This window comes from Nocardia sp. NPDC049526, assembly GCF_044465765.1.
Taxonomy (GTDB): domain Bacteria; phylum Actinomycetota; class Actinomycetes; order Mycobacteriales; family Mycobacteriaceae; genus Nocardia.
Genome location: NZ_JBITMA010000023.1, coordinates 57,672 through 107,594 on the forward strand (window position 1 = coordinate 57,672; position 49,923 = coordinate 107,594).

Sequence of the window (49,923 nt, forward strand, 5' to 3'; positions counted from 1 at the left end):
CTGCGCGGTGGCGGTGAACCGCTGCTACCGCTGACGTTGTTCCGCGACCGCAACTTCGCGCTCGGCAACATCGCGATCGTCTCCACCGGCGCCACCGCGACGGCCGCCATGGTCCCGCTGTACTTCTACCTCGAAGTGGTGCGTGGACTGTCCCCGACACGGGCGGCTCTGGTTTTCGCGCCGATGGCCGCCATGATGCTGGTTTTCGCGCCGGTGGTCGGCAAATTCGGTGACAAGGCGCATCCTCGGTTGTTCCCCCTTGTGGGTTTCACGCTCTACGCGATGACGATTGTCGCGATGTCGCTCCTCATCCCCCGAGAGGCGCCGATCGCGTGGTTCGTCGCGGTCGGGGCGGTCAGCGGCTTCGCGAACGCGTGCACCTGGGCGCCGCTGGCGGCGACGACCACCCGCAACCTCCCCGAACACCAAGCCGGCGCCGGGTCCGGGGTGTACAACGCGATGCGCCAGATCGGTTCGATGATCGGCAGTGCCGCCATCGCCGCGGCGATCACCGCGCGCATGTCCGCGCACGGTCTGGGGGGAGGCAAGATCGGGAAAGGGGGCATGGGAGCCGACAGCATCCCCGACGCCGTCAAGGACCCACTCAGTTCGGCATTGAGCCAGGCCATGTATCTGCCCGTCGGATTCCTCGTGGCCGGCATCGTCGCGGCGCTGCTGTTCGAATCGGCGACGTCATCTCGTCACGATGGCGCCGAGACGGTGACGATCGAACCATCGCGTCCCGCCGATGCGGTCGCGGTCGTGCGCCCGGCCGACGCGGGCTGACTTTTCGTGGTCGGCCGAGCCGCGGGTACCGTGCCCGTGACTCGCGGCCCAGAGAAGATGAAGCGATCGGGTCGAGCTTCGGCGCGAATGTCGCAACGGTGTTTTCGTGACCAACCTCGAGCACAAGATGGGTTTGAAGGCGTCCACGACCTGCGAGCTGACCTTCGGCGGGCATGGCACACCAGCCATCGGGTATCTCGTCGGCGAGGTCCACGACGGTATCGCGCAGATGTTCAAGGTCATCGAGGAAACCCGGATGATGGTGGGCACCAAGGCCATCGCCACTCTCTCCAGCGGCTACCTCAACGCCCTCGAGTACGCCAAGACCCGCGTGCAGGGCAGTGATCTGATCCAGAGCGCCGACAAGAACGCGCCGAAGGTGACCGTCACCCACCACCCCGATGTGCGGCGCTCACTGATGATGCAGAAGGCGTACGTCGAGGGACTGCGCGCGATCTACCTATACACCGCCCACCAGGATACCGTTGCGGCCCAGCATGTTTCAGGCGCCGGCGCCGAACTGGCCGCACGTGTGAACGATTTGCTGCCGCCGATCGTCAAGGGCGGCGGATCAGAGCGGGGTTATCAGTATCTGACCGAATCCCTGCAGCGCTTCGGGGGCTTGAGTTTCCTGCAGGACTACCTGATCGAGCAGTACATCCGCGACTCGAAGATCGACTCGCGCTACGATGGCACCACCGCGATCCAGGCCCAGGACTTCTTCGGCTCATCGTGGCGGCCGAAATCGCTCTCACCGCTCTGGATTCCGATCTCGGCGAGCAGGATTGGGCCTTCTACGACGGCAAGATCGCCGTGGCGTCGTTCTTCGCCAAGACCGTGCTGCCGCACCTGAGCGCCGAATGGTCGATGATCTCCGACATCGACGACAGCATCATGCAACTCGACGAAGCAACATTCTGACACGAGGGAACACGGTGAGGGCCACACCGGACCACGCGGTTCGGCGGCGTGCAGGATGGTCGTCAGACGCGCAGACAGCGGGAGTTGGGTAAGCCGGTCGGCGGGAGCAGGTCATTGCCACGGTGATCGAAAACGCGGCAATGTCCTGTTCGCCCCGCGCGGGCCGAATGCGACGTCGCTGCCGCTCTGGTGTCAATTCGGGGTTGCTACATCGGCATTTCGGCCGAAGAGCAGTTGGTGGCGGCTGTGCTGGACCACCTCGGTCAGGAAGCGGCGGCGTCCGGCGCGACCAGCAGGCGACAGGTCGATATGGCGACGGGGGAGCGCGCCAGGTTGGTGGTCGCGAATGTGGCCGCATTCGAGTTGGAACGGCATCGCCTGAGATGCTGCCAGCGGACCGCTCCCATATCAGCCCGCGGATATGGCATTGACGTAGTAAACAACGAAGCAATTTCGGAATGGCTGGAGACCATGCGATTTCCCGGCACCGGTCCAAACTTGGTATAAGAGCCAGGGGTTCCGGTTCCACCTTCTCAACCTTTCTTCGTTGTCTTTTGCATTGGACAATCAGAAGGGCGGGCCCACTTTGCTGGTCGCGCGATGGCCATAGGCGTACATCCACGCCGTCGTCGTTCTACTTCTACTTCTACTTCTACTTCTACGACACCGACGGCTAGCGTCGGCAGTCCTCGGAAACCTTCGACGACTACAGCGAGGCCCAGTGGTGGGCCGAACTCATCGACCGCGTCGGCATCGGCGAGGCCCTGAAGGTTCTCGAAGTCAAGCGCGGCACCGGCTCCGATACGGTGCTGCTGACGGACTGACTGACCGGCTACGCCGACCGGCTGCTGAGTATCCGAAGCATCTCCGCTCCCGTGCACCGCAAGTACACCGGCTACATCCGCAACGACATCACGCCGTTCTTCGGTGAACGAGCACCCATCGACGCGGTCACCCAGGACCGCGACGCTGCCTGGATAGTCTTTCTCGAACAGGACAAGGGCAACGCGCCCAAGACCATTGCGAACAAACACGGGTTCCTATCGGGCGGTCTGCGCGCGGCTGTGGAACAGCGTCCCACGCCGGTGCCGTTCAACCCGTGCACCAGTACGCGGCTGCCGACCAAGTATCCGACCGAGATCGACATCGTCGACGACGACGAGTGGGAGCTGTTCGAACTGCTGATCGGTAATCGGTGGCGCCCCCATGCCGAGTTCGGACTGGTATCGATGGCTCGGCCCAGCGAAGTCGGTGCTTTGCTGGTGCGTGATGTCAACCCGGTCTCCTGCGCGGTGCGCATCAACAAGGCGTGGAAAGACGGCGGTAGCCGCCTCGAGCTCGGTAAACCTGAGACGGCGCGCGGAATCCGCACCGTGAGCGTTCCGCTCGTAACCCTCGACCGGCTCGACCTCTCACGCGACCCCGACGAGTTGCTGTTCTGCACCAAGCACGGAACCCGATCACCGCGTGCTACTTCCACGAGAACCGTAGGCGGACAGGGTTTTCTAATCGAGATGCATCGGTCGTGGACGTGCTGAACAATGAGATGTGTCGGCCCGGGGCGGTGGGTGCGGGCAGCATGGAAGGGGCTCGAATGCGCAGACCGATATTGGTTGTGATCGTGGCTGCGTGCCTCGTGGCACTCGCTGGTTGTGACAACGTCACGCCGTCCTCGCCGGATGGCCGGGCTGGCGACTCGGGTCTGGGCAACCCTGGTGAATCCGAGGATGTCGGTGAGGGGAAAGGGATCCCGGTCGATATTGGGCCACAGAACTTCACCCCAGGACAACCCATCGAGGACGTCGTCGACCAGCTCGAGGACCAGATCAACGACGGTTGCAGGGCAGTCCGCCTAGCGAACGGCTGCGTCACGGTCGTCACGCAAAAAGACGACAAGGCAGATACTCCGCCCTGCCGGCCCTCTCCCGACGACCCGAAGACCGGCAGTTTCAACGCCTACGTTCATCTGGACCGTGAACTGCCATCCGGAGGCATTGGGCCGAAAGCAACAGAAAATGCCGGCGGACACGTGACCGTCTTCATGAAACGCTGCAAGCCGGAGGGGAGCTCCGCAGAATCCACACCGCCGACGACGACGAAATCCACGTCGAAGACCACTGCTCCCGTACCGACGACAACGACGAGGCCCGGTGGCTGATACTGATCCACCGGGCCGCCGGGAAGATGGCCGGACCTCGGTCGCCGACCTGTCGCAACTGGCGCAGCTCGTCGCGCAGTTCGTCGCGCCCGCAACTCTGTTGGCTGGTCTGCTGTACTACTGGGGTTACTTCCACGCGCGCGGATTCTGCGCCTACCTGGGTGTGGATTCGACATCGCTCGGGCTCACCACCACTGACTACGTCATGCGCAGCGCGGATGGATTGTTCGTTCCGGTCGCGACCATCGCAGCCGTTGCGCTGGCCCTGATCTGGGGCCGCGTGGCATTGCCGGAGCGAATCCTGTCCGGCCATCGACCCGGGTGGTTGTTGATCACCACCACGATCGTGGCTTCGCTGTTGCTGCTCAACGGATTGTCACAATTCTGGATCGACACACCGCTGAATCGGCGATTGGGTGTCGGGCCGACCTGCGTGATCGTCGGCGTACTGCTGCTGTGGGCGGTGGTCAGGACACGACGTCGCCAGGTCGCTGCCGCGGCGGGAACACCGGCGCCCGCGACCAAGCTCGGCGAATGGGGCCTGGTCTTGCTGCTCATCGCCGGCAGCTTCTTCTGGGGGGCCACCGCCTACTCCATGGCCGTCGGCAAAAGCCGCGCCATCCGATTCGAGCACACCCTCCCCACCGCCGCAGGCTTAACCCTGTACACCGAGAAAGCGCTCGAACTCAACATCCAGAACATCACTCGAACTGCGTGCGCCGACCCGGGCGCGGCCTATCGCTACCGTTACGACGGCCTCGTCCTGGTCATGACCACCAACGAAAATTTCGTCATCCTCCCGCGGACCTGGAGCTACAAACAGGGCACCGCAATCGTGTTGCCCCGCAACGGCCCTGGGGCCGTGCGACTGGAATTCAGTAGATCACCCACACCCGTCACACCCACACCGGCGTGCTGAAGCGGCGGCGACCGACATCACCTCCAGCATGCTCATCACGGCCCCGCTGGGCCGTACGAACGAAGTTAGCCCATCGCCCCGCAGCCAAGCCATCGACGCTCGAGCGCGACGGCGTCATCACTCGCACGGTGACGCCGACGGTGCCGGTCACAGTTACCTACGAACTGACCGACCTCGGACTTTCGCTCCGGTGGTCGACCCAGGTGGTGAAAGACCGAACTGCAACACTTTTCGGTACTTAAGTTTGATTAGCTGAGCTGAAGAGGCTGTCGTCGGGTTCTGTCGGTTGGTTCGGCTGCGGGGTTGTCTGCTTCAAATGTGTTGTGGCCGGGTTGGAATCGTTGGTCGATGGCTGCTCTGGATGGTGCCGGGCGCGGTTGGTGGGGACCGGCACCGTGGTTCTGCGGCTGGCGGGCAGTTCCCTTGCGGCGCAGCACAATTTCGCCGATCTGGGCGGGACGGCGCCGCTGGAGTCCGGTGATACGGTCCCGGCGTTGAAGCAGTTGAAGGATCTGTTCGCGAAGTACGCCCCTGGCAAGGACGTCACCTACTCGGCGCTGCGGGCGTTCCAGTCGTGGCTGCTGTTCGCCAAGTCGGCGGCAAGCTGTGGTGATCAGCTCACCCGAAAGTGCGTCTACGACAACGCCATCAAAGAGAGCGCGTGGACCGGTGGCGGGCTGCAGGCGCCGGTCGATCAATCGCCCACTGGCGCGAAATCGACCTGTTTCAATATCGTGCAGGCGACGGCGACCCCCGCAGGGGTGGCAGGCCGCGGACTTCAAACCCGAAAAGGGTCCGTACCGCTGCGACATGACCCCGTACATGTACAAGGCCGATTACGGCAAGGCGACCACCCTCGCCGATTTCGGGAAGAGCATGAACGACTTCAAGTGATCGGAGCCGTTCCTCGGCATCGGAACCGCCCACCGCGTCAGATCGTGACACAGTGGGCGGTCCTGGTTCGCATCTATTGGTTGTAACCGAAGATTGCGTTCCAGGCCCGTTGGTCGGTGGTGGCGTTGCTGATCGACTCGGCCGGGGTGATGCGATGCACCTTGGGGTCGGTGAAATCGGGCAGTTGCACGCCGCGCACATTGGGCGCGGCAATGTCGGTGCGGACCGAATACTCACCCATATCGGCGAAGACTTGCTGCCCGCGTTTGGAGAGGTTCCAATTGAGGAACAGTTTGGCGGCAGCGGTATTGGTGGCGGTCGAGGCGACCCCGGTGTAGTAGTCGTATGCGGTGACGCCTTCGGTCGGGACGACGAATTTCACCGGTGCGTTCGCGTTGTTCGCGATATTGACGGCGCTGACGACTACCGTGCCCGCGTCGATCTGGCCGCGGGCCAGTGCGTCGAGCTGGGCGCCGATCGAATCGAAAACCCTCGCCCCAGAGGCATATTGACGTAGGTAGTCGTCACCGAGCACCTCGCGCTGGAATCGGGTCAGCGCGAGAGCGCTACCACCGGCGCCGGCTTGGGCGATGCCCCGTTTATTCGACCACCGGTCGTCCAATAGTGATCGCCAACTGGTCGGCGCCGCATCGGCGTGGACCAGCGCGGTGTTGTAGCCGAAGGTGTAGACGGGGTCGAAGGTGCGGTAGTAATTGCCGGCTTCGAAGATGACATCGTCGTGCAGATTCGTCGCCGTGGATGGTTGATAGGGCTGGAAGACGCCCCGCTCGGCGAGGCCGTGCACGAATCCGGCGTCGGAAATACGCACGACGTCGGCCTTGAGTTTGCCGGCGCCGTACTCGGCGACGATTCGCTCGTAGAGGCGGTTGGGCGTGAGCCTGATCTGTTTGACCTGGATACCGGTATCGGCTTCGAATTGGTGCAGGAGCGTGGCTTCGCTGGCTTGGGTGTAGCCGCTGTAGAGGGTGAGTTTGCCCTCGGCCCTGGCTTGTGCCCACAGGCTCTGGTCGGCGATTTGCTCGTCGTTGATGATCAGAGCGTCGTCTCGCTGGATACTCTGGGCCGGCCGGGCCAATGGCGGGCCTGCCGGGGGCGGTGCACATGCCGTCAGGGTGGCCAGTAAGGCGGCGCCCAGGCCGATCACGATCTTCTTCATCAGACGGTTTCCTTGGATCCGAGGCGGCGCGACAGGATGGCGAGGGTGGCGATGACGACGCAGTACAGCAGGCTGAGTTCGGCCGCGGACTGGAAGGAGCCGTTGTCGTAGGCGTCGAAGATCGCGATCGACAGCAGTCGCGTGTCGGAGGTGAACAAGAACAGTGCCGCGGTCAGTTCCCGCATGGACAGCATCAACAGGAGCAGGAAGGTGGAGGAAAGTCCGACCCGCAGCAGCGGTGCGGTGACGAAGCTGATGGCTCGATGTCGGCGGGCACCGAGCATGACGGCGCTGTCTTCGAGGTCCTTGTCGAGCTGGATGATCGAGGCCGACACGCCGCGGTATCCCTGGGGAATGAAGACCGCGACGAAGGCGATGACCAGAACGGCGAGGGTTCCGTAGACCGGTATCGGCATGGCCAGCCAGGTCCAGAGCAGTCCGAGTCCGAGCACGATGGCGGGTACGGCCAGCGGGAGCATGGCGAGGTATTCGAGTAGCTTGCGGCCGGGTGCGTTGGTGCGATATCGGGTATAGGCCAGGGCGAAACAGAGCGCGGTTCCGATCGCGGCGGTCGCGACGCCCACGGTGACGCTGTTGAGCACGACGTGGTGGAAGTCGGGACTCTTCAGTGTCTGTCCCATACCCCACAGTGACAGCGCGCCGGGGCGGACCAGCTGCCCGAGGTCGGCGACATAGGGACTGGTCTGCAAGCTCGCGAGGATGAGCCCGAGCACCGGGAGCACCACCGCCAGGGCGAAGTACACCCAGGCGAAGACGGCGCCGGGGATGCGCCAGCCGCGCAGCGGCACCTTGCGTGCCCGCACACCTTTGCCGGTGACGGTCGTGTACTGCTTGCCGCCCATCGCCCGCTGTTGGAACGCGACCACGGCGACGAGGAGCACCGTGAGGACGACAGCGACGGCGGCCGCGTCGTTGGAGCGGGCGGGCGAGGCGTTCATCAGCCGGTAGATCATGGTCGGCAGGGTGTCGATACCGCCTGCTACACCAATGACCTGAGCCACCGGAAAGTTCTCCACGGACAGCGCGAATACGAGGATGCCCGAGCCGACGACGGCAGGCATGACCAGAGGGAAAGTGACCTTGCGCAGCATCTGGGTGAGCTTGGCGCCGTGCAGACTGGCTGCGTCCTCGAGATCTGGGTTCATCAGCGACAGCGCCGAGTGCACCATGAGAAACGGGTAGGGCGCGTAGTACAGGCCGAGGACGAAGATCATTCCGCCGAAGCTGTAGATGTTGATCGCATTCGGCAGTCCGATGCTGTTCAAAGCCAGATTGAGGTAGCCGGTGGCGGGCCCCGCCAGCAGTACCCATGCCAGCGAGCCGACGAGTGCGGGCAGGAATAGCGGAGCGATCCCGAAGCCGTAGATGAGTTTGCGGCCAGGGATGTCGGTGCGGGCCGCCAAAAAGGCGAGCGTGCAACCGATCGCCAGCGCCAACAGCGATGCGCCGATTCCGACCCCGGCCGAATTCAGCATCGCCGACCGTGCGGTGTCGGAGCCGAGCACGCGGAAGTTGTCCAGGGTGAAGTCGCCGAAGTCGAACAGTGAGGTGCGTTCGGTCTTGTCGGTGAATGCGCCCATGACGATGAAGAACATCGGGCACAGCACAATGAGGGCGAGCAGCGCCAATTGCAGCAGCACCGGGAACCAGCGGCGCAGTCGGGGCCGTTTGTGCTGGGACGCAGTGGTCTTCCGTGCGGGCTCGACATGTTCGGAGCGAGAGTGGTCCATCGTCGGCGCCGTGTCGAGGGTTTGTTCACTCATGCCGGCACCGCTGTCGTCTCGACGCGGTCATCGCGCAGGACTTGGGCCCCGCCAGGGACGGCGGTGACCATTGCGCGCTCGCCGATTCCCAACACCCGACTGGCGTGGCCGGTGGCGATGGCTTCTACTTCGGGTCCATCGTCCAGGGTCACCCGGTACCGGATCGAGGCACCTTGATAACTGGCGACTTCGACGCGGCCGGTCCAGGACTGCCCGTCCGACCTGGTCTCGTCGACTGCTGTGACCAGGAGGTCCTCCGGCCGCAGGCAGACGATGATCGGGCCGGTCTCGGCTGGTGTGGCGTCCACCCGTACCGCGATGGACGGGTAGTCGGTGAGCTCCACCGCACCGCGTTGTCCGGTGCTCGGTGTGCAGCGGAAGATATTGCCGACCCCGAGGAAGTCCGCGATAGAGGCGCACGTCGGCTTGGTATAGATCTCCTCCGGGGTACCGATCTGCACGATGCGCCCCTGCTGCATCAGCGCGATGCGGTCGGCCAGGGCGAACGCCTCGACCTGGTCGTGGGTGACGTAGACAGTGGTCAGGCCGAGTCGCAGTTGCAGCTCGCGCAATTCCATCCGGAGGCGTTCGCGCAGGCGAGCGTCGAGGTTGGACAGCGGCTCATCGAGCAGCAGCACGCTCGGTCGCATGACCAGGCTTCGAGCGAGCGCGACCCGCTGCATCTGCCCGCCGCTGAGTAGGCTGGCACCGCGGTCGGCCAGCTCCCGCAAACCCACCAGATCCAATGCCTCGAGCACCCGCGTGCGGATCTCCTGCTTTCCGACCTTCTGCATCTTCAACGAGAACGCGACATTCTCGAACACGGTGCGGTGCGGCCAGACCGCATACGACTGGAACACCATCCCGACATTGCGTTTGTGCGGCGGAACGGTGCGACCTTTCGCCGAGTCGTAGACGACGCGATCACCGATGGCGATACGTCCGGCGTCGGGGGTTTCGAGACCGGCGATGCACCGCATTGTGCTGGTCTTACCGCATCCGGATTGCCCGAGCAGAACCAGTGATTCGCCGTCGGCGATGTCGATGTCGAGGTCGCGCACCACGGTATTGCCGGCGTACGCGAGGGTCAGGTTGTCGATCGTGACTTTCATTTGTTTCCTTCATCCTGGACAACAATGTCCATGAGTTCGCCGACTATTCGCCCGTTCGTGTTGGTGCTGCTCGGGCAATGCGGTCGGCTCGGGGCCGATTGTCGTCGACCACCGCGTCGAGCTCTAGTGATTCGGCAGTTCAGAACGTTTTTCTCTACGGCCTCCCGCGACCTGGCCATCAGGCGGATCCAGCCAGAACCGTCGTCGGCGTGACGAAGAGTTCGGCCGTAGCGATGCGCCGGGCGGCCCGGTGCAGGGTGACGGATTCGGCGACCCCGTCCGGTGTCGCGGCGATATCGAGGTCGAGGACGCCGGCCGCGGTGCCCAGTCGCAGGGACCCGGGCCACCGGATGCGGGCGTTGTCGGCGACGATGCTGCCGGGCACGGTCACCGCGGCCGCCACGGCGACAGCCGAGGTGAGCCCGATCGCGGGATGTGGCGCCAGCATGGAGACCATCCGGACCGAAACGTCGTATTCCTCGGCGATGATGTCCACCCCCGCACTGGTGCGGTAGTCGCATGGCGGACCGACGATGCCGACCTTCGGGATCGCGTGCGAAATGGGATCACCGGCTCGGCTGAGCCCCATCCGCAGCGAGGATTCTCTGCGTAGCGCGATGAGCAGGGGTAAGTGCTCGGCGATCAACTGGTTGTCCTCGGCGCCGGTCAGTCCCAGGTCGGGGGCGTGGAACAGGGCGGCGGGGGCACCGGCGATCACCAGGGTGGCTCGGTAGTTGTTGTCACCGACCGTGATCCGATCCCACGCCGCACCGGTCGGTAGCAGTGATCGGTGGTCGGCGGCGAGGTCGGTGAAGGTCAGCGAGACCGGGACGCCGAGCGCGCTCGTACCCGGGACAGCGGCAGTGCCCTCGGCGGGGACTATTCCGCCCGGGGTGTCGATCTGCGCGGTGAGGATCGCTCCGGTGTTCTGATTACGCATGCGCACTGTCGTGGTCGTGGCGTCGACCGGGACGAGCCCTGCTTGTAGCGCGTACAGACCGATCGCTGTCGCGCAGTTTCCGCAGTTGCTGCCCCATTCGACTCGCCGGTCCCCGATCGCCACCTGAGCGAACAGGTAGTCGATGTCGATACCGCGTTTGCTGGAGCGTCGGACGATCGCGGCCTTCGATGTGGTGGAACTGCCGCCGCCGACACCGTCGAGTTGGCGGGGATCGCCCGAGCCGAAGGCCGATGTCAGGATGGCGTCGAGCCCGCCTGCCCGTCCGATCAAGGGGTCGACATCCACCGCGTTGAAGAGCCAGCACTTACTGGTCCCTCCGCGCATCCAGGTCCCGCGGAGTGTGAACACCCGTCCGGCCCGCCTTTCGCTCGTCAAGAGAATTTGTGAAGCACCGCGCGACTTCGAGCTGCTGGTGAGCTGGGTCACGGTGACAGAGACAAGCGTGCGCCACCGGAGACTGGAGTACAATTTCGAAAACGTTGATGAGGCTTAACTTCTACTGAACGCTGGAGCCGCGTGATGCTCGACCCTCGTCGCCTGTTGTTGCTGATCGATGTGGTTCGGGCCGGCTCCATCACGGCAGCCGCGGCCCGGCTCAACTACACGACCTCCGCGGTCTCCCAGCAGATCGCCAAACTCGAAACCGAGGCCGGCCAACCGCTGCTGGAACGGCATGCGCGCGGAATCCGGCTGACCGAGGCGGGGGCGACGCTGGCTCGTCGTGCCGAGCGCATCGAGACTCAACTTCTTGCCGCGCGCAGGGAGCTCGACGACATCGCCGGACTCCGCTCGGGCACCGTGCGGATCGGAACATTTCCCACGGCCGGATCGAGTCTGCTGCCGTCGGTGGTCAAGCTGTTCAAGGCTCGTCATCCGGCCGTGGCGCTGACTGTGCGCAGCTCCCGATTCGCGCAATTGCGTGCCATGCTCGATACGCGCGAGGTCGAACTGTCGCTGCTCTGGGACTATGAGTGGGCTCGCGTCGACGATCAGGAGCTTGCGGTGCATGAACTCCTGATCGATCCACCGACGCTCGTCGTATCGGTCAACCATCGCTTCGCGGATCGGAAAACGATCGCGATGGACGAACTCGCCGATGAGCAATGGATCACTCGTGAGGACCAGCATCCGGTCGGGCTGGCCCTGGAAAGGGCTTGCAATGCAGCAGGATTCACCCCTGCCGTCGCATTCGCGGCCAACGACTACCAGGAAGCGCAGGCGATGGTGGCAGTCGATCTCGGCGTATCGCTGGCGCCCCGACTCGCGCTGTCGAACCTGCGAGAAGACGTCCGGGTCATTCCGCTGACCGGCGGAGCTCCGTCTCGGCGAGTTCTGCTCGCGCACTTGGCCCAGCAGCGTCTCACTCCAGCGGCGAACACGCTCCTCAGGACGTTCGAGGAAGTCGCCAAAGGGTTCGTCGAACGGTCCCTCGCGGGGCGACGATACTAAGAGTCGAGGACGCTGCCCGCCGATCCGACGCGGGAGATCCTGCACCTGTTACGCGAGGATCTGGCTCCCGCGATCGTCTCCCCGCCTCGAAGTGCACCGATACCGTGCGAGGGCACGCCGAAACGTTGGCCCTCATGGTGAGCGGCGGGTGAGGACGTGAGCGGGGCCGTACGCGCCGACATGGCCCGGGACGCTCACGGCATCGGCGTGAGAGCCGGCAGGACGGCACCGGCACGTCATCGATCGCCGACTCGATCAGGATGTTCGTGGTCCTCGACGCTGTCCAGCAAACATTCCGTGTGGCTGAACTGTGTAGTGCCCGCGTTCCGTACGTCACCCGGACGATACGGCGCTTCGGCAGCTGGGTCGTCGACCTCACCCCGCCCGCCCAGGTCCCGGCCACGCGGCTGGACCTGGAGTCACGCGTCCTGTTCCGCATGAGCTGAACTGCGCGCCCTTACGGCCCGCTTCGATCAGGGCGCAGGTTCTGACATCGGGCCATGGCCCTGGCGCACCACCCTCGCACCGCCGGAATCCGAACGTCCGGCACGGTCACCGACCAACTGCGCTCTCAAGGCGCAGGCACGGCACCGATCTGCTGCATCACTCCGAGGAGATCGGGCTGACCCCGCTCCTTGACGATCTTTCCGTCTGCCAGGTAGTAGAAGTTCATAGCCTGGACCGAGATCGTCTTTCCGCTGGCCGGGATCCCGAAGAACTCGCCCTGATGCGTTCCGCGCATGGTGAACCGGGCGGCCACCGTGTCACCCTCGGTGACGGTCTCTTCCAGAGTCCACCGGACGTCCGGGAAGCCCGCGCGCATCATCGCGATCAGCTCCAGATAGCCTTCGGGCCCCCGCAGCGGCTCCCGGTGGCTTGGCGCATGAAACTCGGCATTCGGGGCGATGACCTCCCGGGCGAGACCCTCGTCAGCTGTGTTGATGAACTCGACGAAGCGACTCATCACGGACTCGGTGGATTGCGGCGACATGCCCGTCCGCCTCTCCCTTCTCGCACTACCCCTCGCAACACGCGAGCGGAAGAGACCACTGTACATCGATTCGATGCGCGCATCGAATCGATGTAATTGTGGGATGATGGTGTCGTGCTCGACTTAGCGATACTCGGCTTCCTGGCCGAGCGGCCCCTACCCGGACACGAACTGCGCCGCCGCGTCTCGGAGCTGACGGGCTACACCCGGCCGGTCAGCGACGGCAGCCTGTACCCGGCGATCAAGCGCCTTGCCGCGGCGGGCCTGGTGGAACGGCGCGCGGACCCGGCCGCGGGTGCGGCCCGCTACGTGCTGAGCGTGACCGACGCCGGGCGCGCCGAGCTGCTGAAGCGGCTGCGCACGCCCGCTGACCACGAGATCAGCGACTTCACACGGTTCTTCACCGTGCTGGCGTTCCTGTCCCTGGTGCCGGACGTCGCTGAACAGCACGCGGTGCTGCGGCGGCGACTGGAGTTCCTGGAGGAGCCGGCGAGCTTCTTCTATGACGGCGACCGGCCGCTTCGTGCCGAGGATGTGGCCGACCCCTACCGGCGCGGCATGCTGCTGACCGCCCGCGCCATCAGCAGTGCCGAACATGCCTGGCTGCACCAGATTCTGGACCATGGCGAGCCGGTCACCGCGCGCGCCGAGACCGACCCCTCTACGCTCGAACAACCCGTGAACCGACCAGCCCGGAGGTAGCCGCCCATGCTCGCATCCTGGTACGAACGGCAGGGCCCCGCCGCCGACGTGCTGCACGTCGGCGAGCTGCCCGACCCCACCCCGGGCCCGGGCGAGGTACGCCTACGCGTCACCGTCTCCGGCGTCAATCCCGGCGACACCAAGAAGCGGCGCGGCTGGCTCGGCTCCTCGATGCCCTACCCGCGGGTGATCCCGCACAGCGACGGCGCCGGGGTCGTCGACGCCGTGGGCGCCGGGATCGACAAGCGCCGGATCGGGCAGCGGGTGTGGGTGTACGGCGCCCAGTCCTACCGGCCCTTCGGCACGGCCGCCCAGTACACGGTCGTACCTGCCGATCTGGCAGTCCCGCTGCCCGACCACCTCAGCGACGAGCTCGGCGCGGCCCTGGGCATTCCCGGCATCACCGCCCACCGCGCCGTATTCGCTGACGGCCCGGTCGACGGCAAGCTCGTGCTGGTGCACGGCCTCCTGGGCGGGGTCGGCTCGCTGGCCGCGCAGCTCGCTCGCTGGGGCGGGGGGACGGTGCTCGCCACCGTCCGGGGCAGCGCGGATCTCGCACAGGTCGACCCGGCTGTCGTGTCCCACGCCGTGGCGCTGGACCAGGACGATCCGGCGGCGGCGATCCGCGCGTACGCGCCCGGCGGTGTGCACCGGATCGTCGAGGTATCCCTGTCCGACAACGCTGATCTGGATAACGCCGTCGTCGCGAACGGCGCGGTCATCGCTGCCTATGCGACGCGTGCGGACCGGACCGAGATCCCCTTCTGGCCCCTGCTGTTCAACAACGTCGCTCTGCGCCTGATCGGCAGCGACGACTTCCCCGAAGAAGCCAAACGCCAGGCAGCGCGGGATCTCACCGCGGCGACCGCCGCGGGCGCCCTGACCATCGAGGTCGGCGACCGCTACGAGCTGGCGGATATCGCCAAGGCCCATGACCGTGTCGACGCCGGCAGCCGGGGCCGCGTCCTGGTCGCCCTCCCGCAGTGACCGCACCTGGTTCGTTCCACGGCCCGCAGGTGCGTCCCCCGGCTACCCGAGGCAAGTGGCCAGCGGTGCCAGGTGCGCGCGACGAAACGGCACAGCGAGCCTCATGGAATCAAACGATCGTTAGATGCACGATCGGCCCGACCCCGACGGATGCCCGATTCGACCCATCCCGATCGTGCATCAACCCGTGCATCAAAGGTGATGGCGCCGTTGACTTGATGCACTGGTTTGATCCACGCGCTCAGGGCGTGACGAAGCGCCCTGCGAAGCCCGACGCCCGACCGATCGACCACGGCCGCTTCGGATACGCCCGGGTCTCCACCCGGGGCCAGACCCTGGAGGTCCAGCTGGCAGCGCTGGACGAGGCCGATGTCACCGCGACCAACGTCTTCGCCGAGAAGCAGTCCGGCAAGGCGGGCAGTCCCCGTCCGCAGTGGGAGGACGTGCGCTCCCGGCTGCGCCCTGGCGACACCCTGGTGGTGAGCAAGCTGGACCGCATGGGCCGCGACATGCGGGAGATCATGGAGACCGCCTGGTCCCTGCAAGACCTCGGGGCCAAGCTGGAGATCTTGTCCGGGCCGCTCGCTGGCGTCTACGACCCCCGGGATGGGGCAGATCTTCTTTGCCGTTCTGGCTGGTTTCGCTCAGATTGAACGCGAGATGATGATCGAGCGGACCCACGACGGGCTCGCTCTGGCCGCCGCCGAAGGTCGGCACGGCGGCCGCCCCGTGGCGATCTCCAAGGACATGATGCGCGTCGCGCTTGGTCGCCGAGCTGACGGCGAGTCTGTCACCAGTATCGCCAAGGGATTGATGTACAAGACCGCCAGCGGCGAGGAGCGGACCGTTTCTCGCCGCGCGCTCTACAACGCGTTCAAGGCTTACGACGCCGAACGAGCCTCAACCGCGTAGGTGCCTGAGCAGCACCTTGTCTGCAAGATCGGGTCACGGCCCCTTTCTCACGTATTCAGTTCCCACGCCCTCTCTGCCAGCGTGTCCGTTGTGCTAGGGGGTGGGGTTCCCCGGTGAGGTGGGCGAGCGCGGATGCGACTTCGTTGATTGTTGCCGTGGTGGAGACGCCGGTGGGTCCGGCGCTGCCGAGGGCATGGCGGGCGAATCCGCGTGCGATCGCGCCGCCGTAGCGGCGCTCGACCCAGGTGGTTGTGGTGTGGCGCAGCCAGTGGATGGAGATGCCGTGGGTGATGACCCCAGGGCAGATATCGGCCGAGACGCTCGTACCGGCGCTTCGGTACCTGGGGGTTCCGCGGGTGCCCGGTCATGGGCATCGGCGTTGCCACACACTACTGGCAGGACGACTTCTGCACCGTGCTCGTTAAAGTCGCCCAGTCGCTCACCATCCGGGAGCCATAGACCGAACGAGCCGACCCCTTCCGGCGGTCAGAGCGTGAACCTGAGAACCGGACAGGACCACCGCTTCGCGCTCGTCGGGCACCAGTGTCACTCTGACGAGCAACTACAGTTACCAACTGGTTAAATGTGGCTCACGTACCGTTTCGTGCAGCGGTGAGGCTCGGTAGTCTCGGATCCAGATCCCACCCGAACCGGGGGATCCGGCCAACAGCCCGAGCGACGACTCCCCGACATCCGCGCGACGAAGGGCGGGTCCCATGTCAACTGCATGGGCGGCCGAAGGCACCGACACCAACACGATTTGCCTGCATGCCCGAAAGATCCGCACAGTGACCGGTTACGCCCCCGCCTACCGTCAGATCCCGTCCCGCGACCAACTGCCCGACGAGTTCTTCGCGCAGTTCCTCGACCCGACCCGCACCTACAGCTGCGCCTACTGGACTCACCCGGACGACACGTTGGAACAAGCCCAGTCCGCCAAGATCGACCTCGCACTGGCCAAATGCGATCTGCGACCGGGAATGACCCTGCTCGACGTCGGCTGCGGCTGGGGTTCGACCATGCTGCGCGCCATGGACAACTACGGCGTGAACGCGATCGGGCTGACGCCCAACCGCAACCAGCACCGGTACGTGCGCGACCGCCTCGTCGACCGGCTCTTCCGCGGATGCCTCTACGGCGGTGTGCGACGGCAAAGCTGGCAACAATTCGACCGCCGCGTGGACCGCATCGTCTGCATCGGCGCGCTCGAACACATCCCCCACCAGCGATACCCCGACTTCTTCGACTTCGCCTACCGGATAATGCCCGAGGACGGGGTGCTGCTGGTACAAACCGTCGTCGCCCATGACCCCCACCACGCGCAAGCGCACCAGACGCCCGTCCTGACGACCGACACCGAATTCGCGTTCCTGCGCGGCACCGTCTTTCCCAGCAGCCGGCTCCCGCTGCCGACCGGCCACAACCGCAGGGGAATCAGCGAGTACGCGCAAAACGCCGGATTCACCCTCACCCGCATCCAGGAACTGGGACCGCACTACACCACCACCCTGGACAGCTGGGCCACCGCCCTGCGCGAGCACCACGACCGGGCTATCGAACTCGCAGGGCAAGACACCTACGACGCCTACATCAGCTATCTGACCGAGTGCGCCCACCATTTCCGCCGTGGCCACCTCAACGTCATGCAGTTCACCTGTACCAAACCTGGCGCAACACAACCCGCCCCATACTGATCCCGGCCTCGACACCCCGTTTCGATGTCCCTCGAACCGGCAAGACTACATCGCAGCGGGTCCAGTGCGATGCCATCGAGGACTGAGGACGACCACCGCACCGGATCGTCGGCGATCCCCGATCCGGTGGGCGAGAACAATCCTCTACAGCCGTTAGCCCCGCGCGAATTCGTAGTTGTAGAACACCAGGCCGTCACCGAGCTGTCGGGTGTTTACCAGGTGCAGCGGCTTCGTGTCGCTGGTCTCGTCGAACAGACGCAGGCCGGTTCCCACCACGACCGGGAAAACCACCAGCCGCAGTTCATCGGCCAGGTTCTGTTCTATTAGTGTGCGCATGAGCTGATAGCTGCCGTAGACCAGGATTTCCCCGTCCACTTTCCGCTTGAGCTCCGAAATCTCCTTTACCGCATCCCCGCCCAGGACGGTGACGTTGCTCCACTGAGGATCTTCGAGAGTCGAGGACACCACGTACTTGGGGAGGCTTCTCACTCTTTCCGCCCACTCGGGGCTCACGCGGCCTTCCGCTTCATTGCGGGCTGTCATCCGGTCCGCGAACCACTCATTGGTCCGGCCGCCCAGCAGTATCGCTTCGACACCGACGGCTTCCTCCGTCTCGCGGGCGACCCAGTCTTCGAGGTCCTTGCTCCCCACGAACTGGTGGAACCAGCCGCCCCGCTCGAAGCCTTCCTGGCCGTCCGGGTCTTGGACCACTCCATCGAGTGTGACATTTGAGCTGATGACGATCTTTCCCATTTCCGTGCTCCTTTGACAATGGTGTCGGCTATCACTGGTCTAGACGCCGCGGCATCGGAAAAGGGGGCGCTGCGCGACCGCCCCGTTCGCGCCTTGGCCGGCGTCCATACAGGATGGAGCTGCACACAAGGAATGAGGTGGGGGGAGTGGAGTTGGCGAGAACGGACCTGATGTCGAGGGCGCAGGGCGGCGACAGCGAGGCATTCCGAGCGCTGACCGAGCCACACCGTCGCGAGCTACAGGTGCACTGCTACCGGATGCTCGGATCGTTTCAGGATGCCGAGGACGCTCTCCAGGACACGATGCTCGCCGCTTGGCGAGGTCTCGAACGATTCGATGGGCGCGCCTCACTTCGCACCTGGCTCTACCGCATCGCCACCAACCAGTGCCTCGACGCGCTGCGTTCTACTCGCCGACGTCCTGCGAAGCAGTGGGACATCCCGGGAATCGAACCACCGGAACCCACTGGATTCGGCGAAATCCACTGGCTCGAGCCCTATCCCGACGCCCTTCTGGACGGTGCGATCAGTGTGCCGCTCGGTCCGGAGGCGCGCTACGAGCAGACCGAATCCATTTCCCTGGCCTTTGTGACCGCCCTGCAGATCTTGCCGCCTCGCCAGCTCGCCGTCCTCATCCTGCGCGACGTCCTCGGATTCCACGCGAACGAAGTCGCCGACATGCTGGACACGACGGTCGAATCGGTCAAAAGCGCCCTTAAACGCGCGCGTGCGGGAATGCAGCGCCGACTGCCGGTGACTACTGCCCGAGAGCAGCCGCCTACTAGCGACTCACCTGCCGAGGACGCGATTGTGGCAAAGTTCGTCACCGCCTACGAATCTGCCGACATCGACGCGTTGGTGGCTCTATTGACCGACGACGTCTTCATGTCGATGCCACCGATGCCGGTGGAATACCGGGGCCGAGACAGCGTGGCCCGCTTCTGCGCATTCATTTTCGGCTCGGGCCGGCGATTCGAACTGGTGCCGACGCGAGCCAACGGTCAGCCGGCGTTCGGGGTCTACCGACACACCCCCACCGGCATCCACGGAGTCGGCCTCTTCGTCCTCACCCTCGTCGGCGACCGAATCTGCGCCATGACCCGCTTCGAAAACACTGTCCTCCCCGGATTCGGACTGCCGCAATCGCTCCCGAGTGCACAGTAGACCGCCTTCGAGTCATGCCAACGCACCATCCCCACACTGCCCCGACCAGCGGTTACGCCATATCGGCCCGATTTCGGGCGATACTACGGCGACCACAACTCGACACCGCAGAAGCCTGGCGCTCTCGACGATCGACAGCCGCGAGAAGGTGGAGTGGGAAGCCGTGGAACAACTCGCCACCGACATCATCGACACCACTCGGCACACCGTTTCGAGGCCGTAGCCCGGCCGCCGCCTCGGCCGCTCGACGCTACGTGACCTTCAGTCGTTGTCGGCGACGCCGACAATGCGATTGATCGGTTGGTCGCGATCGATTCGTTGCGGATGCTCGCGTTCGGTGATTCGCAGGATGAAATCGCGCAGCGCCTCGTCGATGATGTCGGGCCGGGTTATGGAGCTGAGATGGCCGGCGTCGGAGACCACGAGCACACGGGCACCCGGGATGCGAGCCGCCATGGCGGTCTTGTGGCGTAACGGGATGAATCGGTCACCGTCTCCGGCAATGACGAGTACGGCTGTCGTGCCCAGGGATTCGAGGCCACCGGAGTAGTCGCACAGGGCGGCATCGGCGAGCAGTGACAGCAGCGTCATCGTGCGCAGTGAGGTGATGAGGGTGCGCACGCGTCGCAGCGGGCCGGACCAAGGGCGGCGGCCGGACGGTCCGGTGCGTCCACCGGCGTGGCGGAGCCGATGCCGTCGTTCGGTGGTGTCGGTGAATGCCCGGCGCAACGGAGGCACCGTGAACCAGAGCAGCCGGACGACGACATGCGTGAGAAATCGCGGGAGCCGCAAACCTATTCGGCCCCAGTCACTCTCCACCGCATCCAGCAGGGCCACCCCGACTATGCGGGTGCCGAACAGTTCCGGCCGCTGCTGAGCCAGGGCGAGCACCGCGGTCGCGCCGACCGAATGCGCCACCACCACGACCGCGCCCGTGGGTGCCACCGCGTCGATGACCGCCGCGACATCCCGGCCCAACTGGCCGAGAGTTGCTCCGGCCAGCGGGGATTCGGCCGACTGGCCGTGCCCGCGGTGGTCGAACACCACCAGGCGGCCCAGATCGGCGAGGGTCTCGCGCTGGCGCGACCAGTAGATAACGGTGGTGTTCAGCCCGGTCACGAAGACGACTGTGATGTTCGCGGCGGGATCGCTGCTCTGCTCCGTGTGCAGGATGGTTCCGTCGTCGGCAGCTATCCGCATCGTCTGCGCAAATCCTCGCTCTGTTCTAGGGTTATTCGGAGTTTAACTGGGGGACAATCTCTTTCGCGAGGTGAGATGGTTCAGATCATCGTCCATATTTCGGATGTCTTCGCGCCGCGAATAGGTGGGATCGAACGACAGCTCGACTCATTGGCGCGCGCCCAGGTTTCCGCGGGCGGCGACGTGCATGTGATCACCTCGACACCGAGTGCCGCCGCCGATACCGCACCGTATCGAGTGCACCGGGTCGCGAAATCGCGATCCGTGGTCCGCGAGACATTGATCAGGCTGCGGCCGCACGTGGTGCACGTCCATCTGAGCGTCTACTCGCCGTTCGCCATCGCTTCGGTGAAAACGGCGCTATACCTGGGTATTCCGACGGTGATAACGGTGCACAGCATGTGGGATGCACCGGTGCGCGCAGTCTATCGTGGCGTCGCAGGTATCGGAGGCTGGCGGGACCGGGTGGTTGTGACAGCAGTGAGCGCCGTCGTCGCCGGGCAGCTCTCTCGCGCGCTGCCGGGAATCGGTAATACCGTGCTGGCCAACGGGATCACGGCGAGCGCCGCGTGCCGGGTCGCACGCGCAGACGCGGCCGTGCACATCGTGTCGGTCGGTCGGATAGTCTCACGCCGACAGCCTCTTCTGCTGTTGAACGTATTGCGTCGCACGCATTCTCGCCTGTTCGGGCAAGTCCCCGTTCGCGCCACCGTGGTGGGTGATGGCCCGTTGTTGCCCATGGTGCGCAGTTATGTCCGCGCGCACGCCATGGATGAGTGGGTGGAACTGGCTGGCACTCGCAGCGAGGCCGGTGTCCGCGAGGTGCTGGCCACCGCCGACGTCTATCTGAATGTGGCCGCCCGCGAAGCGTTCGGGCTGGCCACACTGGAGGCCCGCGCTGCCGGGGTGCCGATCGTCGCCCGGACCGGAACCGGTGTCGCCGACTTCATCGACCACGGGCGCTCGGGACTGCTGGCCGCGTCCAGAACGGAATTGGTCGACGCCCTGGCCGAGCTCTGTACCGATGCGCCCCTGCGGGATCGGTTCGCGGCGCACAACCGCTCGGCCGGGCTTGCCGACTACTCGTGGCCGGTACTGCTCGAGCGGCTGCAACGCTGTTACAACCTTGCCGAACACCGCTGCGCTGCACCGGAATCCCAGGTATATCGACTCGATGGACCATTCGACGCAATCCCGGACGGCGAGATCGCCTGACAAGACCTCGATGCCGGACGAACGAAATCCAACAGGAGCCGCATGATTTCACCCCTGCACGCAGCACGCATCGCCCGAGCCAACACCGACCATCTGCGCTGCCGCTTCGGCAACACCACCCTCGCCGGATTCGGCCACGACATCGCCCGTGCCGCACGCTTGTTCCGCCGCGATCCGGCACCGCGACCGCGCTCACCGCGACCGGAGCGCATCGTGGTCACCCTCACCAGCGTGCCGCAGCGCGGTGCTCATCTGCGTCCGGCGCTGCGCAGCCTGCTGGATCAGACCTGTCCGCCGGATCGGCTGGTGCTGGCCTGGCCGTACGAATCGCTGCGCACCGGCGCACCGTATCCGCAACCGCCCGCGGTGCCGGCCGGGGTGGAGATCCTGCGGTGCGCCGACCAGGGACCGGTCACCAAACTGCTGCCCGCGCTGCTCGCCGAGCCGGAGGCCCTGTTGGTGGTGGCCGACGACGACGCGGTCTATCCCGATACCTTCCTCGAGGATCTGCTCGCGGCGCACCGGCGGGAACCCGACGCGGCGGTGGGATTGCGTGGGTCGGAGGTGAGACCGGGTCGCGATCCACGCTATCTCGACCACGTCTACGGCACGGCCGTGTCCGATCATCGCCGGGTCGATGTGCTGATGGGCATGTGGGGTTATCTGATCCCGCCCGGCTGTTTGGACTCGGGCGTGCACGACTTCGACGGTTGGCCGGATGAAGTGCGCTGGCAGGACGACGTGTGGATCTCCGCGCATCTCGCGCGTCGGCAGGTGGCCCGGCATGTGGTGCCGGTGCGTGGTGTGCCAATCGAGTCTCGTGCCGCGTTCATGGGGGCGTTGCATCACACCGTCAATCGCTCAGGTCACAACGAAACGGTGGCGCTGCGGACGTTCCAGGACTGGTGGTGAGAACCGGCAGGGTTACCGTCGACGGTGTCTGGAACCCGTAGTGAATCCGGTGTGCGGCCGGGTTCGGATGGGCGGCGTAGCGTGGCGCGGCGGCCCCGCACACCTGTAGGCGCAGTCGGTGTCCGGACTCGAATCTGTGTGCCACTGGCCATAATTCGATGATGGTCCGGTTCGCGCCGGGGGCTTCGCTGCGTCGGATGCCCTCGCACACAGTGACCGACCGGCCATCCGGGTGGACGTCGCAGAGTCGAGCCACCAGATCGGAGGGGTGGTATGTGGAGTCGGCATACAGCTCGACCGTCACCGACCCGGTCACCTCCACCGCATCGGCTAGGGCGGGGCCGGTGTAGATGAGCACGTCCGGCCGCTGCTCGATCCTCCGGCTGTCTTGCGGCCGGGAATCACCGACGATGACCGGGCCGCGCGGCGCGGGCGTCGGGTCGGCGGGATCGTAATGGAAGACATCGGTCCCGGCTGCCGCGCCCGGCTCCGGGTGGAGAGCGCCTGCGGGTGCGAGGTACCAGCATTGGGTCAGGGTGCCCGGCGGCGGCCAGTCGGCGTAGTCGCGCCATTGCCTTGCCCCGGTGACGAATACGCGCACCGGCAGATCTCGCAGTGCCGCGTCCATGCCGCGAAGGTGTTCGCGAAACCATTGGCGTGCTTCACGATTGGCGGTGACCATTACGCGCGGGTCGTAGTGCGACCACGGGCCGATGGTCAGCTGTGGCCGTCCGCCCGCCGCGCGCAGGGCGGCGTAATCGGCCAGTTGGCCGGTCAGGAAGATATCGTACCAGCCTGCGACGAGGTGCACCGGCGGGATGCCTCGCCGGGTGTGCACGTCGCTGTGATCCAGCGCGGTGTGCAAAGGGTTGGCGGCTGTGCTGTCGGCGATGACCGCCTGATAGAACGGGACTGTCCGGCCCCCGGTCGCTATGTCGAGATCGGTTGCGGGAATGCCGGATCGGATGGCGCGGCGGGCGCGCGTCGGCACGGCCAACGCGGAGGCGAAACTGTGGTTGCAGCACCAGATCAGCAGCGATTCCAGTGCGACCGAGCCGCCGGTGAACAATGCGCCCGCGATCGAGGAGGAACCGACATGCACCGACATCGCCCGTAGTTCGGGCACCTCCGCGGCCAGCGCCCAGTGGCAGAAGCCCATGGCGCTCATACCGTGAAGCGCCAGCTTGCCGTCGAACCAGGGTTGCGCGCGCAGCCAGTCGATGGTGTCGAAACCGTCGCGCCGTTCGGCGGCCAGTTGCAGCGCATCGCTCGCGCCGCGCGACTCCTGCACCACCACCTGTAACCCCTGCCGGCCGAAGAACTGTCCGTAGAGGTCACCGAGCGGGCGGCGGCCCATGGGGGAGCGCACCAGGATGGTGGGGGCCTTGGGATTCCGGGCCGGGTAATAGCGATCGGCGAACAGCCGTACACCGTCGGACATTTCCACCGGAATGTCGCGTTCGATCCGAATACGCTGCGGCAGAGCCACTTTCCTCCTCATAGCTGCACCCGGTCAGGACAGTGGATGAGTGCGCACACCGTCGCCGGATGACATGTCACGCCGCACGAACCATTCGGTGCCGAATGCCCAGCCGAACAGCGGCGGCGGGACGCGCAGCAGCATCGCGAGGGTACGCGCCGAATCGCCGCCGCCGGTCTGGCTGGCATGCGCGGCCATGCTCGCGCGTTTGGCCGCCGCATATCGGGCAACCGACACCCGATGTGTGATCTCGGCCGGAGGCACATACGACCTGGTCAGCACATCAGCGTCGATGGACCGCAGGCCGCATGCCCGTGCGGTGCGCGCGGCGCGGTACAGCAGGGTGCGATCGACGGTCGCCTCCAACACGATCGGGGTGCCCGCGAGCCGGGCCGCAAGCGCGCCCACTCGGTGCAGATGCACATGGTCGGGATGGCCGTAGCCGCCCGCCGGGTCGTAGATCGTCACCAGCCGTGCCCGCTCGGCGTTCAGCAGTTCGGCGATCCGGCCTGCCACCGATTCGACCGGCACGCCGCAGAATCCACCGGGAGCCACGCCGCTCAGACCGGAGTCGGCGTACCCCAGGAACTCTACCCGTGCACAGCCCAGTACCCGCGCCGAGGCCAGCGCCTCGGCGCGCCGCACCGTGCCGAGATCCCGGGCGACGGACGCGCCCGGATCGGCCAGCCCCGCGCCGCCGTCGGTGGCGAAGACCAGCACCACCCGGTGGCCTTCCGCGCTCAAGCGCGCCATGGTGCCCGCCGTCAGCAGGGCCTCGTCATCCGGATGGGCATGCAGGAATACGCAGCTCGAACTCACTCACGCTCCTCGGCGGCGTCGAGGGCGGCCGCGCGCTCCGGATCCGGTGCGGTGCCGCCCAAATGGCACGGCTGCCACCACTGGCCGCTGCCGTCATCGGGGTAGGTGCGCTGTGCCTCGTCCAGCAGTTGCTGCATGCGATCTCCCAGTATGGCCGTGAGCTCGTGCGGGTCGGCCGCGTCGGAGGCCGAGAGCGGCTCGCCGATCAGTACGGTCACCGCTACTCTGCGGCGGCCGAGGTGTCGAAACCCCTTGGTGTACAGACGCTGCGGACCCCACAATGCCATAGGGACAAGTGGCACGCCGGTGGTGAGCGCGAGCTGCGCCGCGCCGAGGCGCAGCCGCTGTACGGTGAACGAGCGGGCGATCGTCGCCTCCGGGAACAGGCCGACAACCTCGCCGCCGCGCAGCCGATCCGCGATCTCCGCGGAAGTGCCGCCTCCGGGCCGAATTCGGATGCAATGCAGGCTTCGCATCAGCGGCCCGTACAGCCGGTGTTCGAACTGCTCCGGCAAGCCGGCGAAACGCACCCACCGTCCCGCTCGCGCGCCCGGCAAGGCGACGCAGAAAGGATCCAAGTAGGAGATGTGGTTGGCGGCGATGATCGCGCCTCCCGCTGCTGGAATGTGTGCCCCGCCGCGAATGTCGAGGCGGATCCCCATGACTCGAATGGCGAATTCGGTCGCGGCAAGGGTCCAGTGATAGGTGCGGTCGCCGTGTGTCCTGGCCACGCGGCGGCGAAAGTACCTGAGCACCAACAGATCATAGGAAATGTGCGATACCGTGGCGACTCATGACCGAGACACTGGATCCGACCCAGGAATCCACCGATCTATCCACCGATCGGCCGATTGCCCAGGCGCACAGCAGAAGTCCGGTACGGCAGCTCGTGGCGCAGTGCTCGATCATGGCCTATCGCAGCCTACTGATGGTCAAACACAACCCATGGCGGCTGATGGACGTCACCCTGCAACCGGTCATCTTCCTGGTGATCTTCACCAATCTGTTCGGCGGCGCGCTGATGGGCGGTGTCGCCGGATATCTCCCTGGATCGTCCCTGGTGTTCTGGTGCAGGTCGTCGTCGGCAGCTCGGCGGTGACCGGCATTCAACTCCGTGAAGACATGAATACCGTTGTGTTCCCAAGTTTCCGATGGATGCCGATCGCTCACATCGCCCCCTTGGCCGGAGCGCTGCTGGCCGACGGCGTCCGCTACATGGTCGCAACCGCCATGGCCATTCTCACCGGCCTGGCCCTGGGCTACCGCCCCGACCCGAAGGGCGCCCTGATGGCGGCGGCCCTGACCATCACCTGCGCCCTCGCCCTGAGCTGGATCTTCGCCATCTGTGGCCTGCTCATGCGCACTACCGCAGGCATACAAGGGCTTTCGACTGACATCGGCCACCGCGTCGGCGCGAACTCGGGGCCGTTGCTCGCCTTCCCTGTTTTCGTGGCCTGCCAGGAGACGCCCCCGGCCTTGAGGATCTGCCGCAGCACATCCGCGAGTTTCGACAGGCTCCGGGTAGTGAACGGCCAGCCCAGATCACGGGGGCGGCACCGGGCGATCTGACAGATCCGATCACGTGTCCTCTGATCGGTCTTCGCCGGCCTGCCCCCTTTCGATTTTGGACACCGTTGGTGAATGCACGGCTCGGGCGGTGCATATCACGGTCGCCGGATTCGGGGTTCGAGCCGTCGGCCACGCGGTGAACTTGGTTCCGATCGCCGATCTGCCACCGGTGAACGTGTCCTGCTGTGGCGCTGTACCGACACCAATCCGCTGGTCGAGGCATTCGGTGCGATCGTTGCCGGGAACGCATCGTCCGATGCGCAAGAAGGCCTTGTTCAGCTTCGACGATGACCAGCACAATCGGCGAAGCGCATGACGATGGACAGGAGTAATCGGTGTCATCTTCTCTAGCAGACAAAGTGGCCTTGGTGACGGGGGCGTCTCGCGGGATCGGTCGTGCGACTGCTCTGGAGCTGGCCGCGCAGTGCTGAGCCTCGTCGCCAATCGTGAACGGCTTGTCCTGGAGAGGCGGCGGCCATGGGCGACTCGATGGTCGCGAGTCGTGGAAGATCGCGGATACCAAAGGGGTCCATCTGGCACAAGCCGGATGGCGCCGTGGGCGGACTTCGACAAACTGGCCCTATGCGCTACGTCAGCCGAGTCCCTGCCGCCCGTGGATCGGTTCATCGACGATATCTACTGCCTGACGGGGATGCCGCGGCACCGACGGATGAACGTGCCGCCGATGCCGTCGGCGCATTTGTTTCTCAACCTGGGTGGGCCGATTCGGCTGTGGGATTCGGATTCCTGGCCGCCCGGCCGCAGGCGATCACGTGGTTGTCGTCTCACACCGTCCCAAACCCGAAGGCTGGCACCCCGAAGCCTCCTACCATTTCGTTGACGGCGTGACCGCTGCGATAGCCAAGGCCCGCGAACTGTCCGGCGACCGAACCATCGCCGTGAACGCCGGCGAGGTAGGCGGCCAGATCCTCGCCGCCGGCCTCGTCAACGAAGTAGCGATGGACGTGGTACCGGTCGTATTCGGTTCCGGCAAGCCCTATTTCGGCAGCATCGACGGTCAACACCGGCTGGAAGATCCGCACTTGATCATCCATGGCGAGGGCGTACTTCACCTGAAGTTCAGAGTCCGCAACTAGCCCGTACGCACGGGCAACTCGCGCACAATGCCACTGCGGTCTACACGCTCAAACGGCCGTCGCGCTAGCACCGGAGTCGTCGGGCATCGCGGAGCGATTCAGCCCGCGTCGCACCAATGCTGGGCAGGCGCGTTCGACGTAGTTTCTCATGCAAATGCGCTTCACTGAAGAACGCGCTGGGGTACGGCGCGACAGTCGGCGAGATTATCGAGGTTATGGAGATCGCGAGAATGCATCGGGGTAGCGCGGGCATGGTGGGGTTACGACCTGGCTACATCGAGCCGACAGTCAGTAGACGGGTAGCGGTGCCGATTACCTCGGGCGCTGGTAAAGCAGGCGGACGTGGGCGGGTTCGAGTTCTTGTATGGAGCCGACGCCCAGGAGTTTCATCGTGCGCGTGAGCTGAGTGCGGAGGATGTCGATGGCGCGATCTACGCCTGATTCGCCTCCGGCCATCAGGCCATAGAGATAGGCGCGGCCGATCAGGGTGAAACGGGCGCCCAGGGCTAGCGCGGTGACTATATCGGCGCCGTGCATTATGCCTGTGTCCAGGTGGATTTCGAGGTCGTCGCCTACCTCGTGGACCACCGAGGGGAGGAGGTGTAGGGGGACCGGGGCTCGATCCAGTTGGCGGCCACCGTGGTTGGAAAGGACTATGCCGTCTACGCCCAGGGCGGCGAGGCGTTTGGCATCGTCGACCGTTTGGACGCCCTTGACGAGGATTCGCCCCGGCCAGCGGTCGCGGATCCAGGTCAGGTCGTCGAAGTCGACGGTGGGGTCGAACATGGCGTCCAGGAGGTCGGCGACGGTGCCGGACCAGCGGTCCAGGGAGGCGAAGGCCAGGGGTTGGGTGGTGAGGAAATCGAACCACCAGCGGGGTTTTCGGATCGCGTCGAGGGCGCCCGTGAGGGTTATCGAGGGTGGGACGGTCATGCCGTTGCGCGCGTCGCGGAGGCGGGCGCCGGCTACTGGGACGTCGACTGTGACTACCAGGGTATCGAAGCCTGCCGTGGCGGCGCGGTCGACCAAGGCCAGGGAGCGGTCCCGGTCTTTCCACATGTAGAGCTGAAACCAGTTGCGGGCCTGGGGATTGTTGGTGGCGGCGGCCAGGTCTTCGATGGCTGTGGTGCCCATGGTGGAGAGGGTGAAGGGGATTCCGGCTCGGGCGGCGGCTCGGGCGCCGGCGACTTCGCCTGCGGTGTGCATCATGCGGGTGAAGCCGGTGGGGGCGATGCCGAAGGGCAGCTGGGAGGGTTTGCCGAGGATGGTCGTGCTGGTGTCGATGTCGGCGACGTCGCGGAGGATGGCTGGGCGGAATTCGATGTCTTGGAACGCTTGTCGGGCCCGCTGGAGGCTGATTTCGGCGTCGGCGGCGCCGTCGGTGTAGTCGAAGGCGACCTTGGGTGTGCGTTTGCGAGCCAACTCGCGCAGGTCCCAGATGGTTTGGGCGCGAGCGAGTTTGTGGTCGAGGCCACCGAAGGGGCGCTCGAACTTCACCAACGGCGCGAGGTCGCGGTATTTCGGGATGCGGCGTTCGGTCACCGGATCGGATTCTCCTGTTGCTCGGCGATATTCGGGCGGCCATTGGGCGCACGCAGCCGGAGTGAGTGCATGCCGCCGTCTACTTCCAGCATGACGCCGGCGGTCGAAGCCGCGTGTGGTCCGGCGAGATACAACACGGCGGCCGCGACTTCTTCGGGGCTGACCAGCCTGCCGTGCGGCTGACGCGCTTGGAGCGCAGCGAGTTCCGCGGCAGGATCAGGGGCAGCGGCGAGCAGGCGTTGCACCCAAGGGGTGTCGACCGTGCCCGGATTCACGCAGTTGACTCGAATCCCTTCGGAGAGGTGATCGGCCGCCATGGCGCGCGTCAGTGCGAGGATCGCGCCCTTGCTGGCACTGTAGGCCGCGCGGTTCGGCAGGCCGGTGGTAGCGGCGATCGAGCAGGTGTTCACGATCGCGGCGGCGGGCGAGCGGCGCAGGTGAGGTAAAGCGGCGCGGGAAACCCGCACGGCACCGAGCACGTTCACGTCCAAGACGCGTTGCCACTCGTCGTCGGTATTGTCCTCGACGGTTCCTTGGGCACCGATGCCCGCATTGTTTACCACGATGTCCAGGCGGCCGAATGCGTCGGCGGCGGTCTCGATGGCCGCGCGCACCGAATCGTCCTCGCACACATTGCATGCCAACGCCAGGCCATCGCGTCCGACCGGTGGGCCCGGCCGCAGATCCAGCACGGCCACCCGCGCACCAGCGAGGCCGAATGCGGTCGCGATCGCCCGGCCGATGCCGGATCCGCCGCCCGTCACCACGGCGGTCAGCCCGTCCAACTCCCCATAAGTCATACCGACCTCATCCGTGCACTGATCCGATGTTTACAGCTTCGGAAGATAACACCACTCGGCGAACGTAACCCTGCATTCGGCCTATTTCCTGGTAATTAGCCGGGATCAACAACCCTTGTGTTCCTAGACATCGGATGTATAGTCGTGACCCAGATCACTTCTGACAGCAAGGATCACGCATGGCCTTCATCACGGCGCTGGACACGCTGGATATTCGGTTCCCGACGTCGACCCAACTGGACGGCTCGGATGCCATGAACCCCGACCCCGACTATTCAGCGGCCTACGTGATCCTGCGCACCGACGATGCGGCGGTCCCGGACGGCCACGGCTTCGCGTTCACCATCGGGCGCGGCAATGAGGTGCAGCAGGCCGCTATCCAGGCCCTCGATCATCTGGTGGTGGGCCGCTCGGTCGACGAGATCACCGGCGATCTGGGCGGTTTCGCGCGTAGCCTGACCGATGATTCGCAGCTGCGCTGGCTGGGCCCGGAGAAGGGCGCCATGCACATGGCGATCGGCGCGGTCGTCAATGCCGCCTGGGACCTCGCCGCCAAACGCGCGGGAAAACCTGTGTGGCAGTTGGTGTCGGAGATGAGTCCGGAAGACCTGGTGGCGCAGGTGGACTTTCGCTACCTGACCGACGCCCTCACCCCCGACGAGGCCCTGACCATCCTGCGCGAGGCCGAACCGGGCCGGGCCGAACGCACCGAACGCCTGCTGGCCACCGGGTATCCCGCCTACACTACCTCCGCCGGCTGGCTCGGCTACTCGGATGCCAAGCTGACCCGCCTCGCCCAGCGAGCGGTCGCCGACGGATTCGGCACCATCAAGATCAAGGTCGGCCGCGATCCAGACGAGGACGTGCGCCGGGTCATGCTCGCGCGACACGCCATCGGACCCGATATCGGCCTGGCCGTCGACGCCAACCAACGCTGGGGCGTCGATGAAGCGGCAGAATGGATTTCGCGGCTGGCTCCCGCCGGGCTGTCTTGGGTCGAGGAACCCACCAGTCCCGATGACATCCTGGGCCACGCCGAGATTCGGCGCCGCGTCGCGGGGGTGCCGATCTCCACCGGCGAACACGGCCAGAACCGCATCCTGTTCAAACAGCTACTGCAGGCCGGCGCGGTCGACATCCTGCAAATCGATGCCGCCCGTGTCGCCGGTGTCAACGAGAATCTCGCAATCCTGTTGCTGGCGGCCAAGTTCGGGGTTCCGGTCATCCCGCATGCCGGCGGGGTCGGGCTGTGCGAGCTGGTACAGCACCTGGCGATGATCGACTACATCGCCATCTCCGGCACCATGCAGGGCCGGGCCATCGAATACGTCGACCATTTGCACGAGCATTTCCGCGATCCCGTCCGGGTGGCCGACGGACGCTATCTCACCCCGCGCACCCCAGGTTTCAGCGCCGAGATGCTCCCGGACTCGCTCCGCGACTACACCTTTCCCACCGGCGCGGCATGGCTGAAGACGACCACCTTCTCAGCAGTACACCAGGTTTCGGCGAAGGAGCACGAACTCTCATGAACACCAGGATCATCGGCGCGGCAGTAGCCGCCGTACTGGTCGTCGCCGTGGCGGCCTGTTCCCGCGAACAGACTTCCGGCGGCGGTCCCGCCGTGGCCGTCGGGAAGGGCGCCGACAACGGTGTACTGGTCGGCGCGGACCAGCCGCGCTCGGACACCGACTTCTGGAGCGCGTACGCCGGTTATCTCGGCCCGAAAGCCGCCGCGGCCGGGGTGAGGCTCGAGAACACCTCCTCCGACAATGACTCCAACCGGTTGAAATCCAATGTGGACACGCTGCTTTCGAAGGACGTCAAGGCGATCATCATGGCGCCGCAGGACACCGCCGCCGCGAAACCGGCGCTCACCGCCGCCGCCGGTAGGAACGTGCCGGTGATCAGTGTCGACACTCGCCCCGACAGCGGCGGTGCGTACATGGTGGTGCGGGCCGACAACCGAGCCTACGGTGCGAACGCCTGCACCTACCTCGGCGAAACCCTGCACGGTACCGGGAAAGTCGTGGAATTCCAGGGTGATCTGGCCTCGATCAACGGCCGCGACCGCTCCCAGGCGTTCGCCGACTGCATGCGGACGAAATACCCGAATATCAAGGTGATCGAAATCCCCACCGAGTGGAAGGCCGACAAGGCCACCTCGGGCCTGCAGGACAAGCTGCTCACCGATCCGGATATCAACGGCATCTACATGCAGGCCGGCGGCGCATTCCTGCAGTCGACGCTGGCATTGCTCAAGCGTACCGGCAAACTCGTGAAAGCCGGTCAGCCGGGTCATATTTCGATCGTGTCCAATGATGGCATCAAGGCCGAGCTCGACGCCATCGACGCGGGCGATATCGACGCCACCGTCTCGCAACCCGCCGATCTGTACGCGCAGTACGCCGCGATGTACGCGAAAGCGGCAGTGGACGGTAAGAAGTTCACTCCCGGTCCGACCGATCACGGCTCGACCATTGTCGACACCGGCGGCGGCCAGCTCGAGGATCAGCTCCCGGCGCCGGTCGTGACCCGCACCGGCGGCAAGGTCGGCGATATGGACACGGTGGCGAGCACCGATCCCGCGCTGTGGGGCCGCGGGCGCTGAACGGATCGACACCCTAGCGATGGAAAGCGCAGTGCCCGAGATAGTTTCACAGCAACAACCGGATGGTCCACCGGTGGCCGAGGCGATCGGGGTGACCAAGCGCTTCGGCCGCAATATCGCGCTCGATCGCGTCGGATTGCGCGTCACCGCCGGCCGCACGCATGCGCTCGTGGGGCGAAACGGCGCCGGGAAGTCGACCCTGGTGTCGATTCTGACCGGACTCGCAGCTCTTGATGAGGGGGAGGTGCGCTTCCAGGGTCACCCGGCGCCTGCGCCCGCCGACCGGGATGCCTGGCGGTCCCGCGTGGCATGCGTCTACCAGCACTCCACGATCATTCCCGACCTGTCGGTGGCGGAGAATCTGTTCGTCAATCGGCAGGGTTTCGGTGGGCGCCTGGTCAATTGGCGCACGCTGCGGACGCGAGCGCGGGAGCTGCTGGATACCTGGTCGGTGCCGGTTGCGGTGGATACGCTCGCCCGCGAGCTGTCGGTGGAGCATCGGCAACTGGTGGAAATCGCGCGCTCGCTCTCGCATGGCGCGCGGTTCATCATTCTCGACGAGCCGACCGCACAGCTGGACGGTCCCGCCATCAAGCGCCTGTTCGCCAGGATTCGGGACCTCCAGCAACAGGGCGTGACCTTTCTGTTCATCTCCCATCATCTCGACGAGACCTACGAAATCTGCTCCGACGTCACGGTTTTCCGCGATGCCCGGCATATCGTCACGGCTCCGGTCGCCGAACTGGCCAAGCCTGCGCTCATCGCCGCCATGACCGGCGATTCGACGGATTTGGAAACCGCGGTGCCACGACAGACCCCCGACGCCGCCCGCGCACCGGCATTGAAGGTGGAGAAGCTCACGCGCGTCGGCGAATTCGACGAGATCGACATCGACGTGCGCCCAGGTGAGATCGTCGGACTGGCCGGCGGCGGCAGCAGCGGACGCATCGAGATGGCCGAGACCATTGTCGGATTACGCAGGGCGGCAGGCGGATCGGTACTGGTGGCGGGCAGGCCGCTGCGCGGCGGCGGGGTGCGGGCGGCGCGCGAGGCCGGGATCGGATTCGTGCCACGCGATCGTCACGAGGAAGGGCTGATCCTGTCCATGAGCGTGGCCGACAACGCCACCCTCACCGTGCCGCACAAGCTCGGCCCGTTCGGCCTGCTGTCACGGCGCAGCCGAGATGTGCTGGCGGGCACCGCCATTGCGGAACTCGATATCAAGACCGAGAGCCCGCAGCAGAGCGTCGCCGAACTATCCGGCGGCAATCAGCAGAAGGTGGTGTTCGCCCGTGCCCTGGCCACCGAACCGCGAGTGCTGGTGCTGATCACCCCCACCGCGGGAGTCGACGTGCGCTCCAAGGAAACTCTGCGCGCGGTGGTGCGCGCCGCCGCCGATCGCGGCACCGCCGTCCTCGTCGTCTCCGACGAACTCGACGATCTGCGCGATGCCGACCGAGTGCTGGTCCTGGTGCAGGGACGGCTCACCGCCCGCTTCGACAAGGGCTGGAACGACCGCGAGCTCGTCACCGCCATGGAAGGACTGCTATGACCCGGACCGCGACCGAACCCGGTGCGCCCACCGCGGCCCCGCCGCACCGGGCGCGAATCCACGTGCGCTGGAGCGCATTCCGCGATCTGCTGCTGGTGCCGCCGATTCTGCTGGCGCTGGTGGTCGGATACTTCATCAATACCAACTTCGTCTCGACAGCCAATCTCACCAATGTGCTGAGCACCATGAGCGGTATTTCGCTGCTGGTGCTGGCCGAGGTGCTGGTGCTGGTGGTCGGCCGGATGGACCTCTCGCTGGAATCCACCTTCGGCCTCGCGCCGGGGGTGGCGATCTGGGTGACCATGGGCACCACCGAGGTCGGCGCGTTCACCTGGGCGTCGCCATGGATGAGCATTCCGATCGCACTACTGGTGGGCGCGGCGGTCGGTGTGGTCAACGGCCTGCTGATCGTGCGCTTCGGCCTCAACGGGTTCATCGTCACGCTGGCGATGCTCATCGCCCTGCGCGGGCTGCTGACCTTCCTCACGTCCGGGTTCACCTTGACCAAGATTCCGGACTCGGTCGAATGGCTCGGCAATGCACGAGTTCTGGGCCTGCCGGCGAACGTGCTCATCGCCCTGGCATTGTTCGTGATCGGATATCTGGTGCTGAACTACACCACGGCCGGGCGGGCACTGTACGCGGTCGGCGGCAATGAGGCCGCGGCGCGAGCCGCCGGTATTCGCACCGATCGGGTGGTCATCGCCGTGCTGGTGATCGCCGGGGTGCTGGCCGCGGTCGGCGGGCTCATCTACTCCGGGCAGTTCGCCAGCGTCCAGGTCAGCCAGGGCGACGGGATGATCTTCAATGTGTTCGCCGCCTGCGTTATCGGCGGCGTGTCACTCAATGGCGGGCGCGGGTCGGTGGTGGGCGCGTTCTTCGGAATCCTGATTCTCACGCTGATCCAGAAGCTGCTGTCCTACGGCGGGGTAAGCGCGGATTCGCTGAAGTTCATCAATGGGGCGCTCATCCTCGTCGCCCTGGTCATCACTCGCATCGCCAGCGGACGGCGGCAGGAGTGAGCATGCGGATCGCCTTGCACACCAGACTGAAACCGGGTGCGGAGGCCGAGTACGAGGCCGCCCATCGCGCGGTACCGGCCGACCTCGTCGCGGCCATTCGCGCCGCCGGTGCGACCGGCTGGACCATCTGGCGCAGCGGGTTGGATCTGTTCCATGTCATCGACTGCGACAGCTATGACAAGCTACTGGCCGTACTGGCTGGTTTGCCGGTGAATATCGCCTGGCAGGCTCGCATGAGCGGGTTCACCGATGTCCCCCATGACTATTCGGCGCCGGAGGCCGGTTTGCCGGTGATCTGGGAGCTGAACCCGCGACCGCGCGCCGAGGTGGTGCTCGGTGGCGCGGGGTATGCCGGGCTGTACCGTTCGGTCGACGAGGATGCGGCGCAGGAGGCGCTGAAAGCGGCGTGGGCGGCTGGGATTCGGAGTTTCGATACGGCACCGCACTACGGCGGCGGGCTCGGCGAGGAGCGCCTCGGCCGGTTCCTGCGTGAGCGAAACCGTTCGGAGTTTACGGTTTCCACCAAGGTGGGGCGGTTGCTGTACGACGACCCGGACGCGCCCGACGGGGCCGATGAGTTCTACGGTGCGCCCAAACGGTCACGGCGGCTGGACTATTCGGCGAAAGGCGTACGGCTGTCGCTGGAGCAATCGCTGATTCGGCTCGGGCTGGATCGGGTGGATCGGATGCTCGTACACGACCCCGAGGCGCATATGGACCAAGCCCTGGGCGAGGCACTGCCGGAGCTGGAACGGATGCGGGACGAAGGGCTGACCGCTGGAATCGGTATCGGCGTCAATCACGTCGAGACCGCATTGCGGTTCGTGCGGGAGTCGGCCATCGACACCGTCATGATTGCCGGGCGGTACTCATTGCTGGACCGCCGAGCCGAGCAGCAACTGCTGCCCGAATGTGCGGAACGTGGGATCCAGGTGCTCGTCGCCGGGGTGCTCAATAGCGGAGTGCTGGCGGATCCCTTCCGGCAGGCCACCTTCGACTACCGCACTGCGGACTCCGCCGTCGTCACCCGCGCGCGGGACCTGGAGCGGCGGTGCACGAAATACAGTGTGCCACTGCGGGCGGCGGCCATGCAGTTCCCGCGGCGGCATCCCGCCGTGACGGCGATCGTGCTCGGGTCCGGTACTCGCGCGGAGATCGATGACAGCATTGCCATGCTCGATCTGCCTGTGCCGGAAGAACTCTGGTCCGAGCTAGAGGATCAGGCGCTGTGGTGAATCGAGCACCGCGATGAGCCGCTCACTCCACCGCCCGGCCCAGCCATTCCATCACCCCGGCCACATGCGCCAGCGCCCGCGCCTGCGCCAGTTGCGGGTCATGCGCGGCGATCGCGTCGCAGATGCCGCGATGCTCCGCGACCGTGCGCTCGAACGCGCCCTCCTCGGTGACGCCACGCCAGATCCGTGCGCGCGTGGTCGGCATGGACAGCGAATCCAGCAGCGAGGCAAGGACTTTATTGCCGGAAGCAGTGGCGATGGCGGCGTGGAAGCTCAGGTCGAGCGCGACCAGATCGGTCACCGACGCACTGCCGGGCTCGACCAGGGTGCGCAGGTGGGTGATCTCCTCGTCGGTCATGCGCTGCGCCGCCAGCGCGGTCGCGGCGGGCTCCAGAATCCGCCGCACGCCCAGGATGTCGAGCACGGAGTCGTCCTGATGAAACTCCAGCAGGAAGCTCATGGCGTCCAGCAGCGAATTCGGCTCCAGGCTCGCCACGAAGGTGCCGTCGCCCTGGCGCACGTCCAGGATTCGCACCAGCGAGAGGGCGCGCACCGCCTCTCGCAGCGAACTGCGCGACACCCCGAGCTCGGCGGCCAGATCGGCCTCACGCGGCAACCTCGATCCGGGCGTCAGATCGCCCGAGACGATCATCGCCTTGATCTTCGCAATCGCATCGTCGGTGACCGACAAACCGGTTCCTTCACTTTCGAGAATGTGAACACATGCCTCCGATGACTGTAGACGCACATGTGCATGTCTGGGACGTTCGAGGTGGAAAATTCCATGTCGAATACGACTGGCTGACAAATACATCCGATGTCTTGTTTCGCACCTATACGCTGGACGACCTCGAACCGCAGCTGCCCGAGCACGATATCGCGGGGTTGGTGCTGGTGCAGGCGTCCGATTCACTGGCCGAGAATCGCGCGCTATTGGACGCGGCGGCACACGCCCCCCGCCCTGCGGTCGTGGTCGGCTGGCTGCCGCTGCACGAACCCAGGCGGGCCGCCTTCGAGCTGGCCAGGCTGCGGCGGCCCGAGTACGTCGGAGTGCGGCACCTGATCCACCGTGACCCGGATCCGACCTGGCTACTGCGAGCCGAGGTTTCGGACAGCCTGGCCATGCTCGCCGAGGCCGGTCTGAGTTTCGACGCGGTGGCCGAGCGTTCCGACCTGCTGGCGCAGGTGCCGGCGGTGGCGGCCGAACATCCCACGCTCACAGTGGTTCTCGACCATCTGGGCAAACCGCCGATCGCGTCCGGCGACTGGCAGCCGTGGGCGGATCTGCTGGCCGCCGCGGCCGAGCAACCCAATGTGGTGGCGAAGATCTCCGGCCTGGCCACGGTGTCCAAGCCCGGATTCGCAGCCGCTGATTGGCAGCCGTACGTCGATCACGCGCTGGCGGTGTTCGGGCCGGATCGGCTGATGGTGGGCGGGGATTGGCCGTTCACCCTGACCGCCGCATCCTATGCGGAGGTCTGGCGGGCCACTGTCCAGGTCCTCGGCGGACTTGCCCCGGACGATCGCGTCAAGGTGTTGTCCACGACGGCGCGGCGCGTATACCGGCTGTCCGCCGATGAGGCGGAACCCACCAATGAAGGAGCTAGTGCGTGAAATTGCAGCGGATCGGCGCGGTCGGCGCGGAGCGACCGGTCGTGGTCGACGGCGTTCAAACCTATGATCTGTCCACACTGACACCGGATATCGACGGCGCGTTCCTCGCCGCGGACGGCATATCGAAGACCGCGGCGGCGCTGTCACAGGGCCTGCTGTCGCCCATCGACCTCACCGGACAACGCATCGGCGCACCGATCGCGCGCCCGCAGGCCGTCTGGTGCATCGGCATGAACTATGCCGCGCACGCCGCCGAATCGGGAGCGGAACCGCCACGTACACCGGTGGTCTTCTTCAAGACACCCAATACCGTGGTCGGGCCGTACGACGACGTGATGATCCCGCGCGGGTCCGACCGGACCGACTGGGAGGTCGAGCTGGCGGTGGTGATCAGCCGCCGGGCGAGCTATCTGGGGTCCCCCGACACCGCCATGAAACACATTGCGGGCTACACCATTTCGAACGACGTCTCCGAACGTCGGTTCCAGCTCGAGGAATCCGGCGGCCAATGGTCGAAGGGCAAGTGCTGTGCGACCTTCAACCCCCTCGGCCCCGCCCTGATCCCCGCCGATCGCCTCGACCCGAAGGACCTGCGCCTGCGCTCGTGGGTCAATGGTGAACCGCGCCAAGACTCTTCGACGGCCGACCTCATCTTCGACGTCGCGTACCTGGTCTGGCACCTGTCCCAGTACGCGGTCCTAGAACCCGGCGACCTCATCAATACCGGAACCCCTGAAGGTGTAGCCCTCTCCGGCCGTTTCCCCTACCTGTTCCCGGGCGATGTGATCGATCTCGAGATCGACGGCATCGGGCGCATGCGCCAAACCTGCCGGGATTCGGCAGATATTCTGTGATCGTCGATGGCATGGGAGGCGCAGTGGTTGCGGCCATGCTTGTAGATGTAGCGGAAGAGCACACCCATCTGCTCCGAGATGTTCATCGCGGGCGCGAACAGGTCGACGGCGTGGCCACCGGTCTTGCGCAGCGTCGGCGCGCGCTCGACGACGGTGACCGAGAAGCCCTGCCGGGTAAGCCAATACGCCAGCACCGGGCCGGCGATACTGGTGCCGGAGATGATGCCGAACAGTGGGACGAAGATCATGCCTATTCCCGCACCGGCCACCAGCGACGGCAGATCCCAAGCGCCGATCCCGGTTCCGGCGACATGAAGTGCCGCATAGGCCCAGGCTATCCCTACACCGAGGATGGCCAAACCGATGTGCAACGCGTTCCGTCCGAGCTGCGGTGCCATGGCCCCTGACGCCGACCCGATGAACGCGCCAACTGGCCAGGTGGCCATACCCAGACTCGCGCCCATCGGGCTGTAGCCCAGACCCAGCTGGAGCGTGAAGCCGAGCGCGAGGGAGAAGCCGATGATGGCGATGAAGAAGGCGACGATGAACAGGGCACCGGCGGTATACGAGCGGTGGGCGAATACGCTCAGCTGGATTAGCGGCGTCTTACCGGCCGTCTGACGGCGTCGCTGGTGGACCGCAAAGGCACCGACGCCGGAACATCACCGTTGACCGTCGCGTCGGGCCGCAAACGTGCCGTGCTGGCCCGCCATGTCCGCAACCGGCGCCTCTACGACGCCATCGACCAATGGGCCTTCTGCGCGCTGCGGTCCAGTCCCGGCGCCCGTACACCTGGTAGCCGGCCGCGACCAGCGCGTCGACCCACAGGCCTCGGTCGGTTTCGATGCCGATTACGACCTGGCCGGGATCCTCGGCATGCTCGGCCATCAGTTCGTGGAACCCGCTGATCCCGGCCAGCCCTTCCGGCAGCCGCCGCACGATGAGTTTCTTCCCGCACACTGGCGGCGTCACGGTGCTCGACTGATAACGTCGGATGGGAATGGCGGTCGGGTGCTCCTTTGAAGGCGGGTCGGTGTATTCGGCTGCCACCGCCAATTTGACACGGCTCGAGACCCTGGCCGAGCAGACGTCGGACCCGTTGGTCGCAGCCCTGCTCACCATCGCCAAGGGAAACTATTATCTCGCGGGTGGCGATGATGGTCTGGCTCGTGCGGTTACCCTGCTGGCCGATGGCCTCGACACCTACGAGGCGACCTTGATGCTGATGTTGTCGGGCTCAACGCGCACGCCGTAACTGTTCTCGGAGATGCGCTCGACCAGTATGTCCCACTCGTCGCTGTGCTCCATGTGTTTCCCCTGCTCGATCGCCAGCGTCCCGCTGGTGCAGAGCGTAGCAGAATCCGCTGCGGCAGAAGGAAACTCGTGCAGCCGACACGATGCCGTGCGGTTGGTCGGCCAGCTGCGGTGACGCAGCTGGTATGCGGCATCGAACGTTGGCGGCTGATCGGCGGTCACCCAGCTGTCGATGTGGGACATCAGTCGATCGAGCTCGCGGTCGATCGCGCCGATATCGGCGTTCTTGTCCACACGGGCTTCGTGCAAGCTGGCCAGCTCGTAGGCGCCTTGCAGGATCGGATGCTGGATGGCCATAGTTCCAGCGCGGGCTTGCAAGATCATGTCCTTGGATGGCAGCGGTGTCTTCATGACTGCCTCGCCATGCGAGTTCACCCCGGCGCGCGGCTAGGCCACCAGCAGATACCACTCCGCGAACGGGCCCTGGATCGGCCACGTGTCGGCCATGATCTTGGCCGGACCCATCCCCACCCACAGGTCCACGGTCACGGTGTCGCCCGGCGCCGCATCGGTGTGCACATACACATCTTGCGCCCGCGCACCCGCTGAGCCCACCCACCCCAGCATCACGTGATTGCCGCACGGCCCGCGCTGATAACCCAGTGGTGTCACGTGGGCCAGCACGTGGCCGGGCAGATGCGGTGCGGCCTCCACCGCCACGCCGATCGTCCCAGCACAGAAATTCGCATCCCCGAAGGTGTAGAGCGTGGTGCCGAACGGCGCCCATTGCGGTAGCGGATCCGCCTGTGCCGGCGTCGCCTGTATTCCACACATCAACGCACCGATCCCGGCCGTCACCACGACCCCTGCCGCTGCTCGCCGCACTGTCATCAGTCGATGTCCTTCCCGCGTAACGACATTCGCGGCTGTACTACCCGCTCCAGCAATATAGCTCGGACGGATCCGCATGAGGTCGCGGCGTATGCCGAAAGTCGTTCCGTCAGTTAGCATATTGATCCAGTTCGACCGCGTGGGAGGTTCAAGCTTTCTCGTTAGCCGTCGAGAGCATGGCATTATCTCGCCGAGATCCCTTGGTCGATATCAGTTCTGCCTGATTCAGGCGGCGCCGGCGGAGAATGGACTCCGCAAATAAGGCCCGCCAACCTAGTGTCCTGCACCATGAGTTCGTTGAATAAGTGAGTTGTAGGCTCGCCTGGTGGCGCGGACGGGTCGGCTGGTGGCCGAGGTGGTGTTGATTCACCGGGCCGACTGCCGGTTTCTTAGGTTTCTCTCAGCTGAACCCGAATTGAACCCCCACAGGGCTTCCCACCTGCGGTTATGCACTGAATCGGCTCTACGCCGTCACTCACCCTTCCTGCAGAACCGCAGGTAGAACGGGTGACGTAGCGTACTGTCTGTGTCCGGAGGGGGTATCGACCAGTACGCCAACCTCCTGCAACACCGAAAACTGCTGGTCATCGGCTAAATAGCGGGTGACGTGACAGTGCTGGTCCGGTTGCCGCAGGTTCGTGCCCTCGGCGGGGAGTTTCGGATCCACCTACGGACAACGAGCACCCGGAGGCCGCACGATACCAACCAGTTCGTTCCACTCATCAGGCGTCAAATCGTCACCGGCGCGGGCACAGGCGGTTTTGATGAGGCCCTTGGGCGAGATATCGCGTTCGACAATAACTCCGCTGGGTCCGCCCTCGAGACCGGCAACGGCGGTTGTCAGATAGCGGCCGTCATCTGACAGCGCTATCGAGGCCTTGGCATACCATTCCGTTCGTATGGGCGGGAAGGTGCCGAGAACTACTCCTCCGCTGTCCACAACAGTGATGTACCCAGCCATGTCGCGCCTGGCGATGACGGAACCGCTTGTGTCAGAAGCCAATTGACGAGCCCGACCAGCTGGGTTGTTGTCGGCAAAGGTACGCATCGGCGTTGACCCGCCGCCTCGCCACACCTCGATGACGCTACCGCGTTGGAGAAGAAGGTTCGGACCACCAAACCATAGCCCTAGAACCTCACGCCCAGGGATCGTTCCGGAGACACGCCTCGCGCGTACGTCGAATACGACGACATTCTCGCCGTCACGGAACGCGATCAGCTCCCCGTCAGGTCGGATATCGACCTGAAGCGGGAAGTCCGTTGGAAGGCCAACTTCGGAAGGCCTTGCGATACGTTCGCGCACTTGCCCGGTTGCCGGATCGAACAGTGTTATATCGCCGTGCCCGTCGACCGTAACCCCGGCCTTCCAACTGCTGGAGTAGGCAACCGTGCGAGTGGTCCAGAGATCATCAGTGGGTGAGACGACTGTGATCTCCGTCGTCGCATCCAACCTCAGCTTTCCTCTGGGTCTGCCTCCCGGCAGCACTCGTTGTGCTGCGATCACAACGCCGCCATCGTCGCTCCAACTCGGCGTGCCCTCGACATTCGGCACGATGCGTGCTCGCGCACCTGTTGTGCGAAGATCCTGAAACATTACCGCGTATTCGAATGTGGATGCGCCGTCGTACGCGCCGGAGACGACCGCAGTTCTAGCATTCGGAGATAAGAATATTTCCGGCTCACACGCATTGCATCCCGCCAACAAGGGCACGGGTGTGACCGTTGCCAAACGGTCGATCTGATCGACATCCCACACCGATAGATGCTTGCGATAGGCCGAAACCAAGCGGCGCTCCGAAGTTCCCAAGAATCGAATCACTCTGTTTGATTCGACCCTGGCGCCGGTCATCCTGACCGGCTCCGACCGCTTCTGCTCCCGCATCGCAACCGGAGCAACATAGATGCTACCGTCCTGACCCAGTACCGCCGCGCTCTGACTGTTCCTGCTGAGCACGGCCGGCAACACCTGACTAGCTTGTGGTACGTCGACGGTGCGGGAGTCGGGCTCGATCCCATGACCCAGCCCAAACACCGGAACCGCCTCACCTTTCAGAAATGTGCATGCGAAGAACATGCCGTTCGGCGCCGGATCGCCGATCGAGCTTGTTTTCGGGCACGGCCCGAGGGGCGACGATGGGTCGGTCACCGACCAGTCACCGATATCTATCAGTCGCGTGGTCCCAGCACCATTGAGCAAGGCGAGTTTGTCCTCACCGAGGAATACCACACTCTGCGGGTGCCAGTCTTCGGATCGCGTGTCGGTGACTCGCCCACTGGCGATATCGATGAGCTGAATCGAACCCGCCACCTGTTGAAAGCCTCGCCGCGGCGCGCGATGTACTGCTGCCACACTGCCAGACGGTGCGATGGCAACTAGATCGGGTGTTTGATCTGCCGGCCCGTCTATAAGGACTTGCTCGCTTCCACTGCGCCACAACGCAACCTGAGGACCGCCAACGGCGAGGATAGTGCTGGCGTCCGCATTGACCGCGATCGCGGTCACAGCACCAGACAATCTGCCGACCACCGAGGTCTTGAGTTCCGTCACTGACCATTTGACGATGGCTCCGTTCGCCAACCCGGCGACGGCGGTCCGGCCATCCTGACTGGTTTCCACAGCCACAACGTCCGCCTCGGCTGGCACCTGGCGTACCAGAGTGCGACCAGCGGCATTGGCCTGCAGCAGTGTCGACATGTGCCGCGGTGATGGATCCATACGGTAGGCCGCGACTGCGAGGAGCGAGGCCACCCGCACATCGCTGGTCATCGAGGAATCGGCGATCGACGCCATCAGACGTGCCGAGGCGATTCGCGCCTGTTCATCGGCGTGATTCTTCTGCACGAATGCGATCTGGGCCACGACGATGGCCAATACCAGCAAGAATACGAGTACCGCGCCTGCCGATTGCGCCCACCGCAGATTGCGACGGGTCTCCCGCAGGCCTTCGGATCGGAGGTCGTCCTCCGGCATGCCACGCACCACCGACGTGATGCTCACAGCCGCTGCGGTCAGGTCGGGGTCGCTAACTGCACCCTCGCCGGAATGCAGCCACACAATGGACTTCCACACCGGCTCAGCATCGAAATGGCCGAGCAGCCGTGGTGGCAGCGCCGTCGACCGTTCCTGGTCCCAGGCATGGTCGGCATCGTTCCAGACCAGCTCTCCCGCGCTGACCACCAGCAACAGCGTCTCGATCGACCGGTGCTCGATCCACCAGGCGATTTCGCGGTCTACCCACTTCGATGCCGCTGCTTCGGGAGAGGCGATGACCACGAGCCATCTCGACCTACGCAGTCCGGACTCGATCTTCTCCCACAGTTTCGGCCCGATGGAGATACTGCTGTTGTCTAGGAAAACGCGGAATCGCGGCGGGCGATACCACCGGCGCGGCTGTCGTTCGATTGCCTTTTGCAGCGCTGGCAGCAGAGTACGGTCGCGGCTGCCGCTGTAGGACAAGAAGACACCGTAGCCGATCTCAGTGCGTACCCTCCGAAATGGGATGACACGCGAAACCGCCCGCAGCGTCTCGGCGGTCCGAACCGCCCATGTATGGCTCATAGTCGTACCCCCACTCGACCGTGACCGTTGCCCTGCGGCCGGGTCCTTGTCTAGCGCTGTGCGGCGGTGATGTCGTCGGTGGCGTCGATCAGCGCTGGTGCATCCGATACTTCGGCCAGCAGCCGCGCATACGCGACCAGCAGTACCCGCAAACGTTCCAGTTCCTCGCGCAGCTCGGGCGCATAGCGCCACGCCTCTTCGTGCTCGGGAATCGACCGCTCGACGGAACGCGTACTCTCCCAACGCAGTAACTCGGGATGCCAACGCGCCAAGACCGGCCGAATCGCCGCGTTGAGAACCCAGACCGCCAAATAGCCGAATCGATAGCGGCCGTTCTTCGGCTTTCGCGCCACCGCCGGGCCGTGTTTGCGCAAGATTTCCCGGGTACTGCCAAACAGCTGATACAGCGACGTCAGCGCTTCACGCAGCGTGCCGTGGCCCGGAGCCATTGGAGCAACCGAGATCCGGGTGACCAGCTCCACGTACAGCTCCCACGCCGCAGCACGTTCGGTGGTATCGGGCACCCATGTTCCCGAGAGTTTTGCCGGGCCCCAACCCAAGTCGACCTTGATCTCCTTGACAGACATCATCCCCTCCATCGGTTCACCACTAGCGCGCCTTCGGGCAGTCATCATAATGCAGTAGGCGAATCCCGCACCCCCCCAGAACAATTCACATCAAAGGAACATCGCTGCCAAGCATCCGTTCTCCGCCCGCACCAAGGGGTCGAGACCCCAGGCTGCCCACCGAACCGGGACTATAAATATACAACGGCTCTGTCCCACTTTCGGTTTGCGCCGTGAGGCGCTGTGATTCGAATGGAGGTGAGAGACCTTCATTGCCGTCCTGTCGTAGCAGGTCGGTGGAGCTGAGGGCAGTCTGATCCGGGTGGTGCCGGGGAGGGTGGGAGGTCTGACAACGCCGGGACGTGGCCAGTACTGCCAGATGGTGCGGGTCCGGCAAGTGGGATGAAGAGGAGTACGCGAGGAACCAGCGTTGTTATGTCCCTCCATGGGCCACCTGCTCGAACCTGGCGGATCTGGGCAGGAAGCGGTGCGCACCAGTCGATTCCGGCTGGGAACTTCTGGGTCGGTTTACCGAAGCCGGTCCGGAGGCCACGAGGAAGGTCTACGGCGTACTCGTGGCGATGCCGCGGGGACACAGTTGGGCTCCTGCTTCGTCGAGCGAATCACAGTGAACACGGGAACCACCCGGTCGAACTCCCTGATGACGCGGCAATCCGGTTGCGCCGCTGGGGGATAGACGCACCGACGGTCGAATGGGCCGGGTCGGGCGGAGCCGCCGTAGTAGTCCGAGGCCGGGAGAGCCGGTCATGGCGAAGGGCGGCAGCGGTTTCCAGAAGGACGGAGACTGTAATGCCGAAAGATGCGTCACCGAATGGTGACGCCACGCCGGAATACCCTGTGGGGCCACGCCGGCGGGTATCGGAGATGCAGGCCAAGCTTCACCGTTGGGCGGCGGCCGATCCCGGCCGCCGGTTCGACGCCATCGTCCCGCCTGGTTTCCATGGCGCCATCACCTGCTCATCGAGCACGCTCAGCGCGACGGTCATCCCGTCGACGCCGGGACTGCGAGCTCCGTGAGATCTTTCAGCGTGGGATGGACGGTGAGTACGGCAGACTGGACCAACAAGGAGGATGGCGGCTACGTCTTCACAGCGGGACAAGTGCGTGGCCAGCACCGATTCCAACTGCCGTGCATGACCGAAACTGAACTCCCGCAACAAGGTTCCCACCGTCGAGGCCGCATACACTCGCTCGAACACCCTGCCCATCCCACCCGAACGCAGCACATCGACATCGTCGATGCTGTCCGCGCCCGTGCATATCCCAGCGATCAGTGTCGCCAGCTTCGGACCCGGGTCCGCCGCCCCAGAGGCGATCCGCGGCTCAGCGATCGCCACCTTCCCAGCCAGCAGCTCACCCAGCCCGGTCTGCTCGGCCAGGGCGCATCACCGGCACCAGACCGGCCAGCGACACCAAATTCTGATCATCGAACACCGCTGACTCCGCGGCGAACCTGTGCGAAACTTGCACCCGAAGTGCCCTTCTGAAACCGGACCGATCACTGCCTCGACAACAGTGATCATCCCAGCTCGAAGGGCACTTTTCTCATCTATCTATCCACCGACGGGCACAGCCCTTCGGTGGATCGAGGCTAAACCTCGATCCACCGATGCAGAGTTCAGGATGAACTGCGCGCCTTCGGCGCGCAGTGAATCATCCCGCTGCCGCGCAGCAAGACACTTTCTTCAATTCAGGCCTATTCAGCTGCTTCGGGCAGTCGTGGTCGACCCATCACTGTGAGCAAAGCGGCCAACAACAGCAAAAACGGGGCGATCGCGGCGATGGAGCGCATGTCGTTGTACATGTTCCAGCGGTCGAGCACATCAGCGCTGTCGGCGGGCAGGGCGACGGGGTTCCAGGTCTTGATTTCGGTGTTGATGGGCACGTTCCCGAAGAACGTGATGAGCAGGCACGCGAGCGCCGAGGCGCCGGCGAGACCGGCAACCAGTCGTTGCCTGCCACGGACGAGGACGGCGAGCGTCGCGCAGCTGATCAGCACACTCGCCATCAGCGGCGGCATCAGCGGCGCGTTGCGATTCATCAGCGGGACTCGGAAGCTGATCTGGATGTCGGTCGGGACATCGAAGAAGGTGGGAAAGACGATGAGCCGGCCGTAGGCAAAGGCGCCTGCGAGCACGCCGGTGGTGAGCAATGCCGCGATCCACACGAATGCGGTTGCGGGGGTGGAGGTTCGGAGCTTCGATTCGGTTGCGACGGCCATGACCACTCCAGGTAGATTCAAATGAATTGGATTCATTTGAATCTATCATAGGATGGCGGAATGTCCAGTGGTCTGCAGTCGGTTGATCCGCGCTTGGGGTTGCTCTTGCGACAGGCGCACCGTCGAGCCGCGGCCGCCTTCGCGGAGGCGCTGGCGCCACTCGAACTGAGCGGGCGGCATTTCGGCGTCATGATGCTGCTGGCCCAGGACGGCACGTCGACCCAGAAACAGTTGATCGCCGATCTGGGCAGCGACAAGGCCGGAATGGTACGCACCGTCGACGAACTGGACCGCCGGGGTTTCGTGCGGCGAGTTCAGTCGCCGAAGGACCGGAGGCTGTATCACCTGAGCTTGACCGACGCGGGACGCGAGGTGTTCGTGGAGGCCCGCAGGCTGGCAGGCGTTGCGGCCCAAGACATTTTCGCCGACCTGACGACAGCCGAGCAAGCTACCCTCGCCAGCTTACTTTCCCGGGTGGTGGAACCATCGCACTGAAAGTGTCTTCCCGATCTGGTCCCATTGTTGTGTGAGAACTCCAATCATCCCAGGTCAGAAGACGCTTTCTTCAACTCAACACGCCTCGACCCCCCGATTCCATCGGTGGATCGAGGCTTGGAAGTTTGATGTGGCAGCACAGCTCGTCGATGGTGTATCCGGATGCACCGACGTGCTCGTGACAGTGGCCTCCGGGTCGGCGGGTGAGTACAGGCTGACTTGAAGCGGCCCGATCGCGGCGGATAGTCGTGCTCACCGATGAGTTTGGTCCAGGCGGCCAGTCCTATGGGGTGAAGCCTTCGGAAACCAGCTTGGGAGTAGCCATGGTGATCGTCGCCGGACATATCGTCGTAGACCCACAGCACCGCGAGTCCTACCTGATGGGCTGTGTGAGCATCGTCGAACAGGCCCGGTCGGCCCTGGGCTGTCTGGACTTCAGCATTGCCGCCGATCTGCTCGACGATGGCCGTATCAATATCTTCGAACGCTGGGAATCACAGGTGGCGGTTGACGCCTTCCGCGGGAACGGTCCCAGCGACGGGCAGCGCGCCGTGATACTCGCTGCCGCGGTCTCGGAGTATGACGTCGCCGATGTTCGCGCACTGATGTGAACACTCGTCATCCGAATTTCCGCACGCGCACCGTCACCGCGGGTGCGGCTGCAACCGATGTTTTTCAACGGGCGCGCGGTCCTACCTGCGAAAGCACAGCATCGACTCGGAGTTGCCGAAGATGGAAGGACAGCCGGATGCGTGAGCTCATCCTGCAGGTGATGCCGAAATTCGCCTGTATCAACATCTTCGGATCACCAGTGACGTTCAGATCCACTTGCAAGCGATGTCGTAGATGACCTGCAGAACCAGTCGTCGGTGAGCAGGAGCAGATCCTTCTGATGCGTGCTGAGGATGTCGTAGGGGTCACCGGTGCATGCCCACAACTCCGCAGCCGTGCACACCAGGGCTTCGATCTCCTCGGCGGTGAACATATTCCTGATCGGGAACACAGGCGGCGTTCTTTCTGCGTGGAGGTAGGGCAACTCACGTCGGCCATGAGGCACCAGGACCGCATCCAGAGCGGAAAGGAAGGGGCGTTCGGCACGACATCACCCAGCCGCGCGCCACGATGATCGGTGTGGTTTGTCCGGATGCGACGCGGGGCCGTGGGTGCGAATCTGTTGGTCAGGCTGGCCAACTGGTGCTCAGGCGGCGGCGGGGGAGTACGTGCCGTGCAGGGCGGCGTGTTCGAGTGCCAGCAAGCGTTCGTCGGCGTGCCCGCCCAACGGGTTTCGAAACCTGAACGTTTTTTCGGGTTGATAGTGTGCGGGGCCGCGACGAAGAACTCCTCCAATCGTGGATAGCGCTCGGTCTCGACGGTCAGCCAGCGGCGGGCGTGTTCACCGTAGGTACGCACAGCGATCCTCAGGCTATCGGCGAGGCCGAGGACGAACCGCTCGGCTCCGGCGCGGTCGGCGCGGTGGGTGACCTCGACCGCGCGCCACGCTGTCGCGCGGGCGCTGTAGCAGCGCCGCACCCGATATACCGCCCACTCACACGCATCCATCGCCGCCTCGGCCAGGGCGTGGACCTCGTACGCGCCGTCCGCCCACAACCTGTCACGCAACGATTTCCCCGGCCCGAACAGCCCGCTGCGGTGGTTCAACGCGATGGCGCAGTATTCATCGACCAGATGCTTGAAGGCTTCCTCGGGGTAGGCGCGGTAGCGGGCGAGTTGGTCGGGCCAACTGGGCACGCTCACGAAGCGACAAGTTATTGCGAATATCTGGTAACGATCGCGAGGGTCAGATGGCCGAGGACGCGGATCTGGCACGTTCGTCGGTGACCGCATCCTGCGAGAAGCGCGGTCCACCAATACCTATCCACGGCACCTGGCACTCGCATTCGGGCATACCGCCAGCATCCCGACCCAGGCGCCCGCTCATGCCGATGAGCGTGCCTCTCACCAGGTTGGCGCGACCACGATGAGTTTCCGACTCCCGCTTCGTCCTAACCCATATCGCCGACCGGATGTGAA

The 49,923-nt window shown here is 65.1% G+C and carries 47 protein-coding genes and 6 pseudogenes (1 of these 53 cut by a window edge); 30 read left to right on the forward strand and 23 right to left on the reverse strand.

Going from position 1 to position 49,923, the window contains the following annotated elements; genetic code table 11:
• Positions 1–786 carry the 3' portion of a DHA2 family efflux MFS transporter permease subunit gene (locus ACIBW7_RS40300; RefSeq protein WP_397055931.1) on the forward strand. 759 nt of this gene lie to the left of the window's left edge, so 786 of the gene's 1,545 nt are visible here — the last part of the coding sequence; its start codon lies beyond the left edge, outside the window; the stop codon is at positions 784–786.
• 91 nt (positions 787–877) lie between these two features.
• Positions 878–1,707: pseudogene (locus ACIBW7_RS40305) on the forward strand (acyl-CoA dehydrogenase); the annotation flags it as partial.
• A 192-nt stretch (positions 1,708–1,899) separates the two neighbouring features.
• Here the strand turns inward: ACIBW7_RS40305 and ACIBW7_RS40310 are convergent.
• The gene (locus ACIBW7_RS40310) at positions 1,900–2,082 is read right to left on the reverse strand and encodes a hypothetical protein (RefSeq protein ID WP_397055933.1); all 183 of its coding nucleotides are present in this window, start codon (positions 2,080–2,082) and stop codon (positions 1,900–1,902) included.
• Between the two features lie 500 nt (positions 2,083–2,582).
• Here ACIBW7_RS40310 and ACIBW7_RS40315 point away from each other — a divergent pair, with 500 nt between their 5' ends.
• The 5 genes and pseudogenes from ACIBW7_RS40315 (at position 2,583) to ACIBW7_RS40335 (ending at position 5,764) form a co-directional block, all read left to right on the forward strand.
• Positions 2,583–3,245: a hypothetical protein gene (locus ACIBW7_RS40315; protein WP_397055935.1), complete on the forward strand. Its 663-nt coding sequence runs from the start codon at positions 2,583–2,585 to the stop codon at positions 3,243–3,245.
• Between the two features lie 56 nt (positions 3,246–3,301).
• Positions 3,302–3,865, forward strand: coding sequence for a hypothetical protein (locus tag ACIBW7_RS40320; RefSeq protein ID WP_397055937.1), 564 nt, complete (start codon positions 3,302–3,304; stop codon positions 3,863–3,865).
• The gene (locus tag ACIBW7_RS40325) at positions 3,858–4,784 is read left to right on the forward strand and encodes a hypothetical protein (RefSeq protein WP_397055939.1); all 927 of its coding nucleotides are present in this window, start codon (positions 3,858–3,860) and stop codon (positions 4,782–4,784) included. Before ACIBW7_RS40320 ends, ACIBW7_RS40325 begins: the two co-directional genes overlap by 8 nt.
• Before the next feature lie 95 nt (positions 4,785–4,879).
• Positions 4,880–5,026: pseudogene (locus tag ACIBW7_RS40330) on the forward strand (winged helix-turn-helix transcriptional regulator); the annotation flags it as partial.
• 252 nt (positions 5,027–5,278) lie between these two features.
• Positions 5,279–5,764: a hypothetical protein gene (locus ACIBW7_RS40335; RefSeq protein ID WP_397055941.1), complete on the forward strand. Its 486-nt coding sequence runs from the start codon at positions 5,279–5,281 to the stop codon at positions 5,762–5,764.
• On the opposite strand, the gene ACIBW7_RS40340 is transcribed toward ACIBW7_RS40335, so the two are convergent.
• The 4 genes from ACIBW7_RS40340 to ACIBW7_RS40355 all read right to left on the reverse strand — a co-directional run bounded on the left by ACIBW7_RS40340 (position 5,752) and on the right by ACIBW7_RS40355 (position 11,036).
• The gene (locus ACIBW7_RS40340; protein WP_397055943.1) at positions 5,752–6,855 is read right to left on the reverse strand and encodes an ABC transporter substrate-binding protein; all 1,104 of its coding nucleotides are present in this window, start codon (positions 6,853–6,855) and stop codon (positions 5,752–5,754) included. The genes ACIBW7_RS40335 and ACIBW7_RS40340 overlap by 13 nt on opposite strands.
• Positions 6,855–8,639: an ABC transporter permease gene (locus tag ACIBW7_RS40345; protein ID WP_397055945.1), complete on the reverse strand. Its 1,785-nt coding sequence runs from the start codon at positions 8,637–8,639 to the stop codon at positions 6,855–6,857. The genes ACIBW7_RS40340 and ACIBW7_RS40345 overlap by 1 nt, the downstream gene beginning before the upstream one ends.
• Positions 8,636–9,751: an ABC transporter ATP-binding protein gene (locus tag ACIBW7_RS40350; RefSeq protein WP_397055947.1), complete on the reverse strand. Its 1,116-nt coding sequence runs from the start codon at positions 9,749–9,751 to the stop codon at positions 8,636–8,638. The genes ACIBW7_RS40345 and ACIBW7_RS40350 overlap by 4 nt, the downstream gene beginning before the upstream one ends.
• Before the next feature lie 178 nt (positions 9,752–9,929).
• The gene (locus ACIBW7_RS40355) at positions 9,930–11,036 is read right to left on the reverse strand and encodes a PrpF domain-containing protein (protein ID WP_397056017.1); all 1,107 of its coding nucleotides are present in this window, start codon (positions 11,034–11,036) and stop codon (positions 9,930–9,932) included.
• A gap of 195 nt (positions 11,037–11,231) precedes the next feature.
• Between ACIBW7_RS40355 and ACIBW7_RS40360 the strand changes: the two genes are divergently transcribed.
• Both ACIBW7_RS40360 and ACIBW7_RS40365 read left to right on the forward strand, forming a co-directional pair.
• Positions 11,232–12,161 (forward strand): LysR family transcriptional regulator, encoded by a 930-nt coding sequence (locus ACIBW7_RS40360; protein ID WP_397055949.1) that lies wholly within the window; start codon positions 11,232–11,234, stop codon positions 12,159–12,161.
• A gap of 299 nt (positions 12,162–12,460) precedes the next feature.
• Positions 12,461–12,607: a hypothetical protein gene (locus tag ACIBW7_RS40365; RefSeq protein ID WP_397055951.1), complete on the forward strand. Its 147-nt coding sequence runs from the start codon at positions 12,461–12,463 to the stop codon at positions 12,605–12,607.
• 125 nt (positions 12,608–12,732) lie between these two features.
• On the opposite strand, the gene ACIBW7_RS40370 is transcribed toward ACIBW7_RS40365, so the two are convergent.
• Complete coding sequence (locus tag ACIBW7_RS40370; RefSeq protein WP_397055953.1) at positions 12,733–13,152, reverse strand: ester cyclase; 420 nt, start codon at positions 13,150–13,152, stop codon at positions 12,733–12,735.
• Positions 13,153–13,266: 114 nt separating this feature from the next.
• Between ACIBW7_RS40370 and ACIBW7_RS40375 the strand changes: the two genes are divergently transcribed.
• The 5 genes from ACIBW7_RS40375 (at position 13,267) to ACIBW7_RS40395 (ending at position 17,447) form a co-directional block, all read left to right on the forward strand.
• A complete protein-coding gene (locus ACIBW7_RS40375) occupies positions 13,267–13,854 on the forward strand; it encodes a PadR family transcriptional regulator (RefSeq protein ID WP_397055955.1) in 588 nt (195 codons plus the stop codon).
• A 6-nt stretch (positions 13,855–13,860) separates the two neighbouring features.
• Positions 13,861–14,841: an NADPH:quinone reductase gene (locus ACIBW7_RS40380; protein WP_397055957.1), complete on the forward strand. Its 981-nt coding sequence runs from the start codon at positions 13,861–13,863 to the stop codon at positions 14,839–14,841.
• Between the two features lie 248 nt (positions 14,842–15,089).
• Entirely contained in the window at positions 15,090–15,494 is a 405-nt protein-coding gene (locus ACIBW7_RS40385; RefSeq protein ID WP_397055959.1) for a recombinase family protein, read from the forward strand.
• Complete coding sequence (locus tag ACIBW7_RS40390) at positions 15,448–15,753, forward strand: recombinase family protein (RefSeq protein WP_397055961.1); 306 nt, start codon at positions 15,448–15,450, stop codon at positions 15,751–15,753. The genes ACIBW7_RS40385 and ACIBW7_RS40390 overlap by 47 nt, the downstream gene beginning before the upstream one ends.
• Before the next feature lie 788 nt (positions 15,754–16,541).
• Positions 16,542–17,447, forward strand: a complete 906-nt coding sequence (locus tag ACIBW7_RS40395) for a class I SAM-dependent methyltransferase (protein ID WP_397056019.1) — start codon at positions 16,542–16,544, stop codon at positions 17,445–17,447.
• Positions 17,448–17,600: 153 nt separating this feature from the next.
• Here the strand turns inward: ACIBW7_RS40395 and ACIBW7_RS40400 are convergent, their stop codons facing one another.
• Entirely contained in the window at positions 17,601–18,200 is a 600-nt protein-coding gene (locus ACIBW7_RS40400; protein ID WP_397055963.1) for a dihydrofolate reductase family protein, read from the reverse strand.
• A gap of 170 nt (positions 18,201–18,370) precedes the next feature.
• Between ACIBW7_RS40400 and ACIBW7_RS40405 the strand changes: the two genes are divergently transcribed.
• On the forward strand, positions 18,371–19,363 hold the full coding sequence (locus ACIBW7_RS40405; protein WP_397056021.1) for a sigma-70 family RNA polymerase sigma factor: 993 nt from the start codon (positions 18,371–18,373) through the stop codon (positions 19,361–19,363).
• Positions 19,364–19,624: 261 nt separating this feature from the next.
• Here the strand turns inward: ACIBW7_RS40405 and ACIBW7_RS40410 are convergent, their stop codons facing one another.
• Positions 19,625–20,563 carry an alpha/beta fold hydrolase gene (locus ACIBW7_RS40410; protein WP_397055965.1) on the reverse strand — a complete coding sequence of 313 codons (939 nt, stop codon included), beginning with the start codon at positions 20,561–20,563 and terminating at the stop codon, positions 19,625–19,627.
• A 75-nt stretch (positions 20,564–20,638) separates the two neighbouring features.
• Between ACIBW7_RS40410 and ACIBW7_RS40415 the strand changes: the two genes are divergently transcribed.
• Together ACIBW7_RS40415 and ACIBW7_RS40420 are read left to right on the forward strand one after the other, a co-directional pair.
• Positions 20,639–21,778, forward strand: a complete 1,140-nt coding sequence (locus ACIBW7_RS40415; protein ID WP_397055967.1) for a glycosyltransferase family 4 protein — start codon at positions 20,639–20,641, stop codon at positions 21,776–21,778.
• Between the two features lie 42 nt (positions 21,779–21,820).
• Complete coding sequence (locus ACIBW7_RS40420) at positions 21,821–22,690, forward strand: glycosyltransferase family A protein (RefSeq protein WP_397055969.1); 870 nt, start codon at positions 21,821–21,823, stop codon at positions 22,688–22,690.
• Here ACIBW7_RS40420 and ACIBW7_RS40425 read toward each other — a convergent pair.
• Genes ACIBW7_RS40425 through ACIBW7_RS40435 form a run of 3 tightly spaced genes read right to left on the reverse strand, consistent with a single transcriptional unit; the run spans position 22,632 to position 25,744 of the window.
• Positions 22,632–24,179, reverse strand: coding sequence for a CocE/NonD family hydrolase (locus ACIBW7_RS40425; RefSeq protein ID WP_397055971.1), 1,548 nt, complete (start codon positions 24,177–24,179; stop codon positions 22,632–22,634). The genes ACIBW7_RS40420 and ACIBW7_RS40425 overlap by 59 nt on opposite strands.
• Before the next feature lie 24 nt (positions 24,180–24,203).
• On the reverse strand, positions 24,204–24,989 hold the full coding sequence (locus ACIBW7_RS40430; protein ID WP_397055973.1) for a PIG-L deacetylase family protein: 786 nt from the start codon (positions 24,987–24,989) through the stop codon (positions 24,204–24,206).
• Entirely contained in the window at positions 24,986–25,744 is a 759-nt protein-coding gene (locus tag ACIBW7_RS40435) for a lysophospholipid acyltransferase family protein (protein ID WP_397055975.1), read from the reverse strand. The genes ACIBW7_RS40430 and ACIBW7_RS40435 overlap by 4 nt, the downstream gene beginning before the upstream one ends.
• Before the next feature lie 38 nt (positions 25,745–25,782).
• On the opposite strand from ACIBW7_RS40435, the gene ACIBW7_RS40440 reads away from it, so the two are divergent.
• The 3 genes and pseudogenes from ACIBW7_RS40440 to ACIBW7_RS40450 all read left to right on the forward strand — a co-directional run.
• Positions 25,783–26,088 carry a hypothetical protein gene (locus ACIBW7_RS40440; RefSeq protein ID WP_397055977.1) on the forward strand — a complete coding sequence of 102 codons (306 nt, stop codon included), beginning with the start codon at positions 25,783–25,785 and terminating at the stop codon, positions 26,086–26,088.
• Positions 26,058–26,558, forward strand: coding sequence for a hypothetical protein (locus tag ACIBW7_RS40445; RefSeq protein ID WP_397055979.1), 501 nt, complete (start codon positions 26,058–26,060; stop codon positions 26,556–26,558). Before ACIBW7_RS40440 ends, ACIBW7_RS40445 begins: the two co-directional genes overlap by 31 nt.
• Positions 26,559–27,307: 749 nt before the next feature.
• Positions 27,308–27,655, forward strand: a pseudogene (locus ACIBW7_RS40450) (dihydrofolate reductase family protein); the annotation flags it as partial.
• A 312-nt stretch (positions 27,656–27,967) separates the two neighbouring features.
• Here the strand turns inward: ACIBW7_RS40450 and ACIBW7_RS40455 are convergent.
• Positions 27,968–29,197, reverse strand: coding sequence for an alpha-hydroxy-acid oxidizing protein (locus ACIBW7_RS40455; RefSeq protein WP_397055981.1), 1,230 nt, complete (start codon positions 29,195–29,197; stop codon positions 27,968–27,970).
• Entirely contained in the window at positions 29,194–29,997 is an 804-nt protein-coding gene (locus ACIBW7_RS40460; protein ID WP_397055983.1) for an SDR family NAD(P)-dependent oxidoreductase, read from the reverse strand. Before ACIBW7_RS40460 ends, ACIBW7_RS40455 begins: the two co-directional genes overlap by 4 nt.
• A gap of 179 nt (positions 29,998–30,176) precedes the next feature.
• Between ACIBW7_RS40460 and ACIBW7_RS40465 the strand changes: the two genes are divergently transcribed.
• From ACIBW7_RS40465 to ACIBW7_RS40485, 5 genes are read left to right on the forward strand one after another with little or no spacing between them, the layout of a single operon-like run.
• Positions 30,177–31,529: an enolase C-terminal domain-like protein gene (locus tag ACIBW7_RS40465; RefSeq protein ID WP_397055985.1), complete on the forward strand. Its 1,353-nt coding sequence runs from the start codon at positions 30,177–30,179 to the stop codon at positions 31,527–31,529.
• Positions 31,526–32,608 (forward strand): sugar ABC transporter substrate-binding protein, encoded by a 1,083-nt coding sequence (locus ACIBW7_RS40470; protein ID WP_397055987.1) that lies wholly within the window; start codon positions 31,526–31,528, stop codon positions 32,606–32,608. The genes ACIBW7_RS40465 and ACIBW7_RS40470 overlap by 4 nt, the downstream gene beginning before the upstream one ends.
• A 31-nt stretch (positions 32,609–32,639) precedes the next feature.
• Positions 32,640–34,160, forward strand: a complete 1,521-nt coding sequence (locus ACIBW7_RS40475) for a sugar ABC transporter ATP-binding protein (protein ID WP_397055989.1) — start codon at positions 32,640–32,642, stop codon at positions 34,158–34,160.
• Entirely contained in the window at positions 34,157–35,182 is a 1,026-nt protein-coding gene (locus ACIBW7_RS40480; RefSeq protein ID WP_387282930.1) for an ABC transporter permease, read from the forward strand. The genes ACIBW7_RS40475 and ACIBW7_RS40480 overlap by 4 nt, the downstream gene beginning before the upstream one ends.
• 2 nt (positions 35,183–35,184) lie before the next feature.
• Positions 35,185–36,417 carry an aldo/keto reductase gene (locus ACIBW7_RS40485; RefSeq protein ID WP_397055992.1) on the forward strand — a complete coding sequence of 411 codons (1,233 nt, stop codon included), beginning with the start codon at positions 35,185–35,187 and terminating at the stop codon, positions 36,415–36,417.
• 22 nt (positions 36,418–36,439) lie between these two features.
• Here the strand turns inward: ACIBW7_RS40485 and ACIBW7_RS40490 are convergent, their stop codons facing one another.
• The gene (locus ACIBW7_RS40490; protein WP_397055994.1) at positions 36,440–37,108 is read right to left on the reverse strand and encodes a FadR/GntR family transcriptional regulator; all 669 of its coding nucleotides are present in this window, start codon (positions 37,106–37,108) and stop codon (positions 36,440–36,442) included.
• 41 nt (positions 37,109–37,149) lie between these two features.
• Here ACIBW7_RS40490 and ACIBW7_RS40495 point away from each other — a divergent pair, with 41 nt between their 5' ends.
• Complete coding sequence (locus ACIBW7_RS40495) at positions 37,150–38,031, forward strand: amidohydrolase family protein (RefSeq protein ID WP_397055996.1); 882 nt, start codon at positions 37,150–37,152, stop codon at positions 38,029–38,031.
• Complete coding sequence (locus tag ACIBW7_RS40500; RefSeq protein ID WP_397055998.1) at positions 38,028–38,885, forward strand: fumarylacetoacetate hydrolase family protein; 858 nt, start codon at positions 38,028–38,030, stop codon at positions 38,883–38,885. Before ACIBW7_RS40495 ends, ACIBW7_RS40500 begins: the two co-directional genes overlap by 4 nt.
• A gap of 50 nt (positions 38,886–38,935) precedes the next feature.
• Here ACIBW7_RS40500 and ACIBW7_RS40505 read toward each other — a convergent pair.
• Positions 38,936–39,133: pseudogene (locus ACIBW7_RS40505) on the reverse strand (hypothetical protein); the annotation flags it as partial.
• A 505-nt stretch (positions 39,134–39,638) separates the two neighbouring features.
• Positions 39,639–39,839, reverse strand: a pseudogene (locus ACIBW7_RS40510) (IS110 family transposase); the annotation flags it as partial.
• Positions 39,840–39,918: 79 nt separating this feature from the next.
• Here ACIBW7_RS40510 and ACIBW7_RS40515 point away from each other — a divergent pair.
• Complete coding sequence (locus ACIBW7_RS40515; protein ID WP_397056023.1) at positions 39,919–40,140, forward strand: hypothetical protein; 222 nt, start codon at positions 39,919–39,921, stop codon at positions 40,138–40,140.
• Here the strand turns inward: ACIBW7_RS40515 and ACIBW7_RS40520 are convergent.
• From ACIBW7_RS40520 to ACIBW7_RS40545, 6 genes and pseudogenes are all read right to left on the reverse strand, one after another.
• Complete coding sequence (locus ACIBW7_RS40520; RefSeq protein WP_397056000.1) at positions 40,089–40,550, reverse strand: hypothetical protein; 462 nt, start codon at positions 40,548–40,550, stop codon at positions 40,089–40,091. The genes ACIBW7_RS40515 and ACIBW7_RS40520 overlap by 52 nt on opposite strands.
• A 36-nt stretch (positions 40,551–40,586) precedes the next feature.
• A complete protein-coding gene (locus ACIBW7_RS40525; protein WP_397056002.1) occupies positions 40,587–41,030 on the reverse strand; it encodes a hypothetical protein in 444 nt (147 codons plus the stop codon).
• Between the two features lie 667 nt (positions 41,031–41,697).
• Positions 41,698–44,487 carry a TIR domain-containing protein gene (locus ACIBW7_RS40530; protein ID WP_397056003.1) on the reverse strand — a complete coding sequence of 930 codons (2,790 nt, stop codon included), beginning with the start codon at positions 44,485–44,487 and terminating at the stop codon, positions 41,698–41,700.
• A 152-nt stretch (positions 44,488–44,639) separates the two neighbouring features.
• Positions 44,640–45,176: a hypothetical protein gene (locus tag ACIBW7_RS40535; protein ID WP_397056005.1), complete on the reverse strand. Its 537-nt coding sequence runs from the start codon at positions 45,174–45,176 to the stop codon at positions 44,640–44,642.
• 1,079 nt (positions 45,177–46,255) lie between these two features.
• Positions 46,256–46,646: pseudogene (locus ACIBW7_RS40540) on the reverse strand (IS1380 family transposase); the annotation flags it as partial.
• A gap of 226 nt (positions 46,647–46,872) precedes the next feature.
• Positions 46,873–47,328, reverse strand: coding sequence for an anthrone oxygenase family protein (locus ACIBW7_RS40545; protein ID WP_397056007.1), 456 nt, complete (start codon positions 47,326–47,328; stop codon positions 46,873–46,875).
• Between the two features lie 129 nt (positions 47,329–47,457).
• On the opposite strand from ACIBW7_RS40545, the gene ACIBW7_RS40550 reads away from it, so the two are divergent.
• Complete coding sequence (locus ACIBW7_RS40550) at positions 47,458–47,892, forward strand: MarR family winged helix-turn-helix transcriptional regulator (protein WP_397056009.1); 435 nt, start codon at positions 47,458–47,460, stop codon at positions 47,890–47,892.
• A gap of 323 nt (positions 47,893–48,215) precedes the next feature.
• Positions 48,216–48,503: a putative quinol monooxygenase gene (locus ACIBW7_RS40555; RefSeq protein WP_397056011.1), complete on the forward strand. Its 288-nt coding sequence runs from the start codon at positions 48,216–48,218 to the stop codon at positions 48,501–48,503.
• A 64-nt stretch (positions 48,504–48,567) separates the two neighbouring features.
• Here the strand turns inward: ACIBW7_RS40555 and ACIBW7_RS40560 are convergent, their stop codons facing one another.
• Positions 48,568–49,647, reverse strand: coding sequence for a hypothetical protein (locus ACIBW7_RS40560; RefSeq protein WP_397056013.1), 1,080 nt, complete (start codon positions 49,645–49,647; stop codon positions 48,568–48,570).
• Positions 49,648–49,923: the final 276 nt, after the last annotated feature.

Coding starts and splice junctions, on each gene's coding strand:
- ACIBW7_RS40310 (WP_397055933.1), bottom strand. CDS start 2,082: ATGCCGTTCCAACTCGAATGCGGCCACATTCGCGACCACCAACCTGGC.
- ACIBW7_RS40320 (WP_397055937.1), top strand. CDS start 3,302: ATGCGCAGACCGATATTGGTTGTGATCGTGGCTGCGTGCCTCGTGGCA.
- ACIBW7_RS40340 (WP_397055943.1), bottom strand. CDS start 6,855: ATGAAGAAGATCGTGATCGGCCTGGGCGCCGCCTTACTGGCCACCCTG.
- ACIBW7_RS40345 (WP_397055945.1), bottom strand. CDS start 8,639: ATGAGTGAACAAACCCTCGACACGGCGCCGACGATGGACCACTCTCGC.
- ACIBW7_RS40350 (WP_397055947.1), bottom strand. CDS start 9,751: ATGAAAGTCACGATCGACAACCTGACCCTCGCGTACGCCGGCAATACC.
- ACIBW7_RS40355 (WP_397056017.1), bottom strand. CDS start 11,036: ATGCGCGGAGGGACCAGTAAGTGCTGGCTCTTCAACGCGGTGGATGTC.
- ACIBW7_RS40360 (WP_397055949.1), top strand. CDS start 11,232: ATGCTCGACCCTCGTCGCCTGTTGTTGCTGATCGATGTGGTTCGGGCC.
- ACIBW7_RS40370 (WP_397055953.1), bottom strand. CDS start 13,152: ATGTCGCCGCAATCCACCGAGTCCGTGATGAGTCGCTTCGTCGAGTTC.
- ACIBW7_RS40380 (WP_397055957.1), top strand. CDS start 13,861: ATGCTCGCATCCTGGTACGAACGGCAGGGCCCCGCCGCCGACGTGCTG.
- ACIBW7_RS40390 (WP_397055961.1), top strand. CDS start 15,448: ATGGGGCAGATCTTCTTTGCCGTTCTGGCTGGTTTCGCTCAGATTGAA.
- ACIBW7_RS40400 (WP_397055963.1), bottom strand. CDS start 18,200: ATGGGAAAGATCGTCATCAGCTCAAATGTCACACTCGATGGAGTGGTC.
- ACIBW7_RS40405 (WP_397056021.1), top strand. CDS start 18,371: ATGTCGAGGGCGCAGGGCGGCGACAGCGAGGCATTCCGAGCGCTGACC.
- ACIBW7_RS40410 (WP_397055965.1), bottom strand. CDS start 20,563: ATGCGGATAGCTGCCGACGACGGAACCATCCTGCACACGGAGCAGAGC.
- ACIBW7_RS40415 (WP_397055967.1), top strand. CDS start 20,639: ATGGTTCAGATCATCGTCCATATTTCGGATGTCTTCGCGCCGCGAATA.
- ACIBW7_RS40420 (WP_397055969.1), top strand. CDS start 21,821: ATGATTTCACCCCTGCACGCAGCACGCATCGCCCGAGCCAACACCGAC.
- ACIBW7_RS40440 (WP_397055977.1), top strand. CDS start 25,783: ATGACCGAGACACTGGATCCGACCCAGGAATCCACCGATCTATCCACC.
- ACIBW7_RS40460 (WP_397055983.1), bottom strand. CDS start 29,997: ATGACTTATGGGGAGTTGGACGGGCTGACCGCCGTGGTGACGGGCGGC.
- ACIBW7_RS40465 (WP_397055985.1), top strand. CDS start 30,177: ATGGCCTTCATCACGGCGCTGGACACGCTGGATATTCGGTTCCCGACG.
- ACIBW7_RS40470 (WP_397055987.1), top strand. CDS start 31,526: ATGAACACCAGGATCATCGGCGCGGCAGTAGCCGCCGTACTGGTCGTC.
- ACIBW7_RS40480 (WP_387282930.1), top strand. CDS start 34,157: ATGACCCGGACCGCGACCGAACCCGGTGCGCCCACCGCGGCCCCGCCG.
- ACIBW7_RS40485 (WP_397055992.1), top strand. CDS start 35,185: ATGCGGATCGCCTTGCACACCAGACTGAAACCGGGTGCGGAGGCCGAG.
- ACIBW7_RS40495 (WP_397055996.1), top strand. CDS start 37,150: ATGACTGTAGACGCACATGTGCATGTCTGGGACGTTCGAGGTGGAAAA.
- ACIBW7_RS40520 (WP_397056000.1), bottom strand. CDS start 40,550: ATGAAGACACCGCTGCCATCCAAGGACATGATCTTGCAAGCCCGCGCT.
- ACIBW7_RS40525 (WP_397056002.1), bottom strand. CDS start 41,030: ATGACAGTGCGGCGAGCAGCGGCAGGGGTCGTGGTGACGGCCGGGATC.
- ACIBW7_RS40535 (WP_397056005.1), bottom strand. CDS start 45,176: ATGTCTGTCAAGGAGATCAAGGTCGACTTGGGTTGGGGCCCGGCAAAA.
- ACIBW7_RS40550 (WP_397056009.1), top strand. CDS start 47,458: ATGTCCAGTGGTCTGCAGTCGGTTGATCCGCGCTTGGGGTTGCTCTTG.
- ACIBW7_RS40555 (WP_397056011.1), top strand. CDS start 48,216: ATGGTGATCGTCGCCGGACATATCGTCGTAGACCCACAGCACCGCGAG.